53 protein-coding genes and 3 pseudogenes (1 of these 56 only partly in view) are annotated in these 56,259 nt (G+C 66.4%); 31 read left to right on the top strand and 25 right to left on the bottom strand.

Going from position 1 to position 56,259, the window contains the following annotated elements; genetic code table 11:
• Positions 1-165 (bottom strand): annotated as a pseudogene (locus IBL25_RS06555) (transposase); its annotated part reaches 79 nt to the left of the window's first position; the annotation flags it as partial.
• Between the two features lie 320 nt (positions 166-485).
• Between IBL25_RS06555 and IBL25_RS27505 the strand changes: the two are divergent.
• The 7 genes and pseudogenes from IBL25_RS27505 to IBL25_RS06520 all read left to right on the top strand — a co-directional run bounded on the left by IBL25_RS27505 (position 486) and on the right by IBL25_RS06520 (position 2,562).
• A complete protein-coding gene (locus tag IBL25_RS27505) occupies positions 486-752 on the top strand; it encodes a tripartite tricarboxylate transporter substrate-binding protein (protein WP_187777753.1) in 267 nt (88 codons plus the stop codon).
• Positions 722-937 carry a hypothetical protein gene (locus IBL25_RS06545; protein WP_187777752.1) on the top strand — a complete coding sequence of 72 codons (216 nt, stop codon included), beginning with the start codon at positions 722-724 and terminating at the stop codon, positions 935-937. Before IBL25_RS27505 ends, IBL25_RS06545 begins: the two co-directional genes overlap by 31 nt.
• Before the next feature lie 356 nt (positions 938-1,293).
• Positions 1,294-1,587 (top strand): annotated as a pseudogene (locus IBL25_RS27245) (tripartite tricarboxylate transporter permease); the annotation flags it as partial.
• Positions 1,587-1,736, top strand: a complete 150-nt coding sequence (locus tag IBL25_RS27240) for a tripartite tricarboxylate transporter permease (protein WP_187777750.1) — start codon at positions 1,587-1,589, stop codon at positions 1,734-1,736. The pseudogene IBL25_RS27245 and the gene IBL25_RS27240, both read left to right, overlap by 1 nt.
• 70 nt (positions 1,737-1,806) lie before the next feature.
• Positions 1,807-2,025, top strand: coding sequence for a tripartite tricarboxylate transporter permease (locus tag IBL25_RS27500; protein WP_187777749.1), 219 nt, complete (start codon positions 1,807-1,809; stop codon positions 2,023-2,025).
• Between the two features lie 77 nt (positions 2,026-2,102).
• On the top strand, positions 2,103-2,258 hold the full coding sequence (locus IBL25_RS27235) for a tripartite tricarboxylate transporter permease (RefSeq protein WP_187777748.1): 156 nt from the start codon (positions 2,103-2,105) through the stop codon (positions 2,256-2,258).
• Positions 2,212-2,562 carry a hypothetical protein gene (locus IBL25_RS06520; RefSeq protein WP_187777747.1) on the top strand — a complete coding sequence of 117 codons (351 nt, stop codon included), beginning with the start codon at positions 2,212-2,214 and terminating at the stop codon, positions 2,560-2,562. The genes IBL25_RS27235 and IBL25_RS06520 overlap by 47 nt, the downstream gene beginning before the upstream one ends.
• Positions 2,563-2,730: 168 nt before the next feature.
• Here IBL25_RS06520 and IBL25_RS06515 read toward each other — a convergent pair whose 3' ends face one another.
• From IBL25_RS06515 to IBL25_RS06500, 4 genes are all read right to left on the bottom strand, one after another.
• Entirely contained in the window at positions 2,731-2,982 is a 252-nt protein-coding gene (locus tag IBL25_RS06515; protein ID WP_187777746.1) for a hypothetical protein, read from the bottom strand.
• A gap of 849 nt (positions 2,983-3,831) precedes the next feature.
• On the bottom strand, positions 3,832-6,009 hold the full coding sequence (locus tag IBL25_RS06510) for a N,N-dimethylformamidase beta subunit family domain-containing protein (protein WP_194433630.1): 2,178 nt from the start codon (positions 6,007-6,009) through the stop codon (positions 3,832-3,834).
• Positions 6,006-7,598, bottom strand: coding sequence for an ABC transporter substrate-binding protein (locus tag IBL25_RS06505; protein WP_187777745.1), 1,593 nt, complete (start codon positions 7,596-7,598; stop codon positions 6,006-6,008). The genes IBL25_RS06510 and IBL25_RS06505 overlap by 4 nt, the downstream gene beginning before the upstream one ends.
• Positions 7,599-7,616: 18 nt before the next feature.
• The gene (locus IBL25_RS06500; RefSeq protein ID WP_187777744.1) at positions 7,617-9,005 is read right to left on the bottom strand and encodes an aminotransferase family protein; all 1,389 of its coding nucleotides are present in this window, start codon (positions 9,003-9,005) and stop codon (positions 7,617-7,619) included.
• 164 nt (positions 9,006-9,169) lie between these two features.
• Here IBL25_RS06500 and IBL25_RS06495 point away from each other — a divergent pair, with 164 nt between their 5' ends.
• Complete coding sequence (locus IBL25_RS06495; RefSeq protein ID WP_187777743.1) at positions 9,170-9,904, top strand: TetR/AcrR family transcriptional regulator C-terminal domain-containing protein; 735 nt, start codon at positions 9,170-9,172, stop codon at positions 9,902-9,904.
• Positions 9,905-9,988: 84 nt separating this feature from the next.
• Here IBL25_RS06495 and IBL25_RS06490 read toward each other — a convergent pair whose 3' ends face one another.
• Together IBL25_RS06490 and pdxR are read right to left on the bottom strand one after the other, a co-directional pair.
• Positions 9,989-11,029: an amino acid ABC transporter substrate-binding protein gene (locus tag IBL25_RS06490; RefSeq protein WP_187777742.1), complete on the bottom strand. Its 1,041-nt coding sequence runs from the start codon at positions 11,027-11,029 to the stop codon at positions 9,989-9,991.
• Positions 11,030-11,364: 335 nt separating this feature from the next.
• The gene (gene pdxR / locus IBL25_RS06485; protein WP_367615568.1) at positions 11,365-12,822 is read right to left on the bottom strand and encodes a MocR-like pyridoxine biosynthesis transcription factor PdxR; all 1,458 of its coding nucleotides are present in this window, start codon (positions 12,820-12,822) and stop codon (positions 11,365-11,367) included.
• Between the two features lie 109 nt (positions 12,823-12,931).
• On the opposite strand from pdxR, the gene IBL25_RS06480 reads away from it, so the two are divergent.
• Positions 12,932-13,555 (top strand): FMN-binding negative transcriptional regulator, encoded by a 624-nt coding sequence (locus tag IBL25_RS06480; RefSeq protein ID WP_187777740.1) that lies wholly within the window; start codon positions 12,932-12,934, stop codon positions 13,553-13,555.
• A 120-nt stretch (positions 13,556-13,675) separates the two neighbouring features.
• A complete protein-coding gene (locus tag IBL25_RS06475) occupies positions 13,676-14,326 on the top strand; it encodes a LysE family translocator (protein WP_187777739.1) in 651 nt (216 codons plus the stop codon).
• A 100-nt stretch (positions 14,327-14,426) separates the two neighbouring features.
• Here the strand turns inward: IBL25_RS06475 and IBL25_RS27495 are convergent.
• Both IBL25_RS27495 and IBL25_RS26665 read right to left on the bottom strand, forming a co-directional pair.
• A pseudogene (locus IBL25_RS27495) lies at positions 14,427-14,519 on the bottom strand (hypothetical protein); the annotation flags it as partial.
• On the bottom strand, positions 14,516-14,707 hold the full coding sequence (locus IBL25_RS26665; protein ID WP_202986695.1) for a hypothetical protein: 192 nt from the start codon (positions 14,705-14,707) through the stop codon (positions 14,516-14,518). The pseudogene IBL25_RS27495 and the gene IBL25_RS26665, both read right to left, overlap by 4 nt.
• A gap of 1,081 nt (positions 14,708-15,788) precedes the next feature.
• On the opposite strand from IBL25_RS26665, the gene IBL25_RS06465 reads away from it, so the two are divergent.
• Positions 15,789-15,974 carry a hypothetical protein gene (locus tag IBL25_RS06465; RefSeq protein ID WP_187777738.1) on the top strand — a complete coding sequence of 62 codons (186 nt, stop codon included), beginning with the start codon at positions 15,789-15,791 and terminating at the stop codon, positions 15,972-15,974.
• Between the two features lie 479 nt (positions 15,975-16,453).
• On the opposite strand, the gene IBL25_RS06460 is transcribed toward IBL25_RS06465, so the two are convergent.
• Complete coding sequence (locus IBL25_RS06460) at positions 16,454-16,666, bottom strand: DUF1127 domain-containing protein (protein WP_202986694.1); 213 nt, start codon at positions 16,664-16,666, stop codon at positions 16,454-16,456.
• A gap of 78 nt (positions 16,667-16,744) precedes the next feature.
• On the opposite strand from IBL25_RS06460, the gene IBL25_RS06455 reads away from it, so the two are divergent.
• From IBL25_RS06455 to IBL25_RS06440, 4 genes are all read left to right on the top strand, one after another.
• Positions 16,745-16,882 carry a hypothetical protein gene (locus IBL25_RS06455; protein WP_187777737.1) on the top strand — a complete coding sequence of 46 codons (138 nt, stop codon included), beginning with the start codon at positions 16,745-16,747 and terminating at the stop codon, positions 16,880-16,882.
• Between the two features lie 118 nt (positions 16,883-17,000).
• Complete coding sequence (locus tag IBL25_RS06450; protein ID WP_187777736.1) at positions 17,001-18,272, top strand: MFS transporter; 1,272 nt, start codon at positions 17,001-17,003, stop codon at positions 18,270-18,272.
• Positions 18,273-18,657: 385 nt separating this feature from the next.
• Complete coding sequence (locus IBL25_RS06445) at positions 18,658-19,464, top strand: IclR family transcriptional regulator (RefSeq protein ID WP_187777735.1); 807 nt, start codon at positions 18,658-18,660, stop codon at positions 19,462-19,464.
• A gap of 91 nt (positions 19,465-19,555) precedes the next feature.
• The gene (locus IBL25_RS06440) at positions 19,556-20,557 is read left to right on the top strand and encodes a Bug family tripartite tricarboxylate transporter substrate binding protein (RefSeq protein WP_187777734.1); all 1,002 of its coding nucleotides are present in this window, start codon (positions 19,556-19,558) and stop codon (positions 20,555-20,557) included.
• Between the two features lie 43 nt (positions 20,558-20,600).
• On the opposite strand, the gene IBL25_RS06435 is transcribed toward IBL25_RS06440, so the two are convergent.
• From IBL25_RS06435 to IBL25_RS06385, 11 genes are all read right to left on the bottom strand, one after another.
• Complete coding sequence (locus IBL25_RS06435) at positions 20,601-21,818, bottom strand: ABC transporter substrate-binding protein (protein ID WP_187777733.1); 1,218 nt, start codon at positions 21,816-21,818, stop codon at positions 20,601-20,603.
• A 75-nt stretch (positions 21,819-21,893) separates the two neighbouring features.
• Positions 21,894-22,808, bottom strand: coding sequence for an SDR family NAD(P)-dependent oxidoreductase (locus IBL25_RS06430; RefSeq protein WP_187777732.1), 915 nt, complete (start codon positions 22,806-22,808; stop codon positions 21,894-21,896).
• Positions 22,809-22,823: 15 nt separating this feature from the next.
• Positions 22,824-23,219, bottom strand: a complete 396-nt coding sequence (locus tag IBL25_RS06425; RefSeq protein WP_187777731.1) for a Zn-ribbon domain-containing OB-fold protein — start codon at positions 23,217-23,219, stop codon at positions 22,824-22,826.
• 4 nt (positions 23,220-23,223) lie between these two features.
• A complete protein-coding gene (locus IBL25_RS06420) occupies positions 23,224-24,396 on the bottom strand; it encodes a thiolase domain-containing protein (protein WP_187777730.1) in 1,173 nt (390 codons plus the stop codon).
• Between the two features lie 14 nt (positions 24,397-24,410).
• On the bottom strand, positions 24,411-25,406 hold the full coding sequence (locus IBL25_RS06415; protein ID WP_187777729.1) for a Bug family tripartite tricarboxylate transporter substrate binding protein: 996 nt from the start codon (positions 25,404-25,406) through the stop codon (positions 24,411-24,413).
• A 51-nt stretch (positions 25,407-25,457) separates the two neighbouring features.
• A complete protein-coding gene (locus tag IBL25_RS06410) occupies positions 25,458-26,603 on the bottom strand; it encodes an acyl-CoA dehydrogenase family protein (protein ID WP_187777728.1) in 1,146 nt (381 codons plus the stop codon).
• Positions 26,600-27,676 (bottom strand): acyl-CoA dehydrogenase family protein, encoded by a 1,077-nt coding sequence (locus IBL25_RS06405; RefSeq protein ID WP_187777727.1) that lies wholly within the window; start codon positions 27,674-27,676, stop codon positions 26,600-26,602. Before IBL25_RS06405 ends, IBL25_RS06410 begins: the two co-directional genes overlap by 4 nt.
• Entirely contained in the window at positions 27,673-28,518 is an 846-nt protein-coding gene (locus tag IBL25_RS06400; RefSeq protein WP_187777726.1) for a MaoC/PaaZ C-terminal domain-containing protein, read from the bottom strand. The genes IBL25_RS06405 and IBL25_RS06400 overlap by 4 nt, the downstream gene beginning before the upstream one ends.
• Complete coding sequence (locus IBL25_RS06395; protein ID WP_238940252.1) at positions 28,515-30,644, bottom strand: acetate--CoA ligase family protein; 2,130 nt, start codon at positions 30,642-30,644, stop codon at positions 28,515-28,517. Before IBL25_RS06395 ends, IBL25_RS06400 begins: the two co-directional genes overlap by 4 nt.
• Before the next feature lie 497 nt (positions 30,645-31,141).
• The gene (locus IBL25_RS06390; protein ID WP_187777724.1) at positions 31,142-32,269 is read right to left on the bottom strand and encodes a zinc-dependent alcohol dehydrogenase family protein; all 1,128 of its coding nucleotides are present in this window, start codon (positions 32,267-32,269) and stop codon (positions 31,142-31,144) included.
• A gap of 2 nt (positions 32,270-32,271) precedes the next feature.
• The gene (locus tag IBL25_RS06385; protein ID WP_187777723.1) at positions 32,272-33,021 is read right to left on the bottom strand and encodes an SDR family oxidoreductase; all 750 of its coding nucleotides are present in this window, start codon (positions 33,019-33,021) and stop codon (positions 32,272-32,274) included.
• A 361-nt stretch (positions 33,022-33,382) separates the two neighbouring features.
• On the opposite strand from IBL25_RS06385, the gene IBL25_RS06380 reads away from it, so the two are divergent.
• From IBL25_RS06380 to IBL25_RS06365, 4 genes are read left to right on the top strand one after another with little or no spacing between them, the layout of a single operon-like run.
• On the top strand, positions 33,383-34,318 hold the full coding sequence (locus IBL25_RS06380) for a branched-chain amino acid ABC transporter permease (protein WP_187777722.1): 936 nt from the start codon (positions 33,383-33,385) through the stop codon (positions 34,316-34,318).
• On the top strand, positions 34,315-35,253 hold the full coding sequence (locus tag IBL25_RS06375) for a branched-chain amino acid ABC transporter permease (RefSeq protein ID WP_187777721.1): 939 nt from the start codon (positions 34,315-34,317) through the stop codon (positions 35,251-35,253). Before IBL25_RS06380 ends, IBL25_RS06375 begins: the two co-directional genes overlap by 4 nt.
• The gene (locus tag IBL25_RS06370) at positions 35,250-36,020 is read left to right on the top strand and encodes an ABC transporter ATP-binding protein (protein WP_187777720.1); all 771 of its coding nucleotides are present in this window, start codon (positions 35,250-35,252) and stop codon (positions 36,018-36,020) included. The genes IBL25_RS06375 and IBL25_RS06370 overlap by 4 nt, the downstream gene beginning before the upstream one ends.
• On the top strand, positions 36,007-36,669 hold the full coding sequence (locus tag IBL25_RS06365) for an ABC transporter ATP-binding protein (RefSeq protein ID WP_187777719.1): 663 nt from the start codon (positions 36,007-36,009) through the stop codon (positions 36,667-36,669). Before IBL25_RS06370 ends, IBL25_RS06365 begins: the two co-directional genes overlap by 14 nt.
• Before the next feature lie 12 nt (positions 36,670-36,681).
• Here IBL25_RS06365 and IBL25_RS06360 read toward each other — a convergent pair whose 3' ends face one another.
• On the bottom strand, positions 36,682-37,587 hold the full coding sequence (locus tag IBL25_RS06360; RefSeq protein WP_187777718.1) for a LysR family transcriptional regulator: 906 nt from the start codon (positions 37,585-37,587) through the stop codon (positions 36,682-36,684).
• 109 nt (positions 37,588-37,696) lie between these two features.
• Between IBL25_RS06360 and IBL25_RS06355 the strand changes: the two genes are divergently transcribed.
• From IBL25_RS06355 to IBL25_RS06325, 7 genes are all read left to right on the top strand, one after another.
• Positions 37,697-39,031, top strand: a complete 1,335-nt coding sequence (locus IBL25_RS06355; RefSeq protein ID WP_187777717.1) for an ABC transporter substrate-binding protein — start codon at positions 37,697-37,699, stop codon at positions 39,029-39,031.
• Between the two features lie 60 nt (positions 39,032-39,091).
• Positions 39,092-40,261: a CaiB/BaiF CoA transferase family protein gene (locus IBL25_RS06350; protein WP_187777716.1), complete on the top strand. Its 1,170-nt coding sequence runs from the start codon at positions 39,092-39,094 to the stop codon at positions 40,259-40,261.
• 10 nt (positions 40,262-40,271) lie between these two features.
• The gene (locus IBL25_RS06345; RefSeq protein ID WP_187777715.1) at positions 40,272-41,666 is read left to right on the top strand and encodes an MmgE/PrpD family protein; all 1,395 of its coding nucleotides are present in this window, start codon (positions 40,272-40,274) and stop codon (positions 41,664-41,666) included.
• Between the two features lie 16 nt (positions 41,667-41,682).
• Positions 41,683-42,852, top strand: coding sequence for an acyl-CoA dehydrogenase family protein (locus tag IBL25_RS06340; RefSeq protein WP_238940251.1), 1,170 nt, complete (start codon positions 41,683-41,685; stop codon positions 42,850-42,852).
• Between the two features lie 10 nt (positions 42,853-42,862).
• Entirely contained in the window at positions 42,863-43,723 is an 861-nt protein-coding gene (locus IBL25_RS06335) for an FAS1-like dehydratase domain-containing protein (protein WP_187777714.1), read from the top strand.
• A 49-nt stretch (positions 43,724-43,772) separates the two neighbouring features.
• Positions 43,773-44,750, top strand: a complete 978-nt coding sequence (locus tag IBL25_RS06330) for a tripartite tricarboxylate transporter substrate-binding protein (protein ID WP_187777713.1) — start codon at positions 43,773-43,775, stop codon at positions 44,748-44,750.
• Between the two features lie 266 nt (positions 44,751-45,016).
• Positions 45,017-46,015 (top strand): MBL fold metallo-hydrolase, encoded by a 999-nt coding sequence (locus tag IBL25_RS06325; RefSeq protein WP_187777712.1) that lies wholly within the window; start codon positions 45,017-45,019, stop codon positions 46,013-46,015.
• 24 nt (positions 46,016-46,039) lie between these two features.
• On the opposite strand, the gene IBL25_RS06320 is transcribed toward IBL25_RS06325, so the two are convergent.
• Both IBL25_RS06320 and IBL25_RS06315 read right to left on the bottom strand, forming a co-directional pair.
• Positions 46,040-46,273, bottom strand: coding sequence for a response regulator (locus tag IBL25_RS06320; protein WP_275295956.1), 234 nt, complete (start codon positions 46,271-46,273; stop codon positions 46,040-46,042).
• A gap of 433 nt (positions 46,274-46,706) precedes the next feature.
• Entirely contained in the window at positions 46,707-48,317 is a 1,611-nt protein-coding gene (locus IBL25_RS06315) for an ABC transporter substrate-binding protein (protein WP_187777710.1), read from the bottom strand.
• A 528-nt stretch (positions 48,318-48,845) separates the two neighbouring features.
• Here IBL25_RS06315 and ugpB point away from each other — a divergent pair.
• Genes ugpB through ugpC form a run of 4 tightly spaced genes read left to right on the top strand, consistent with a single transcriptional unit; the run spans position 48,846 to position 53,108 of the window.
• Positions 48,846-50,204 carry a sn-glycerol-3-phosphate ABC transporter substrate-binding protein UgpB gene (gene ugpB, locus IBL25_RS06310; protein ID WP_187777709.1) on the top strand — a complete coding sequence of 453 codons (1,359 nt, stop codon included), beginning with the start codon at positions 48,846-48,848 and terminating at the stop codon, positions 50,202-50,204.
• Between the two features lie 45 nt (positions 50,205-50,249).
• A complete protein-coding gene (ugpA, locus tag IBL25_RS06305; RefSeq protein WP_187777708.1) occupies positions 50,250-51,131 on the top strand; it encodes a sn-glycerol-3-phosphate ABC transporter permease UgpA in 882 nt (293 codons plus the stop codon).
• A 43-nt stretch (positions 51,132-51,174) separates the two neighbouring features.
• Entirely contained in the window at positions 51,175-52,056 is an 882-nt protein-coding gene (ugpE, locus tag IBL25_RS06300; RefSeq protein ID WP_456315858.1) for a sn-glycerol-3-phosphate ABC transporter permease UgpE, read from the top strand.
• Positions 52,056-53,108, top strand: a complete 1,053-nt coding sequence (gene ugpC, locus IBL25_RS06295; RefSeq protein ID WP_187777707.1) for a sn-glycerol-3-phosphate ABC transporter ATP-binding protein UgpC — start codon at positions 52,056-52,058, stop codon at positions 53,106-53,108. Before ugpE ends, ugpC begins: the two co-directional genes overlap by 1 nt.
• Positions 53,109-53,216: 108 nt before the next feature.
• Here the strand turns inward: ugpC and ltnD are convergent, their stop codons facing one another.
• Positions 53,217-54,125, bottom strand: coding sequence for an L-threonate dehydrogenase (gene ltnD, locus IBL25_RS06290; RefSeq protein WP_187777706.1), 909 nt, complete (start codon positions 54,123-54,125; stop codon positions 53,217-53,219).
• Positions 54,126-54,418: 293 nt separating this feature from the next.
• Here ltnD and IBL25_RS06285 point away from each other — a divergent pair, with 293 nt between their 5' ends.
• Complete coding sequence (locus tag IBL25_RS06285) at positions 54,419-56,035, top strand: ABC transporter substrate-binding protein (protein WP_187777705.1); 1,617 nt, start codon at positions 54,419-54,421, stop codon at positions 56,033-56,035.
• The last annotated feature ends 224 nt before the right edge of the window (positions 56,036-56,259 follow it).

Genomic DNA, 56,259 nt, shown 5'->3' with positions numbered 1-56,259 from the left:
GCTGGCGTAACGCTAATAGACTTTCATCAAACGGCGGCGTCGCCCGATACAGGCAAAGGAGCGTTCCACAGCCCAGCGCCGCGGCAACAACACGAAGCCGCGCTTGGCCGCTGGCAGCTTGACCACCTCCAGCTCGATGCCATGTGCCTGGGCGGCGTTGGCTGGCAGCCGCAGCACTGATAACCGTTAAGCACTGCTCAGAAGCAACGTAAGCGTCGCTCTTTCATGGAACGGCAGCCGCATCAGTAACCATCGCAAGAATGGGCTAAAATTGTCCGCCTGAACCGCCTGAAAAACCTGACGGGAACGATGAGAAGACGCCAAGCGATCATAGCTGCTGGCGATGCTCTGCTTGCGCCTTCACTGGCCGACGCTGCATGGCCTAGCAGGAGATTACTGTTTTCGTTGCATATGGCGCCGGCAGCTCGATCGACGTCTGCACCTGCGCTGTAGCATCTGAAGCTGAGAAGATCCTCAAGGTATCTGTGCAGATCGTGAACCGCACGGTCGGGCAGGGCACCACAGCGCCCACGCAGACGTCCCAGTCGCGCCATGATGGCTATACAATCTGCAGCGCGGCGATGTCTGGCCTTGCCATTGCGCCGCATCTGTTTGAGGTCAGCTACGATCTCGACAGTTTCTCCAATCTCCCCGGCATCGCACGGTTCCTCTACGGCATCCCTGTGCGAGCAGAGAGCCCCTACGGCAATATTCAGGAGCGGTGCTCATCGCAATCGCCTCCATCGGGGTGATGGCTGTCCCCGGAGAGGGGGCATTCAAGGGCGGCGAGGCGTCGCCTTTGCGCTCGCGCTGCTTCCAGGCTTATGGCGCGGCGATGCTTGGTGTTGCCATCCTGCTGCCCTGTCCGGGCTTCATCATCACCAGCTTCGCCGCGACATTGCTTGTCGCGCGGGTCGGCGAGAACCGCTCCTGGTAGGAAGCATTGACCTAGGCCGCCTTGTTGGTGCTGTCGGTGGTACTGCTCTTTGGCACCTCGCTTAGCATGGCCTTTCCTGACGGGCCGGTGGAGCGTCTTGTCGCTCCTCTTGGCTTGCTGCACCTTGGCTGAGGAGGTTGGTGCATGATTGACGGCCTGCTGCACGGCTTTGCGGTGCTGCTGACCTTCCAGAACCTGAGCTTCTGCCTGCTGGGTGCGGTTCTCGGTACGCTTGTCGGGGTGTTGCTGGGATTGGGTCTGCGACAACCATCGCACTGTTGCTGCCCATCAGCCCGAAACTGGACCCGACAGGGACGAGTATTCTGCTCGCCGGCATCTATTAAGGCGTTGCCTATGGCAGCACGATCACCTCGGTGCTGATGCGGATTCCGGGCGAGGCTTCCTCGCTGGTGACGTGCATCGACGGCTACGCCATGGCCAAGAACGGGCGCGCGGGCGCCGCACTGGGCATCGCGGCCACCGGCAGCTTCATCGCAGGCACCTTCGGCGTGCTGGGTGTGATGCTGCTGTCGCCGCCCCTGGCCGAGATTGTCACCGCCTTCGGTCCTATGGAATACGCGGCGTTGATGTTGGTGGGCCTTTCCCGATCACTTTTTTCGCGGCTTTCAGCATTGCCAAGGCGGCATTGATGGCACTCTTTCTTGCCTCGGTGGGCCTTTCCCCAATTGCCTTGACGCCGCGCTTTACCTTCCGCCTGCCGGCGCTGGTGGATGGCATCAATATCGCACCCCTTGCGCTCGGCCTCTTCGGTTTTCGGAACTGCTTCTCCTTGCCTTGAGCGGTGACAGGAAGCCGGACCTCCTGCGCGCGCCGTCCGGTGTCTGGGGCTTCATGCCGAACCGGCGGGAATGGAAGCGCAGCGCAGTGCCGATCGCACGCGAATGGGTGCTTGGTTCTTTGTGGGCCTTCTGCCTGATGGGGCCGCGGTGCTCGCCTCCTTGTCCTATGCCATCGAGAAGCGGTTGACGAAGCATTCTGACGAGTTTGGCAGGGGTGCGGTCGAGGGCGTGGCCGGGCCGGAAAGCGCTAATAACAGCGGCACCGCAGGCGCCTTATTCCCCTGCTGACTCCGGGGATCCCCTCCAATGCCGTGACGGCTTTGCTGCTGGGCGCGCTGCTGGTGCACGGGGTCTAGCCTGGGCCGATGATCCTGGAGCGGCAGCCGGAGCTTTACTGGGGCGTCATTGCCTCCATGTATTTCGGCAACTTCATTCTGATCATCTTGAACCTGCCTTTTGTCGAGTTCTTCGTACGTGCGCTGGAAGTGCCCCGGCGCTTCATGGCGCGGCAATCTTGTTGATCTGCGTGATCGGCACCTGAGCACCGGCCTCAACCACTTCGATGTTTTGCTGTCGGCTGTCTTCGGAATTGTGGGGTTCCTGCTACGGCGCGCCGGCTTCGATCTGGCCCTAATGCTGGCTTACGTACTGGGGCCGACGCTGGAAGGTTCCCTCCGGCAAGCGCTCCTGATATCGGATGACGACCTGACGGAAGTCGTGCAACAGCCCATCGCGTTGGCCTTCCTGATCATCGCGGCCCTCGTGCTGCTGAGCGGAACGGTGCTGCGCAGACGGCCAGCCGTGGTGCAGGACGGAGGTTCCTAGAACCTCCCCCTGCTGTCGCGACACCGCTGCGGCCCGGGTTGCCGGGCGGGATGGGATGGTCCCCTTCAATGTACTTTCGGGGGAAGGGGGCGGCGCAGAAGCTCATGAGCCGGCCCGCCTGCCACTTCTCCATATTTCAGAAGACGGGTGCCGACTTGCCGGGAAAGATCACGATCTTTCTGCGATAGGCAATGGCGCGAAGAACTGCCCCAGGGGAATGTTCGGGATACGGGGTGGGGCTTCCTTCTGGATGGGCTGGATGATGGCCGCTCGGCGCGTCGGGTCATTCTCCCGAGCCCATTCATCTTTCGGCGCCTCGATCCGCGTGGCATAGGCCCAGCCGGTATAGGAGGTATCGGTGCAATTGGCGTTCAGTGCGTAGCTTGCAACGGGGCCTGTCCGGTCCGAAACTAGGACCACATGGATACAGGTTCCAGCCACCCTGCGGCGCATCATGCAGGCGCAGGAAATGCATCCACTTCATCACGGCCTGGGTTGCGGTGATAGATGACCCGGCCTCGGGGCCGGTAGGCGCCACGGGTAAAGCGGAAGGGGCCGGAGCCGACGATCTCCCGCACCGGCTTCATAGGACCCGTGGCCGCGTCCCGCTCGCGCATGATGAACAGGGTGGAGGCTGTGGGCTTGGCCAGTGCCTAGAGCAACAGCGGTGTATCACCCGAGAGGTTAAGGATGAAGGTGCCGGCATCTAGAAGCTCGGCCGCCAGCCCAAGCCCATTCGGCTTAAGGTTGCCGCTGCCCCGTGCCGCTCAGCGCCGGACAAAGGCAGCGACATCAGCGGAGGCCACCGGGCTGCCGTCATGGAAGGTCAGGCCCTGCGGCAGCGCCATACACCAGCTGGCGCCGTCCGTGCCTTTCTCACTTGCGCGACATCTGCGGCTGTGGCCGCAGTTCCGCATCCAGCGCGAAGAGATTGGTGTGGCCAGATAGCTGTGCTGATGCCTGATGGAGGGCGCATTGACCATTGAGGGCCGTGGTCCGCAACTCGGCGGAGGCTACTTAGCGGGGCACCTCCTCGACCCTGCCGGGTGTTGCTCAGCCCAGGACCAGTCCCAGGGATAACGCGGTCGCGGTGCTTGCCAGGCTCCTGAAGAAGACGCAGCGTCGCCCAAGCTCGCGAAAGGCCACGGCGGCCGATGGTACTGGACTCATCTCTCCCAACTTCCTGATTCTTGGCAGGCCAAGCGCTGGGGAGAGCGCCTGGCCTGCCGAACCTAAAGGGGCCGTGGTCGTGGGTGGCACCGGCTCCGGTCAGGTTCCGGCGAAGCGGCGCACCACATTTTCCAGCATCCGGGAGACGGGGCCGTCGAAGGCAGTTCTGTTCCACAGGCTGCCACAGAATGTGATGGAGCCGACAGCAAAGACTGAACCACCGCCTGGAACGTCGAAGATGATGATCTCCGCGCGCTTCAGCGCTTCCGGGCTTTCCCCCGTCACGGTCGCGATGTGGGAAAGCAATTCCTCGGGCACCGTGACGAAGGAGGCCGGCGGCTGTTCCGAGCGGGCCAGGATCACGGTGCCGGGTGGGGTGCCGAGGCGCGAGTCGGCACGGTCCAGTTCGAACCCCGCCGCGCCGCCGCCGGACAACCCGTAATCGCCTATGACCTCCGGCACGCCTTCGAAGATCCAGGCATAGCGTGGGTCCTGCGACGCTGGCAGGCGGCGGTAGAAGGTGCCTTCGAAGAGGCCTTGCGCGCTGAAGCCGAGGCCGACCAGGGCCTGAGGCGGCCGGCGGTTGCGCCGCCACAATCCGCCCAACGCGCCGTCGAGCTGATGGTAATATTCGCCGGCTTCCGCCGCCCAGGCGCGGATACCACCCTCGGCCCGGCGGATCTCGATCACATGCGGGCGGGCAGGGTCGCGCGCGATCCGCCAGTAGAAGCCATTGCCGCCCAGGTAGCACAACTTGCCGCCGTGGTCGCGATAGGCCGTCAGCGCATCCAGCATCCGCCCGGTGTGGTATTCGGGGTGGGAGCCGGTCAGGACGACGCGATAGGGCGAGAGCAGTGCCTCGCCTTCATCGTCGATGTCCTCGTCAGTGACGATATCGAATGCGATGCCGCGCGCTTCCAGCCAGGCGAGCAGGTGGGAATCGGCGGGGTAATGCCTTAGGCCGGAGCCCTTCGCATCGTTGAAGGTCAGGAAGCCCGGCCGCATCGTCAGGATCGGGCGCAGCCGCGAAGACAGCGAGATGCCGCTGCCGTCGGGATGGCGATTATAGGTCGAGTGGCTGAAAGCCGCGACATCGTCCGGGTTATGGGGGTAGGCGCCCCAGGTGGCGACACGTTCCTTGTATGCGGCATCGGCATTGCCGCGCGCATGGTTGGCATAGGCCTGGTAGGTAAAGGTGGAGGCCAGGAAGGCAACCGGGGCATGCGGTCCCTCCCGGCGGGGCAGGATGTAGAAGGGCAGCCAGTCCTCGCCATCCTCGCAGGTCAGGTGGAAGGCATAGGCGCCGCTTCGCATCTCCTCCGGTACATCGAAGGTGAAGGAGGGTGCCCACCCGCAATCGCTAAGGTCGTCGGCATGGAAATGGATGGCGGCGTATTCAGCGGGGGCATGGCGCCAGCAAGTCTCGTCACCGGTCCAGGCGGCGCTGACCACCCCGCGCGTGGGGAGATTGATCAGGTTGCCGTGCAGCGCGTGGGGGCCGGTGTCGGTAACCTGCTCGGTCGTGATGCCGTCCGAGAAATCCCAGCGCGCGCGCAGGCTTTCCGCTGGGGCGGCAAGGCGGAGTGGGTCGGGCCAGGCTTCAACAAAGGCCGCTGCCACCAGCGGGTCCTCGACCTTGCCGGTGAAATGGTCGCGCGGCGCCGAGGCATTCCGCGCGGCGAAGGTAATGGCGCTGACGGGAGCGGCCTCGCCCACCGCGGCCTGTGCCGTGACAGCCACGGCGCCCGGCGCGCCCAGTGGCGCCTGGCCGAGCACCATCCGCCCCGTGGCCGGGTCATGCGACAGCCAAAGGCGATACCATACCGCCGCCCGCAGCGGCGTTTCCGTCCGCAGACGGATGGTGGTGCCGCCAAAGACCATCTCGGCCTCGGCGCCTTCCGCACCGGCGCGGATCACGACGCTGTCTGGCCCGCCCTCGGCCGCCAGCACCGTGGCGGCTGGAAGTTCCGCCAGCAGTTGCAGCAGCACCGCCCAGCAACGTGCCTGTCCAGCCTCCAGGCGCGGACCGCCCCGCACCAAGCCCCAGGAGCCAAGCTGCACCGGTTGGTGCCGGCCTTCGAAGCGGTGGTCGAAGCCCCTTACCGGCCGCAGGTCCAGCCCCGGCCCGGCCGGGTTGGGATCGGCTGAAACCACCCGCACCAGCCGCGCACGGCAGCGGCCGGGGCGGCGCAGGCTGACATGCGCGGTGATCTGCTCGCCCGGGCGGCGGGAGAGGCGGTCGAGATAGCCTGTGACAGGCGGCAGCATTCCCGTCATGCCCGGCGCAGGTTCCAGGGCACGGGACGGGGGCCTTCCAACATGCCAGTGAGTGACCTGCGATAAGCGGTGCGGATAAAGAACTGCCCTAGCGGCACGGTCGGCACATCGCGGAAGGCAAGAGCCTGCATCTCATCGCCGATCCGCATGCGCTCTTCCTCCGTTTCGGCGGAGAGCCATCGCCCGTTCATGGCTTCCATCTCCTTGCTCTCGTACCAGCCGGTCCAACCGCCGTCGCCTTGGCCGCGGATGAGCGCATTCTGGCTGGGCGTGACGATACCCATGCCGCTCCACCACACGGGGAAGACGCTCCACCCGCCCTCGGAGATTGGCTTGCGCTGGACAATGCGGCCGAGGACGCTGCCCCAATCGGTCGAGACCAGTTCGACATTGAAGCCAATGCGGGCTAGCAGGTCATGCGCGATCAGCCCGAAGGGCGCGATAGAGGCGAAGTCCGATGGGTTGAGAAGGATCACCTTCTCCCCCGCATAGCCGCTTTCCTTCAGCAGGGCGCGGGCGCGTTCCAGATTCCCCTCCGCCATCGGGTCCGGCGAGGAGGCGCGGCCGTAAGGCGTCGTGCAGGGAAAGAAGGAATGGCAGACATTGTAGGCTGTTTCGTCGCTATTCGTCACTGCGCCCATGAAGTCGGGCTGGCTGACGGCGGCGAGCACGGCCTGGCGCGCCTTGGGGTTGTTGAAGGGCGGATGCAGGTGGTTGAAGCGCAGCACGCCCATGTAGCCGGCCGGGTCGCCATTCGCGATGGTGATGTCGCGGTTGCGGCGCAGCAGCGGGATGAGGTCGGCACCCACCTGTTCCCACCAATCCACCTCGCCAGCCTGCAACGCGGCGGCAGCAGTGGCCTGGTCGGGCATCATCACCCACTCGACACGCTCGAAATGCACGACCTTGCCGCCCGAGGTCCATTCCGGCGCTTCCTGCCGGGGCACATAGCGGTCGAACTTCCGGTAGGCGGCACGGCTGCCGGGAACGAATTCATCAGCCGCGAAGCGGTAGGGGCCTGAGCCGATGACCTCGGTGAAGGGTTTGGTCGCCTCCGTATTGCCGATGCGTTCCGGCATGATGAAGGCGGGGCTGGTGCCGGGCTTGGCCAGCGCATCCAGCAGCAGGGGGAAGCGGCGGGAGAGGCGGATAACCAGCGTGCGGTCGTCCGGCGTCTGCCATTCCACGACGGCGCTGCCCAGCGTACGGCCGAAAGTGTCGCGGCTGCACCAGCGGCGTAGGCTGGCGGCGCAGTCGCGCGACCGCACTGCCTCGCCGTCGTGGAAGAACAGCCCTTCGCGCAGCCGGATGGCCCAGGTCAGGCCATCATCGGAGACGCTGTGTCCCTCGGCCATCTGCGGCGTCACACGCATCTTGGCGTCCATGCCATAGAGTGTGTCATAGACATAGTAGCTATGGTTCACCGCGACGCCAGCCAGCGATGCCACCGGGTCGGTGATGGAGAGCGCGGCCTGCGGCACGAAGCGCAGCACGCGCGGGTCGGCGCGCTGGGCGCGCGAGAGGGATGGCGCCGCGAGCGTTGCGCCCGCCAGCAGGAGCGCACTGCGGCGCGTGATCTTCTGACGCATGGCCTTGTTCCCCTGTGGCTAGGACGAGCGGATTACGCCTTCGCTCCGCAGCTCGGATGCATAGTCATCCAGAACGGCGCCGAGCCGATCCGCGAGAATGTCGATTTCTTCCGCCGTGATGGTCAATGGCGGAGAAAGCATCAGCCAGTCGCCATAAGCCCCGCGGGAGGTGCGGCGGCAGTAGAGCGCCAGCCCGCGCCGCAGCGCGAGTTGCTTCACACGCTCCGGCGCCACCTTCTCCAACGGGATCATCTGCTGGGTCTGGCGGTCGGCGACAAGCTCGACGGCCATCAGCAGGCCCTTGCCTCGCACATTGCCGATGATGGGGCTCCGCGTCGCCAGGGCCTCCAGCCGCTGACGCAGCAACTTGCCCATCCGGGCGGCATTGCCAACCAGGTCGGCTTCCTCAATCTCCCGCAGCACGGCCGCGCCGACGGCGCAGCTCATCACATGGGCATTATAGGTAAAGCCGTGCATGAAGCCGCCGGATTCCGCCAGCACCCGCACCATCTCGGCCGAAACAAGCGTGGCGCCGAGCGGCGCGTAGCCGGCGGAAAGGCCCTTGGCTACTACGACGATATCCGGCCGTGCCGCCGGCCAGTGATCGGCGGCCAGAAAGCGGCCGGTGCGTCCGGCGCCGCTCATCACCTCGTCAAAGATCAGCTTCACGCCATGACGCGTGCAGATCTGCCGCACCGCTTCATAATAGGAATCCGGCGCCACCAGCGCACCGGTCGCGAGTCCGCCCACAGGCTCCATGATGAAAGCCAGCACCGTCTCGGGCCCTTCACGCAGGATCGCTTCCTCCAGCGCGGCGGCGCAGGCGCGGGCGTGGCTTTCAACTGTATGATTGGCCGGCAGGCGGTAGCTGAGTGGCGCCGGCACGCGTGGCACGGCGCGCAGCAATGGCCCGAAGACCTCATGCGCATGGTCGTCGCCCGAGACAGCCAGGGCGCCCAGGGTATTGCCATGGTATCCGGGCTGCCGGCCGATCACTTTCCAGCGCGAGGCCTCGCCGGTGGCGACCGCGTATTGCCGCGCGAACTTGATGGCGCTCTCCACGGCCTCCGAGCCGCCGGAGACGATGAAGGCGCGGTCGAGGCCCGGCCCCGCGAGGCGGCCAAGGCGCTCGGCGAATTCCAGATTGGCGGCGCTCTCGAACTGGCTGGGATAAGCAAAGACCGCTTGGCGCGCCTGAGCTTCCATGGCCGCCAGGATGCGGGGATGGCCGTGTCCGAGATTGCTCGCCACCGGGCCGGAGGAGGCGTCGAGATAACGGTTGCCGTCCGTATCGATCAGCCAGATGCCCTCGCCGCGCGCGATGCGGGGGAGGGGAGGCGCACCGGGCGGGCGCGTGAAGGCCTGAAGGCCGAAGCCGATCTCGGGAGAAGTCCGCACACCATCCATGGAGAGCCTCGCCTTCTGGCCTGATGTCTGGTTCCCCGTGGCTGTGGCGCCCCGGGCGCGCCGAGTTGATCGCACTCTTGAGCGCTGCGCAAGAGACTTCCTCGCCCGGGGTGGGCTTGATATGAGCATGAGAAGCAAGGGGAAGTCGGAAGGTCAGGAAAAGCTTGTCACGAAACCCTAAGCCACCCCGCGCCGCGCCTGTTGCGGTAGGGCTCAGCCGCGAGGCGATTGTCGAGGCGGCGCTCGCAGAGATCGACGCCAAGGGCCTGTCAGCCTTCAGCCTCCGCGGCCTGGCGCGAAGTCTCGGCGTCAATGGGAGCGTGATCGTCTGGCATATCGGCAACCGCGATGCAGTCGTGGCGGAGGTGATCCGGCTGGTGCTTCAGGACAGCGTGCCACCTCGCCTGCCGAACCAGGGTTGGCAGGAATGGCTCCGCAGCCTGTTCACCCGCTTTCGCGATGCGGTGCGGCGGCATCCCAATACGGCACCCCTGATCGGGGCCGATACTGTCTCCAACCTCCGGCCGGATTTCGCCCTGGTCGAAGCGGTACTCTCCGTGCTGGTGGAGGCGGGGGTGCCGGAAGAGCGCCTCTGCGAGACGTACAACGCCATTCAGGCCGCGCTCGTGGGCTTTGTGACGCAGGAACTGGCGCGGATGCCGACGGAGGACCTTCCGTCATGGCAATCCAGCATCCAGGCCAACCTGGCTGAGGCTGATGCCGCGCGTTACCCCAATCTGGTGCGGCTTCTTCCCCGCCTCACCAATCGTGCCTTTATCCTGCGGTGGCAGAATGGCGCGGCCGCGCCGATGGACAGCAGCTTCGAGATCTTCGTGAACTGCATCATCGGTGGGCTGGAAGCATCGCTTCCCCGCCCCCGTGGCGCTGGCGCGGGTTGAAGACCCGGCTGCTGAAGCAGGGTGGGCCTCCTTCCGGGCAAGCTGGCGGGAGCGGCGGATGCGGCCGCCCCTGCCGCCATCAATCTAGCGGAAAGGTGGAGACCACATCAGGCCGCCGTCGCGCGCCAGACGGTCCTGCGTCCGCTGCAGGCCCAGTGGACCCAGGTTGCGCTGCCAGATCTCACCGTAGTTGCCGACGGCCTTGATGGCGCCGAGTGCCCAGCCATTCTCCAGCCCCAGGGCCTTGCCGAAATCGCCACTGGTGCCAAGCAGGCGTTGTACCTCGGGGTTCGCATCGTTGCGGCGGCTCTCGGCATTGGCGGCGGTGACGCCCTGTTCCTCCGCCGCCACCAGCGCATTGCCGGTCCAGCGCACGATGTCGAACCAGCGCCAGTCGCCCTTGCGCACCAGCGGCCCCAACGGCTCGGCGCTGATGGTCTCGGGCAGGATGACGTAATCCGCCGCACGGTCGGCCTGAGCGGTGCGGGTGGAGGCGAGGCCGGACCGATCGGTGGTGTAGACATCGCAGCGGCCGGCCAGGAAGGCGCCCACCACCTCCTGGAAGTTCTCGATCACGACCGGGGTGAATTTCAGGTTATTGGCGCGGAACCAGTCGGTCAGGTTCAGCTCCGTTGTGGTGCCGGGCTGCAGACAGACGGTGGCGCCGTCTAGCTCCTTGGCTGAGGAAACGCCAAGGGCCTTCTTGACCATGAAGCCTTGCCCGTCATGCATCAGCACGCCGGTAAAGGAGAGGCCGATGCCAACGTCCCGGCCGAAAGAGAAGGTGGTGTTGCGCGCCAGCAGGTCCACCTCGCCTGACTGCAAGGCAGTGAAGCGGTTCTGCGGCGTGGTGGGAACGAAGCGCACCTTGCCGGCATCGCCCAGCACCGCCGCGGCGACGGCGCGGCAGAAGTCGGTATCGATGCCCCGCCATTCACCCCGGCTATCCGCCTGGGACAGGCCGGCCACGCCGGTGGAGACGCCACAGGCCAGTTGTCCCCGCTGCTTCACCGCCGCCAGGGTGTCGGCGGGGGCGCCGCCCTGGGCCGCCGCTCCGCCCACGGCACCGAACACCCCCAGCGCCAACCCCGCCAGGCGGTGCCAGAACCCCTTTCGTGATAGCATCTTCGCATCTCCGTCCGTGTCCCTGGTGCGGGCACAACGTCCGGCATGGCGGTGGGTAACAGGGAGCGGCGGCATTCTGCCTATGCCGGAAGAGCGGCCGGAAGCCGGCCAAGCTACCTCTGGTAGCGGGCGCCTGCCCAGGCTCTGCCGGAACCCGGCTGCCCTTCATGCGGCCGGCCGGGGCTTGTCCACAGTTTACGGGGACATAGCTGTGGATGACCGGGTGGACAGCTTGTGCGGGGCGGGAGACCGGCAGGCTAGGCCTGACCGTGCGGTGCCGGGTCTTATCAGAATCGTAACAATTGCGGCCTTGGTCTCCGGCATGGCGGTCAGCATCATCCACCGGCCTTACCGCCCTGGGCCGTGAAGGCTTCAAGGACCTGCCGCAGCATCCGAACTCCACGGCTGATGGCCCGTTCATCAAGGCTGGCATAGCCCATGACCAACCCGGCGGCCTGAGGCCGCCCGGTCGCCGGAGCGGAAGCATAGAGGGGGCTGACAGGATAAAGGCCGAGGCCCGCCGCGCGGGCATGGGCAACAAACTCCTCCTCCTGCGCCCCTGGCACCTGCTGCAGCCAGACGACGATATGCAGGCCGGCGTCGGCGCCGGATACCGCTACCGCCTCTCCCAGATCGGTGGAGAGGGCCGCCAGCAGGGCTGCACGACGCTCGCCATTGCGGCGGCGGACGCGGCGGACATGCCGTTCATAGGCGCCGCTGCCGATCAACTCGGCCAGGGCCTCCTGCTCCAGGCCGGGAGCGTGCCTGTCAGCAAGCCGCTTCGCCTTGGCGAAGGCCGCCGACAAGACCAATGGAACAACGAGATAGCCGAGGCGCAGCGTCGGCGAGAGTGTCTTCGAAACGGTTCCGAGGTAGATGACCCGCCCCACGCCATCCATGGCCTGGAGGGGAGGGACGGGAGCGATGTCGAAACGGTACTCGCTGTCGTAATCATCCTCTATGACATAGGCGCCGGCGTGCTGTGCCCAGGCCAGGAGTTCCTGCCGCCGGCCAGCCGGCATCACCCCGCCCAAGGGAAATTGGTGGGACGGCGTGACATAGGCCAGGCGTGCCAGCGGGAGGCCCGCCGTTCGCATGCCCTCATGATCGACGGCCGCGGGTACCAGTTCCGCCCCCGCCGCCAGGAAGACCTGACGCGCGAGATTGTAGCCGGGATCTTCCATCACGGCGCGGTCTCCAGGGTCGAGCAGCAGCCGCGCGCAGAGATCGAGCCCCTGTTGCGAGCCATTGACCACGATGATCTGCTCCGGCTCGCAGCGCAGGCCACGGGCCCGCCACAGGTAGCCTTGCAATGCCAGCCGGAGTTCGGATGCTCCACAAGGGTCATCATAGCGGAGGCGCGGCTTTCGGCGCAGCAGAGCGCCCGTGATGGCCTTTCTCCAGGCAGGGAGCGGGAAGTCGGCGGCCGAGAGGTCTCCATAGCGGAAATCCGTCACCAGGCCTTCCGCACTGGCGAGGGAGGGGAGCGGGAAAGCCTCCAGCCGCTGCCCGAAAGTCGACAGGCGATGAGGGCTGGGCGGGGAGGCGGGCTGCCCGGGCTGGGCGGAGGAACAGCCAAGGCCCTCCGCCACCCTCGCCCGGGCGCCCTGGCGGGTTTGCAGGTATCCCTCCGCGATCAACTGGTCATAGGCGGCTGTGACCGTTGTCCGTGAGACACCCCATTCCGCGGCCAGGGACCGGGTTGAGGGCAGGCTGGCGCCGGGGGCAAGCAGCCCGGAGGCTATTTGCGTCTTGATCGCCTCGCAGATTCTCCGGGTGATCCGTTCCGGCACGTCATCCATCATGGCGCCTGGAACTGGCCCACCCATTTTCTGAAGAACTGGATATTTCTTGTGGGCCAATCCAAGAGCATGGTCCAGCCTGTTTCTGGAGCCGCCGTCGATGTATGTCCCGCCCGCCTTTCGTGAGGACGACCTTGCTGCCCTGCATGGGACGATGCAGGAGGTGCGCCTGGCGAACCTCGTCACCGCCACGGCCGAGGGCCTGATCGCCACGCCTCTGCCGCTCTTCCTGGCGGCGGACGAAGGCCCCTACGGGACGCTCTATGGTCACCTGGCACGGGGTAACCCGCAGTGGAAACTGCCACCGGCGGGCGAGGCCATGGCGCTGTTCATGGGGCCGGATGCCTATGTCAGTCCCTCCTGGTATTCTTCCAAGAAGGAGCACCACAAGGTGGTGCCGACCTGGAACTACATCGCCGTCCATGCCTATGGCGCGGCTGAGTTCTTTGAGGATGCCGACCGCCTGCTGGAGGTCGTCACGCGGCTGACGAACCGGCATGAGCAGGCCCGCGCCGAGCCCTGGGCCGTGACCGATGCGCCGGAGGCCTTCATTCGCGCTCAGCTCAAGGGCATCGTCGGCCTGCGGCTGCCGATCGCGCGCCTGGAGGGCAAGCGGAAGATGAGCCAGAACCGCAGCCTTGAGGATCGGGTGGGGGTCGCGGCCGCACTGGCGGCAAGCGAGCAGGCTTCCGACCGCACCGTGGCGGCATTGATCCCGGTCTGACGCCGAATGGAGATGGCGTGCCGGCATGATACCCGGCAGGCGCGGCTTCCCAGATGAATGCAGCTCCGCGCCCGCTCGTGCCCGCTACGCCAAACCCCGATCCCGAGGGAGTCCTTCAATATGCCAGATCCCGGCCAACTGGCCTTGTACTTCCTTGCCGCCCTGGCGCTCGCCATCACGCCAGGCCCCGGCATCTTTTATGTTGCCGCACGTTCCCTCGCGGGCGGCCGGGCAGAGGGCGTGGCCTCCAGCTTCGGCACCGGGTTGGGGGGCATGGTCCATGTCCTTGCCGGCAGCCTGGGCGTTTCCGCCCTTGTACTCGCGAGTGCGGAGCTCTTCACCGCCTTGAAGCTGATTGGAGCCGCTTACCTGGTCTGGGTCGGCTTTCGCACCTTCCAGTCCGCCCGCCGGGACGCCTCCGCGGCCCTGGATGGTGGGGACGTGGCGTCGCCTGTCGGCCCCCCGCGAGCCTTCCGCGAAGGCATATTGGTCGAGGCGCTAAACCCGAAGACGGCGGCCTTCTTCCTGGCCTTCATTCCGCAGTTCGTGAACCCGGATCAGGGCCATGTGGCACTGCAGTTCGTGTGGCTGGGCTTCATCTCGGTCACGCTCAATACCCTTGTGGATATCGCGGTTGCTGTCGCGGCGGGTAGCATCCGGAATGGTGCGGCAGCACACCCCAGTTTGATCCGGCGCCTGCGGGAAGCGTCAGGAGGCGCGATGATCGCACTTGGCATTGGCCTGTCCTTGGCGAAACGGCCAACCGCCTGATCCGGCTGCCTTCACGCTCCGCTCCCTCGTGGCACCTTAAAGGTCGAAGTTTGTGGGCAGCAAGGGAGCTGGTGACGATGGTATCGCCAGATCTCCGCTCGATCAGATGCGGCGCGTCCCGCGCATTCTTCATGACGACGTTCACGTTCAGATTCATCATCCGGTCGATTGCCGCCGGATCTGTCTCAGTCAGGTCACCGCCCGGGTAGCTTCCTGCATTCGCGTGCAGGGTATCGAGCTTTCCTGTGGATCGAGGAGATCCAGTGCCAGAGGGATGACCGCATCGCCATGCCTGTGGTGAAGCGCCATCAGGCCGTTCTTGTCACGGTCCACCGTCACCACGCGTGAACCTGCCGCCACTATCGCCTCGGTGCTGGCCAAGCCAATACCCAACGTATCCCTTGTCACGATTGCAACTTTGGCACCAGATCTCCCTCCGGCGTGCCTACCATCTCATCATGCTTGTTGTTGCAGCCAAGCATATCGAGGCGATAGGCTGATTCTCTATCAGCTTCCGCTTGGGCACATGTTCAAGCGCGGCAGCCTTCATTGGCCTGTCATGCTTCAAGCCACCAGCCAGGGCGGCTTCTTCTGAAGGTGCTCTGATGCGGAGTGGAGCGAAAGCCTGTCACGGCCGGGGGTGCCCAGATGAGTCGGGCCCCAGCACGATGCCGGCACCATTGCTCGCGGCTAGGCATCTTAGCCATGACCGTAATGCCGCTAACCCTTCTGCAGCTTTCTTGCATTCGCCCTGACGCGGCGGCGCGCTGGTGCCATGGCGGCCTTCGCGACGGCATCAGGCTTGGCACCACGCATGGCTGCCAGACCGGCCTTCGTGGCCCCCACGGCGAAGGCCTGCTGCTTCTCGGACCAAAGGACGGCCAGGCGTGCACTGGCCTGGGCGGGGTTGGCCCAGAGCTGGGCGCTGTGCATTGCGCAGACCCAACTGGCTTCAGCCAACCAGATGTAAGCGGCAAAGGGGTTGGCAGTGCTTTTGCGGGACATGTTCGGGAGATAGGCACGCGGGCGTCACGAAACCAGGGCGTCATCGGCTGCGGGCAGCGGCATCGAGGAAAGCCCCCCTGTTCGCACTGTCCCTGCGTGACGCATCCCCCGCTCCGTGCGGCAGCCATTGACGGAATGAGGGCGGATGGCCCCCGTATACCGCCCAGCTATTAAGGCCTCCAAGAATCGTTAGCGTGAATTCATTGCGTAATCAAAACATCATGACGTCCCGCAGCCGAATCAGTCCGCATGCTCAGCGCCGTGTCCTGTGTCGTGCTTAGTATGGCTGTTTTCTCAGGCCCTGCGCATGCACAGGCCGGTAGAGGATGCCCGCACGGCTCTGGAGCCTGGTGGCGCGGCCGCCCTTGCCCTTCAGTCCAGGCCTTCATCAGATGAGGATGAGCGGCGGAATTGTTATGCCGTATCGGCCGCGCTGGGTGTGCCTATTGCACGTGCGATGGGCATCTTTGTCGGGTATTCGCGGGAACAGGATTCCGAACGCAGGCGTGCGGATCAGTTCATCGAACTCGGGACGCGGCAGATCCTGCCGGCCGGGCTCATTCTCGCTGCCGGGGTGGGTATTGGGGTAGGGGGCAGCGAGACCGATTTCCGGGTTCTGGTTGAATTGCAGAAGAACTTCTGACCAGCCTCGTTGAAAGGCAGCCGGGGAAGGCGAGGCATCTGTTCAGTGCTGCCTCGCGAAGGAAGGTGCTCACGGCCATGACCACGGGGCTGGCGGGATCTGCGGGTTGGTCCCGTCAACTCCTGGCGGAACCTCCGAGTGAGGAGATGGTTAGGCCATCATATCACGCAGGGGAGCTGAGCATGACGATCAGCAAAGCTTTGGCTGGGCTGGGTTGGGGCCTGCTCATTGCCCTGACCTTTGGCATCGCGACAGGGAGCTTCTGAACGGCCCAACATGCCTTTTGCTGGCCTTGTCGGGTCCGTCGATCACTGGAGCTTTCGGCAGGATGGAGAAGCATCTCGGCCGAGAGATGGTCGACGACAACATATTAGCCTCTGCAAGCGCCTGAACCCCCTTGGCGCACCGTTATTCTGCCTTGCACGACGAAGCTGGTTGTTTGTGCCTGCTGATCTTACGGCCCGCAGAATTCGCCCTGTTCAGCGGATGTCCCAGAACGAACGGTTGGCTTCCATAGCCGCATCGGCGCGGCTGGCACCGATATCGGCAAGGAGGCGGCTGTCCATCTTAGCGAGCAACCGGCGGGTCTGCCGCGCCTGAAGCATGGCGCTGGCTGCCATCCAGGCCCGTCGCAGGTTGAGGGTAGCGTGGCCGGGTGCGAAGCCTGAGGCAAAGATGCTCTGCGTTGCCATGGTGATCTCCTGTGCCCGAAGCCTTGGGATGACTGGAAGATAGGGCTGCAGGCCCCATCAAGGAAACGAATTGATTTGATGTTTGGCATCATCAATTTTGATGGCCGTCCGGAAGCCCTGGCCGTGACCGGCATCTGGGAAGGCAGCAGATCTTCCAGCCTGCCCGCTTCATCGAAGGCCGGAGCTGGGCTTGGTCCTGAAGTCCTTTCGGACTAACAGCCGGTAGCCATGGGACGATGCCACCTAGGCGGAGTGCACCGCTCGCGGCACAGTCCTGGGCGGACCTGGCGCATGCAAGACCAGGTGAGCAGAAGAGTGGAAGCGGACATTGAGATTGCCTTTATGGGTCAGCGCGCTGGTCGCGACCTTGATTGTCCAGACCGTCAGTTCCTTCGCCTCCCTCGCCGTTCCATTGCTGGGCCCGCCGCTGATGGCGCGTGCGGGCTTGCCGCCGGAGAGCATCGGGCTGGTTTCCGCCCTGACATCGGCCGGCATCTGCTGGTGCCTGGCTTGCGGCGGGCTAATGCTCGGCCATCACGGGCCGGTACGCACGCTGCAGATCGGCCTGGCTTGCATGGCGCTTGGGCTGCTTGCGCTGTCGCAGCCGCTGGGCCTGCTCGGGCTGCTGGGCGCGCTGGCGGTCGGCTTCGGTACCGGCCACAACACACCAGCGGGTAGCCAGATCCTGATCCGCGCGGCGCCTCCCCGGCACCGTACGCTGATCTTCTCGATCAAGCAGGCCGGCGTTCCCCTGGGCGGCGCCCTGGCAGGCTTGGTGCTGGCGCCGCTGGTCCTGGCACAGGGCCTGACGGTCACACTGGGTGTCGTGATCGGCATCGTGTTGGCGACGATCCTCCTGGTGCAGCCCTTCCGGCAGCGGCTTGATGCCGAAAGAGGCGAGGGGCAACCGGGCTGGGCACGCGCATTGCTCTCACCGAGAGCGCTGGGGCGCTCCGTCGGAACCCTTCGCGCACATTCCTCGTTGCCGCTGCTGACGGCTCTTGGCGCCTCCTTCTCCATGGTACAGGCGTGCCTGATGGCTTTCACCGCCACCTATGCCATGACCCGACACGATGCTTCCCTGACCGAGGCGGGGCTGATCGTCACGGCGATGCAGCTTGCCAGCATGATCGGACGTGTCGTCCTGGGTTGGCTGGCCGACCGCATGGGGCAGGCCTTGCGGCACCTCGCCATGCAGGCAGTAGCCTCGGCTCTGGCTGTTGTGCTGCTGGTGACGATTGGTGGGGAAAACGCCTGGGCCCTTTACGGCTGTGCGGCACTGGTGGGCTTCACCGCCATCGGCTGGAACGGTGTGCATATGGCGGAACTCGCACGTGTCGCGCCGCTCTCCCTGGTCAGTGATGTGACTTCCGCCGCCAGCCTCTTCGGCTTCGTCGGATCAATCTGCGGGCCGCTGATCTTCACGCTGCTCGTGTCCTGGAGCGGCAGCTATGGCCTCGCCTTCTGCCTGATGGCGGCTCAGCTGGCTGGCTTCGGCCTGGTCAGCGTGGCGGTTCTTGGCCGTCGAACCAAGCCTGAGGCGAGAGACTCCTCCGCTTCGCTCGCCAGCACGGACTGTGGCGAAGGCAGTACGCTCAACGGCTGAAACTTCACTCCGCCATACGAGCCGCCATCTTGACCTCTTCAGACCAGAAGCGCGGCTTTGAAGAATTTCAGAGTATGTTCTGAGGAGCCTCAGTGGCGTGCGAAAGATGGACCTGACGTTCCGCGGAAGTCAGCGCATGATGGCGGCACAGCCTGCGCTCCTGGAGATGCTGGCCACCATCAAAAAGGCCAGGCCAGGGCAAGGTGGTTCGAGCCTCGAGGCAGAGCCTCGTTGATAATGGTCTGACCCTGCGGTAGCTACCCGGCCCATGCAAACACGGCGGCTCGTGCCGCCTCGACGTCCCAGCCGGCGGAGAGAGGGCGGCCACGTTTGCGAAGCCCTTCCGCCGCCGTAGAGTGGTTCCAGTGTCAGAGTAGGCTGTCGAATGGGCGAGCGTTCTCCTCCTCCACCCCAGAAAGTGACGGGCCAGCGTGATGTGGGCGCCGTGGTCCATGCCATCGGCATCCTGCGCTATCTCTCCACTGCCACCGTGCCCCTGGGCGTGGCAGCCATTGCGCGCGGCACGGGGATCAGCGTCAGCACCTGCTTCAACATCCTGCGGACCCTGACCCGGGCGCGCTACGTCTCCTTCCACGAGAAGGACAAGACCTATGCGCTGGGTCTCGCGGTGGCCGAGCTGGCTGCGGGCCTGCTGGGAATGAGCCATGCCGAACTCATCCGGCCCGAGTTGCAGCAGCTTGCCCTGAAGTACGAGATGATCATCGTGCTCTGGCGTGTGACGGAGGACGGGCACATCGTCTTGATCGACCGCGCCTATAGTCCGGCAGCCGTGCGGGTCGAGATGGCCGTCGGCATCCGGCTGCCCATGCTGGTCGGCGCTGTTGGGCGCTGCGTGGCGGCGGCACTGGCATTGGAGAAAGAGGAACTTCGCCGGCGCTTCTCTGCTCTCCGCTGGCAGTCTCCACCGAGTTTCGAGGACTATTGGGCGGATGTGCAACAGGCCCAGGAGAGTGGATGGAGCATCGATTCCGGTCATCTCTACCTTGGGCTGACCACGATTGCGGCGCTGGTGAAGGACCAGGAGAGCAGGCCCCGCTTCGGCATCAGCGGCATCACCATCACGGCGCAATACGATCCGGCGCTGTCATCCCAGCTCGGGGCGGAGCTACGGGAACTGGCGGAGCTGACAGGTAAGGCGCTTTTTCCGCGTCCTTTGCTGAATGCTGAATAGCATTCCTGATTTGGAATGACTCCAGGAGGATTTTGCCGCTAAATCTCCGAAGCGGATCGCCGGAACAGGCCGACCGCGAAGGAGGACGACCATGACCCGATTTGACCGTCGTGTCCTGTTATGGCGCGGCGCCTTGCTGATGGGCGGGTTGGCGGCCCCCCGCCTCTCCCGCAGCCAGGGCCTATGGCGGCCTAGCCAGCCCATCCGCATCGTCGTGCCCGCCGCTGCCGGCGGTACCACCGACATCATGGGCCGGATACTGGCACCCTTTCTGCAGGAACGCTGGGGCCAGCCCGTGGTAGTGGACAACCGCTCCGGTGCCGGCGGAACCCTGGGCGCGGCGGAGGTGGTCCGCGCCAAGCCAGATGGCCATACCATCCTGATCGGGAATATAGGCCCGCAGGCCATCGCCTATTCCCTGTTCCGTGGCCTGTCCTACAAGCCGGAGCAACTCATCCCGGTCTCCAACATGATCCGGGGCCCGAATGCCCTGATGCTGCATCCCTCGCTGCCGGTCCGCACGGTTCCCGAATTCGTGCGCTACCTGAAGGAAAATCCTGGAAAGCTGAACTACAGCACGTCCGGCCCAGGGCAGTCGCCGCACCTCTCGGGCGTATGGTTCCACCAGCTGACCGGCACGCAAGCCACCGCAGTGCATTATCGCGGCGCCGGGCCGGCCATGGTGGGAATGGTCGCGGGCGACGTGCATTTCGGCTTCGACAACCTGACCAGTTCCGTCGAGCAGATTCGGGCAGGGCAGGTGCGGGGGCTGGGCGTCACCAGCGCCGACCGCAATCCACAGATGCCAGAGCTCCCCGCGCTACGGGAGACCATGCCGGAACTGGCAGAGTACGATGTCAGCACCTGGTTCGGCGCCTTCCTGCCTGCCGGCACGCCAGAACCGGTGGTCGACGCCTTGAACGCCGAGATCAAGGCCTTGCTGTCACTGCCGGTGACTCAGCGGCGTTTCGCCGAGATGGGCGGCGTGCCCACTTACGGTACGCCCGCCGAATACAGCGCCTTCGTGCGGGCCGAAATCGAGAAATGGGGCGGCGTGGTGCGGAAGGAGGGGCTGCGGATGGATATCGGCTGACGAGAGGCCGGGCGGCGCGACTGGCGCCGCCCGATGAGCCGCTTCAAGCCAGGGAACAGCCGCCTTCCGAGAGGGGGCGGAAGGCCTCGGCTGCCGGCGTAGTCCGTACGAGCTTCAGCAGGTCCCAGGGATGGGTGGATTCCGCGGGTGCCTTGGCCTCGAAGAGATGCACGTCATGCAGATGCCGTCCATCCACACGGATGCTGCCGGCACCAAAGGCATCGTCATCCGTGGGCATGCGGCGCATCACCTCGATCACCTCGCGCCCGGACGCCTTAGCCCGCGCCGCGCCCACTTCCGACACGGCCTTGAGGTAGTGGATGACAGCCGAATAATTTCCGGCATGGGTCTGGTTGGGATAATTGTCCGGCGTCTTCGGCAGCACGCGCTTGGTGAAGGCACGGGTGCGGTCATTGAGGTCCCAGTAGAAGCTCTCGGTCAGCAACAGGCCCTTGGTCGTTTCCAGCCCCAGCGACTTAACATCGTTGACGAAGGCAATGGTGCCCAGCAGCTTCTGCCCCCGTGCCACCAAGCCAAATTCGTGAGCCTGCTTCACACAGTTGATGAAATCCGTTCCTGCATTGGCAAAGGCGACAACCTTGGCCCGGCTGCGCTGCGCCTGGACCAGCATGGAGGAGAAGTCCGTCGTGCCTGGGAAGGGGTGGCGCAGGGAGCCGACCACCTTGCCGCCCCCGGCTTCCACGAACCTCGTGACGTCGCGCTCCATCTGGTGGCCGAAAGCCATGTCGGCGGCAATGATGAAGAAAGTGCCGGCCCCTGCCTGCACCGTGGCCACTCCGGAGGAGCGGGCGAGCATATAGGTGTCGTAGGTCCACTGGATGGTGTTGGGACTACAGGCCTTGGCTGTCAATTCCGAGGTGGCCGCGCCGGTATTGAGATGGATCTTGTCCTTCTCCCGCACCAATGCGTTCAAGGCGAGCGCGATGGAGGAGTTATTGACCTCCAGCACCACATCGACGCCGCCGCGGTCGAACCATTCGCGCGCCGTGGCCAGCCCCGCATCCGCCTTCTGCTGATGGTCGGCCTGAATGACCTCGACCGCGATGCCCTTCTGGAGAATGCCTGAATCCTCCACCGCCTGCTTCACGCAGGCGACGGCGGTGGGGCCGGACAGATGCCGGTAGGGCCCGGAAAAATCGCCGAGCACGCCCAGGCGGATAGGCCGGACCTGGGCCCGTGCCCGGCGGAGGCCGAATGGCGCGACAGCCGCACCGGCCAGAAGCACTCTGCGTCCGAACATTCCTGTTTGTTCCCCGTATTGTTGTTGTTCTGGGCCCGAAGCTCCCCCGCCATGCATCCCCGCCTCAGGAATGAACTAGACCGGGTCCCAGGAGAACACGTCCGGGCTGCGATCCAGCGGCAGGAACTGCGCGCGCAGGGCTGGCATAGCCTGCTCCCCAATCAGCTCCGGTGTCCAGCCTTCACCGCGATGAGTGCTGCGGAGCGGGCGCGGCTGGCTGAAGACAAATATCTCGTTGTTGCGTGCAGCGAAGATCTGGCCGTTTACGTCCTTCGCGGCGTCACTGGCCAGAAAGACGGCCAGCGGCGCGTTCTTCTCGGGTGTCATCTGCTTCAGCTTCTCCACCCGTGCCTTCTGCTCCGGCGTTTCCGCCGGAATGGAGCTGGTCATGCGGCTCCAGGCGAAAGGCGCGATGCAGTTGGACCGCACGCCGAAGCGGTGCATGTCCAGCGCGATGGATTTGGACAGCGCCGCAACTCCCAGCTTGGCGGCGGAGTAGTTAGCTTGCCCGGTATTGCCGATCAGGCCAGAAGTGGAGGTCATATGCACATAGGCGCCCGAGCCCTGTGCGCGGAAATGGCCTGCCGCCGCGCGAGACATATAGAAGCTGCCGTTCAGGTGCACGTCGATAACGGCACGCCATTCCTCCGGCGTCATCTTGTGAAAGATCTGGTCACGCAGGATACCCGCGTTGTTGACCACGATATCCACCCGCCCGAAGGCCTCGATGGCGCTGGCAACGATGCGTTGGGCACTCTCCCATTCGGCCACGCTATCGGTATTCGTGATGGCCTGGCCGCCGCGCTGCTCAATGATCGCCTTGGTTTGCTCCCCCGGCGTGGCGGAAGTTTCCCCGATACCGGTGAGGGAGGCGCCGATATCGTTGACCACCACTTTCGCGCCTGCCAGCGCCATGGCCAATGCGATCTCCCGACCGATGCCGCCGCCGGCGCCGGTGACGATCGCGACCTTTCCTTCCAACATGGACATGGTGTGGAACAATCCTCAGGCAGGGGTGAACATCGGGATGGGTTGTCCGCCTTCGCTGTCCACGAAGGTCAGGCGCACGGGTTGGCCGACCTGCAGCGCCGCCATGTCGCAACGGACGATATTGGTCATGATGCGTGGTCCCTCAGCCAATTCCACGTAGGCGATCACATAGGGCGTCTTGGCCCGCATGATGCTGAAGCTGTAGATCGTGCCCTTGCCGCTGGCTGGGACGTATTCCACCTCACCCTCATCATCGAAGGGGCAGACAGGACGGGGCGGGTAATGCACGCGCCCTGTGCGGCTGTTGCGGCCGATCAGCAGCTTTCCCTCCCGTGCTGCATCCCAAAAGGCGCGGGTCGAGGGGTCCGGCACGGGGGAGGGCGGCACGCGCTGCGCAGCTTGTTGGCTCATGGCTTCAACCCCTCTCCAGGACCAGCGTGGCGCTGCCATGGCGGGTGCCGAGCGAGCCGCCCGTACCATGTGCCAGCGCCAGGTCGCAGTTCTTCACCTGCACCGCCGGATGCGCCTCACCCCGCAATTGCCGCACCGCCTCGATCACCTTGGTGATGCCGCCACGATTGGCCGGATGATTGTTGCAGAGCCCGCCGCCATCGGTATTGAAGGGCAGCCGGCCCACGCCGCTGATCAGGTTGCCATCCGCCACAAAGGCGCCGCCCTTGCCCTTTTCGCAGAAGCCGAGGTCTTCCAACTGCAGCAGCACGGTGATGGTGAAGCTGTCATAGATGCTGGCGTACTTGATATCCGCCGGCGTCACGCCTGCTTCCTCGAAGGCACGGGCGCCGGAAAAGCGGGCGCCGGTATAAGTCAGGTCCAGTTCGCCGCCCATCTGGTGCTTCACGGCCTCGCCCGCGCCACGCACCGTCACCACCGGCCGCTTCAGGCTGCGCGCGATCTCCGGCCGGGTCACCACCAGCGCGCCGCCGCCATCGCTGATGACGCAGCAGTCCAGCCGGTGCAGCGGGTCGGCCACCAACGGTGAGTTCACCACCTCCTCCACCGTCACCACCTTGCGCAGCATTGCATGTTCGTTGTGCTGCGCGTGGTGACTGGCCGCCACCTTGATCCAGGCCAGCTGCTCGCTGGTGGTGCCGAACTCGTGCATGTGGCGCTTGGCACACATGGCATACATGTTCGCAATTGCGGCGCCGTAGGGATACTCGAACTGCACATCCGGCTGCGCAGGGTTGCCGGCGCGAGGCGCCGTGCCGGTGGCCACGCCTTCGGCGCGCGGGCGCCCTGCGAGGGTGATCAGCGCGACATTGCAGCGGCCCAGCGCGATTGCCTGCGCCGCGTGGCTGACATGCAGCAGATAGGAACTGCCGCCAACATCCGTGGCATCGACATGCCGCAGCCCGTTGAGCCCGATGTAATCCGCCATGCTGAGCGGCCCCATGCCCGGGGCATCGCCAGCACAGAAATAGCCGTCTACATCGGCGCGCGTCAGCCCGGCATCGCGTAGCGCGCCCAGCGCCACCTCGGCATGCAACTGGGCTGTGCTCTTGTCCTCGGCCTTGCGCGCCGGATGCTCGTAGGCCCCGACGATGCAGGCCTTGCCTCGGATACTCAATGCTTCACTCCCTGTCACTCCACGGTCATATGGCTGGTCTGCGCCACCTCGGCCCAACGGGCGATCTCCGCCGCGATGAAAGCGGCGAAGGCGGTCGGCGTGGTGCCGCCCTCGGCGGTCAGGCGTGGCGGATCGGCGGCGAAATCCCGCATCCGTGCGTTCCAATCCGGCTCCTGAACAATGGCGTCGATGGCCTCACCCGTCCGGGCAATCACTGCCTCCGGCGTTCGCGCGGGCGCCTGCACGCCGAACCAGGAGGTGGCGTCGAAGCCAGACACGCCAGCCTCGCGCAGGGTAGGCACGTCCGGCAATACTGAGGAGCGGCTGGCGCTTGTCACCGCCAGCGCGCGCATCTGCCCGTCACGGATGAAGTTGAGCGCGGTGGGGATGTTGTCGCACCCAAGTTGAACGCGCCCGGCCACCACCTCCGTCAGCATGGGGCCGGAGCCACGATAAGGCACGTGCTGCAACTGCGTCCCGGTCAGCGCCTGGAAAAGTTCCATACAGGCATGCGTGCTGCTGCCGATGCCGGCCGTGCCGTAGTTGAGGTTGCCCGGCGCCGCCTTCGCGCGGGCGAGCAATGCGGCAACATCCTTGATGCCGCTGTTGTTCGCTGCCAGCACGACATTGGCCACCCTTGTCACCAGGCCAACCGGCGCCAAGTCCTGAGGCTTGTAAGGCATCCGTGCGCCATAGACGCCGTAGTTGATGGCCGCCGTACCAACGGAGGCCATGAGAAAGCTGTAGCCATCCGGTTCCGCTTTCGCGACGACCTCGGCGCCGATATTGCCGCCGGCGCCGGACCGGTTCTCCACAACCACGGTTTGCCCGAGCCTGGCGGAGAGCCTCTCAGCCAGCAGGCGCCCGATCAAGTCCGTGGTGCCGCCGGGTGGAAAGGGGATGACCAGCTTGATGCTGCGTCTTGGCCAAGCCGGTCCCTGTGCCAGTGCCGGTAGTGAGACTCCCATGGTGGCGCCAAGCAGCAGGCGGCGCGTCATTGTCACTTTCATTCCGAGACCTCCTGACGGCGCGGCCTTGATCAGGCTGCTTCCGTGTTGTTCTCAGCCGGGCAGTTCCAGCACGTTCTTGGCCAGGATGCCGCGTTGGATCTCCGAGCTGCCGCCATAGATCGTGGTCGGGCGTGCCTCGATGAACTGCCCGGCCGGATGCAGGTCCCCGTTGCCTCCCATGGGTTCCAGCAGCCCGGCATTCTCGCCGGCGATGTCGAGCATCAGGTCCGTGGTGCGCTGGAACAACTCGGCCTGGTGCAGCTTCAGCATGGAAACGTCGGGCCCCAGCGTTTCACCCCGCCGCAGCATGGCGACGAAGGTCTCGTACAGGGCCTTGTGATCTTCCAGGTCCAGGCGCAGCCGGGTGTAGCGGTCCCGGAAGTCGGCATCCTCGAAGACGCCCATCCGCTCCGCCAGCAGCTTCAGCCGCGCCAGGGCATAGCCGGACTGCCGGGGCGAGCCGAGGAAGATACGTTCGAAGCCCAGAAGGGCCTTCGCCATGCTCCAGCCCTTGTTGGGCTCGCCGACCAGGTTCTCACGGGGCACGCGGACATTGTCGAAGAAGACCTCGCAGAATTCGTCATGCAGGGCGAGGTTGATGATCGGCCTCACCGTCACGCCGGGGCTCTTCATATCGATCAGCAGAAAGCTGATGCCCTCCTGCTTCTTCGCAGTCTTGTCGGTGCGGACGAGGCAGAAGATCCAGTTTGCGTCGGTCGCGAGGGTGGTCCAGATCTTCTGTCCGTTGACGAGGTAATGGTCGCCCTCGAGCACCGCCTCCGTGCGGAGGGAGGCAAGGTCGGAGCCCGCGTTGGGCTCGGAATAGCCCTGGCACCAGATATCCTGGCCGGCCAGGATCCTGGGCAGGAAACGTTGCCGCTGCGCCTCGGTGCCGAAGCGGATCAGCAGCGGCCCCAGCATGATGACGCCGTGGTCCGGCAGGCGCGCCACGCCGTGACGCTCATATTCCTCGATCAGGATGATCTGCTTGGAAGCGTCGAGCCCCATGCCGCCATACTCACGCGGCCATCCTGGCGCCACCCAGCCCTTGGCGCGAAGTGCCTCGAACCAGGCGCGGCCCTGGTCCCAGTGAAGCCGATGGCGCGGATGACGCAGCGCGGGTGGATATTCCTGCTGCACGAAGCGGCGTACCTCGGCGCGGAAATCCTCGTCGCTCAGGGCGTTCAGGTCGATCATGCCTCGTCCTCCCGGGCCTCGGCGGCAAAGCGGCGGCGGTGGAAGGCGGCGGAGCCGAAGGCGCTGGCCAGCACCATGGCCTTGCGCAGGTGAAGGCCGATATCCGCCTCGTCCGTGTAGCCAATGCCGCCATGGAACTGGATGGCCTGCCGCGTCACCAGCAGGGAAGCCTCGGCGGCGCGGGCCTTGGCACGCGAGACTGCGGCGCGGCGTGCGGCGGGCGGTGCATCGCCCCTGTCCAGCAATGCCGCCGCGGCTTCGATGCTGGCACGTGTCAGCGCCACCTGGATCTTCAGGTCCGCCGCCCGATGTTGCAGGGCCTGGAAGCCGCCAATCGGCCGGCCGAACTGCTGGCGCGTACGGAGGTAATCCAGGGTCAGGGCGAAGGCCTGGTCCATGACACCGAGCAGATAGGCAGCGGTGGCCAGGGCAGCCTCATCCAATGCATCCTGCAGGGCCGAACCGATATCGGCGGCGATCAATTGCCCATCACCAGGTTGCAGCGTGCCAAGGAAGCCGCCGTCCTGGCTTCCATCCAGCGCCAAGGCGGCCTTGCCCTGCTGCACACGCAGCGCCATCCGGCCATTCTGCGCCACCGGCACCAGGAAGGCAGCCGCCCCGCTGGCGGCGGGAATGAACAGGCGCGGCGCCGTGGCACTCCCCGGCGCCTCCAGCCTCGCGGGCGCTTCCTGCCAGGCGGTGAGCAGCAGCTCCTCGCCGGAGAGCAGCCGCTGCAGCGGCTCTTGCGCGCCCGCGGCTGCCAGGAGCGCCGCGGAGAGCGCGGCGGGGATCAGCGGTTCCGGCGCCAGGGCTGCGCCCAGTTCCTCGGCCAGGGCGCAGAATTCCCGCAGTCCAAGGCCCGCGCCGCCCAGGGCCTCCGGCACCCGCAGGCCGATCCAGCCCTGCTCACCCATCTGCCGCAGCACGGCGGGGTCGTAGCCCGGCTTCCGAAAGCGCAGGTCGCGCACCCGGCGACGGTCGCCGCCGCGCGATGCGATGCCTGCGGCGCTGTCACGGATCATGCGGATGGATTCCGCCCGATCCTCCAGATCCTGCTGCATGTCGGCGCTCATGCGAAGACCGCCGCGCCGTTGTTCACCACCACCACGTCGCGTTCCACCACGCGAGCACGGAAGGCGCCGTTGCGCCAGATCTCGGTGCGGATGGTCTCGCCTGGGTAGACCGGTGCGGAGAAGCGCAGGGAGAGGTTCTTCATCGAAAGTGCCTCGTAACGTCCCAGAACCCGCAGCAGGGCATGCGCCACCACGCCGAGCGTGCAGAGCCCGTGCAGGATGGGGCGCGGGAAGCCTGCCTTCGCCGCCACGGCGGGGTCGGCATGCAGCGGATTGTCATCGCCGTTCAGGCGGTAATAAAGCGCCTGTTCCGGCCGCGTGGGCAGGTCCACGACGGTGTCCGGCGGTGTCTCCGGCATAGGATTGGGGGGCTTCACCGGGCCGGACGGGCCGCCGAAGCCGCCATCCCCGCGCAGGAAGGTGGTGCTGCCGGTCACCGCCAGCAGCGTGCCATTCGCATCCCGCAGTTCTTTCTCGGAATAAAGCAGCGCCCCCTTGCCGTCGCCTTTGTCCACCAGCCCGGTGACGCGGGTCCGGGCGATGATCTCGCCCTGGACCGGCAAAGGATGATGCAACGTCAATGACTGTTCCCCATGCACGATCCGCACGGCATCGACCCCCGTGGCCGGATTGCCCAGCCAGAAGCCCGGGTACCCCAGCACGAGGGCCATGGAGGGCAGCGCGCGCAGCGGGCGGCGGGGATCAACGAAGTCGAGTTGCCGCTCGTCCAGCGGGTCCTGGCCCAGCCCAACTGAAAGGGCATAGAAGACGGCGTCGCGGGGCGTTACGCGTTGCCGGACCTCCGGGATGGGAAAATGGCGGAGGGTCTCGTAATCGATCACGCCGGTTCCTCCGCGATGTCGATCACGGCATCCGCCGCGAAGGCGCCCTGGCCTTCCGGCATCGCGAAAACGGGGTTGAGGTCGATGCCCGCCAAACGCGGCCCGGCCTGCGCGGCGAAGACTGAAAGCCGCGACAGCATGCGGGCGAGGGCGGGGATATCCGCCGCTGGCCGGCCCCTTGCGCCCAGCAGGACAGGCGCGCCGCGGATGGAGCGGATCATGGCCTCCGCCGCATCCTCCCCGAAGGGGCAACGGCGGAAGGCAACGTCCTTCAGCACCTCGACGAAGATCCCGCCCAGCCCGAACATGGCGACGGGGCCGAAGACAGGGTCGCGGTGCACGCCGAGGATGCATTCCACGCCGCCCGAGAGCTGCCTGGCGACCAGCACACCCTCGATGCGCGCATGGGGCGCCGCCGAGGCCGCGCGCCCCCGCAGCAGCGCAAATCCATCGCGCACCGCCGCCGCATCCGTCAGGTTCAGCAGCACGCCGCCGATCTCGGATTTGTGCAGGATATCAGGTGAGAGAATCTTCAGGACCACCGGGTAGCCAAGCGCCTCGGCGGCGGCCACGGCTTCCTCGGCGCTCGTGCAGGTGCGTTCCGGCGCGGCCTCAATGCCAGCCGCGGCCAGGAGGCGCTTGGCCTCTGCCTCGCTCGGTGTCTGCTGGGGCAGTGCCACGGGCGGCAGGGCAGGTGGCGCCGCCTGGGGCGCGGCCGCAAAGGCATCGCCAAACCGTCCCATGGCCTGGATGGCCACTACCGCGCGCGAAGGGTCGGGGAAGACGGCGAAGCCATCCGCCTCGAAGTCGCGCACGATAGGCGGGTCGGCCAGGACGGAGAGCACGAAGAGCCGATCGGGGAAGGCGGCGCGCATGGCGCGCAGTTCCTGCCTCAGGCGCGGCACGATGGAGGGCGCGCCACCCGCATGGGTGAAGAAGCAGAGGATGGAACCATAGCCACCATCCCGCACCAGTGCATCGGCGAAGCGCCCGACCAGGGAAACGTCGTTCAGAACCTGCGCGGTGCAATCGACCGGATTCTGCGGTGCGCAGAAAGGCAGGGCCTCGCGCAGTGCCTGCTGTGCCGGTTCAGGCATGGGAGGCATGGGGAGGCCTGCGGCCTGGGCGGCGTCCGAGATCAGCACGCCGGCGCCGCCGCTGACCGTCAGCACGCCCAGCGTATTGCCGGCGGGATAGATCCGCTTCGTGGCAAGCCGCGCGATGTCGAGCAGTTCCTCCGTGGTGCGGGCGCGCACAACGCCGAACTCGGCCAGAACGGCATCCGTCACGGCATCGTCGCCGGCGATGGAGGCGGTATGGGACCGCGCGGCGGCACTGCCGATCTCGCTGCGGCCCACCTTCATCATCACGACCGGCTTGCGGTTCCGCCGCGCCAGTTCCAACGCCGCCAGGAAGCTGGGAGCGTCGCGGATTCCTTCCGAATAGGCGGCGATGACTTCGGTGCTGGGGTCCTGCGCCATCCAGCCGATCAGGTCGCCGACATTGACATCCGCCTCGTTGCCGGTGGTGACGCAGCAGGAAAGCCCCATGCCTTCTTCACGCGCCATGCTGAAGAGGTGCATCCCATAGGCACCGGACTGGCTCGCGATGCCGATCGGGCCCGCCACCGGGTAGCCGCGTTCCAGCGAGGTACTGAAGGTGCCGTAGAAGCCTTGTGCCGTGTTGAACAGGCCGAGGCTGTTCGGCCCCAGCAGGCGCATGCCATGCCGCCGTGCCGTCGCCAGCAGCCGGGCCTGCGCGGTGGCCCCGGCCTCCCCGGTCTCCGCGAAGCCCGCGCTGAAGACGATGGCGGCCCGGGTGCCGCGCTCAGCAAGAGCCGCGACGGCCGCCTCTGCCGCTTCGGCAGGCACGGCGATGATGGCGGCATCCGGCACGCTGGGCAGAGCAGCGATGGAAGGGTAGGCGGCCAGTCCCTGAACGGTTTCCCGGTTGGGATTCACCGGCAGGATGGTGCCGGCATAGCCGCGTTCCAACATGGCAGCGATAGGCCGCCCGCCAATCCGCGTCGCATCTGCCGAGGCGCCGATGACGGCGACCGAACGGGGCGCGAAAAGCGCCGAAAGCGCGTCCATGGGGTTGGGTGGCGCGGCTGCGGCCTGAGGCAATGCGTCCATTCCTGTCCTGGGACGGTCGCGCGCCGCGGGGCCCGCAATCCGTCCTCCTCCCTTGGTTATGGCCTTTGCGGCTTGTGGAAAGGCTAGTCGGCCTTCGAGGTCCTTTCAACAATGGAAATGCTATTCCATATACAAAAATACTTGGGTACGCTTTGCCGGGGCTGAGCAGCCTCGAGAGCCCGGAACTGTCGCGACAATGCTGCACAGAACGCGCCGGAGTTTCCGCAGCGAATCTTCCGGCAGGCGCGCGTTGCTCGGCATGCCTGAGCGGCGCTGCCGGTAATGGGAGGGAAACAGTGCATGCAACTCCAGGCCCTGTTCTCATCACAGAGGCTGGATCGTATCGGATGACCTGAGGAGAGGCGGCGGTCCGGCCCAGCGGCAAGATCCTGCCTACGGAGGAACGACCGTGCCGGATAGTTCTTCCTGCGGAACTTGATGTTCCGCAGGAGACAGATGTCTGGTTGCTGAGATCCTGCAGGGAATTTTCAGGACATCACCACCACATGGCGCACGACTTCGCCCTGATCCAGGCGATCGAAGGCGGCATTGATCTCATCCAGAGGGCCAGTCGAGGACAGCAGCCTGTCAACCGGAAGCTTGCCGCTGCGGAACAGGGAGACATAGCGCGGAATGTCGAGTGACGGTACGCAACTGCCCATGTAGCTGCCGCGGATGACGCGCTCCTCGGCCACCAGCGGCACCGGGGGAACACGGAAAGTGCTCTTGGGATTGGGCAGCCCCGCCGTGGCCGTGGTGCCGCCACGCCTTGCCAGGCGGAAGGCCAGCTCAAAGGCAGCCGGAACACCTGCCATTTCGATCGCATGATCGACGCCGCCCCGTGTCAGCTCCCGCACCGCTTCCTGGATGCCTGGATCGTTAGCCAGGAAAGCGTGCGTGGCGCCGAGGTCGCGCGCGATCCTCAGCTTCTCGGCTGAAAGATCGATGGCGATGATAAGGCCAGCCCCCGCAGCGACCGCCCCCAGCACCGCCGAGAGGCCGACGCCGCCAAGGCCGATCACCGCCACGCTCTGCCCCGGCCTGACGGCGCAGGTGTTCAGCACCGTCCCCACGCCGGTCATCACCGCGCAGCCAAACAGCGCCGCGTGCACCAAGGGAACTTCCGGGTCGATCTTCACGATCGAGCGACGGTGAATCACCGAATATTCCGAGAAGGCGGATACGCCGCTGTGATGGTTGATCTCCACGCCATCACAGACAATGCGGCGCCTGCCAGAAAGCAGGGTACCGGCGCCATTGGCCGCATGTCCTGGCTCGCAGAGCGAGGCCCGTCCCTCAGAGCAGGAAGGGCAATGGCCACAAACCGGCAGGAAGGACATCACGACATGGTCACCCTCGGCGAGGTCGGTCACTGCCGAGCCGGCCTGCACCACCACGCCGGAAGCTTCATGTCCCAGGGCAACAGGTAAAGGGCGGGGGCGGTCGCCGTTGATGCCGGACAGATCGGAATGGCAGACGCCGGCGGCGGCAATCTTCACTAGGACCTCCTCTGGTCCCGGCGGCCGCAGCTCCACCTCCTCGATGCTCAGCGGGCGGCTTTCCGCATAGGGGCGCGGCAGGCCCGCCCGGCGCAGGATGGCGGCGCGTGTCTTCATGGTCAGATCGTCCTGCCGCCATCGACCTCAAGAACCACGCCGGTGATGAAATTGGCCTCGTCCGAGGCCAGGTAGAGGCAGGCTCCCGCGATATCCTCTGGCGTGGAGAGGCGGCCGAGCGGAATGGTCGCCAGGAACTTCGCGCGATTCTCGGGCGTGTCGGGCAGACCCATGAAGGCTTCCAGCATGCCCGTCGCGCCCATGACCGGTGCCACGCAGTTGACGCGGATCTTGTCCGGCGCAAGCTCCACGGCCATGGAGCGGGAGAGCAGGTTCACCGCGCCCTTCGTGCCGTTGTACCAGGTGAGGCCCGGCCGGGGGCGGATGCCGGCGGTGGAGCCGATATTGATCATGACACCGCCACCCTGCCGCCGCATATGCGGCACCACCGCCTGGGTCATGTGGAACAGCGACTTCACATTGATGGCGTAGACGCGGTCGAACTCGTCTTCCGTGACCTCCAGCAGCGGCTTGTTGCGGTGCGTCCAGCCGGCGTTGTTGACGACGATGTCCAGCTTGCCGCCATGCGCGGTGGCCTTGGCCACGGCAGCCTCGGTATCGGCCTGAGATGTGACATCGCCCTGGATGGCGGCGGCGCCGGACCCGATGGACTTCGCCACCTCCTCCGCGCCCGCACCGTTCAGGTCCATGATGGTGACCTTGGCGCCTTCAGCGGCAAAGAGTCGGGCAATGCCCGTGCCGAATCCGGAAGCGCCGCCGGTGACGAGCGCGGATTTGCCTGCAAGGCGCATGCTGTGTCCTCCATTTATGATTGACTAGCCTGGACGTGAGCGGCTTCGCCGCCTCATGGAATGATGGCCGCCGCCGCTGCTGATGCCTAGAGATCTTAAGCAGGCCGCGGCAGCGTTCCAGATCTGACTACCAGGAGATTCGCCGATCACCTCATGAGTTGACGGCGCCATACCCGCGTGGAAGAGTGCCAGCAAAACGATGGAAGTGTCAGAGGGAGATGACATGCGATCCGAGGTTCTCCGGATTCCGCTGGTGGCACCTGACCTTTCTCCACGCCATGCCACGTGGTCATGGTGCTGCTCCCGCGGCAGGTAGCGTGGCCGCCGTACCAGCCCCTCTGGCTTGCAGGAGTACCGCACGATGATGGCGTGGCTCTCTGATAACGGCTTGCTGCTCGGCCTGGCTGTCCTGGACGGCCTTGCTTCTGCCGCCTCCATCTTCATGGTCGCCGTTGGATTGAACCTTGTCTTCGGGGTTCTGCGCGTCCTGAACGTGGCCCATGGAAGCCTATACGCGATCGGCGCCTATAGCGCGGCGTCCCTGACGCTGTTCCTATCCGCGCGTGGGCTTCCGGCCTGGCTTTGCTACCCGGCGCTGGTGATCGCCGCGGCATTGGTCGGCGCCATTCTGGGGCCGGTGATCGAGCGGGTGTTGCTGAAGCGGGTCGAGCGGCAGGAGCCTGTCCTGCAATTGCTGGTGACCTTTGCCCTGTTCATGATTCTGGAAGATGTGCAGAAGCTGATCTGGGGCGTGCAGCCGGTTTCCAATGAGATGCCGATGCGCCTGCTGGGCACGGTGGATGTGCCTTTCGGGGCCGATGTCATCCCCTATACGGCCTATCAGCTTTACGTGCTGCCAGGTGTCGCGCTGCTGACCCTGGTCGGGCTGGCCTGGTTCATGCGGCGCACCCTGGCGGGCCGTGTGATCGTGGCCGTGACCACGGACCGGGAAGCGGCTACGTCCCAGGGCATCGATGCCGCGAAGGTCACCATGCTGACCTTCACCTTCGGCGCCGCCCTCGCGGCACTGGGCGGTGCGCTGGCCTCGCCCATGACCTCCATGGTGCCGGGCGTCGGGGCCTCCACCATCGTGCTCTCCTTCGCCGTTGTGGCAACGGCCGGCCTGGGACAGATCGAAGGCGCGGCCATCGCCGCCGTGATGATCGGCCTCGGCCGCTCCATCGCCGTCTATCTGGAGCCGGAGCTGGAGGTGGTGATCCCCTATCTCATCATGGTGCTGGTGCTGCTGGTGCGGCCGCAGGGCCTCTTCGGCGTGACGGAGACACGGCGCATATGACAGGCCGCCTGGAGATCCTCGCCGCCATCCTGGGTGCGGCCTTGCTGGTGCTGCTGGCCTGGGCCGCGCCCTGGCTGCGCTTCGTGCTGACCATCGCCCTGGCCAAGGGCATCACGGTGCTGGGCATCCTGCTGTTGCTGCGCGCCGGACAGGTCAGCTTCGGCCATGCCATGTATGTCGCCATCGCCGCCTATTCGGTGGCCTTCGTGGCACCGCAGATGCGGGAGGCGCTGCTGCTGCTGCCCATGGCGGCGCTGATCTCAGCGGCGGCCGGGCTGGTCATCGGCCTTTTCGTGATGCGCTACCGCGAGATCTTCTTCGGCATGCTGAACCTCGCGCTCAGCATGGTCTTCTATTCGCTGCTGGAGAAGCTTTACACCATCACGCATGGCACGGACGGCATCCGCCTGCCGATGCCGACCTTCCTGGGCATGGAACTCACCGGCGCCTCCTATGACTGGGCGGTCTTCACGCTGGCGCTGCTGCTGGCGGTGGCCTTTGCCATCTTTATCCGCATCTATCTGGCGGCCCCGCTGGGACAAGCCCTGGCCGGCGTGAAGACGCGGGAGGCACGGCTGGAGTTCATGGGCGTGCCGGCCCGCTACGTGCTGCTTTCCGCCTATGTGCTCTCGGCCCTGATGGCGGGTTGCGGCGGCAGCCTGATCGCGCTGACCAGCCGCCATGTCACGCCGGCCCTAGCCTATTGGACGGCGTCGGGCGAGTTGGTCTTCATCGCCATCCTCGGCGGCGCGGGCAGCGTGCTGGGGGCCTTCCTGGGCGCCGTGGTCTATGAGCTGACGCGGGTCTATGCCGCCGCCAACCTGGCCGATGCCTGGCAGCTGATCCTGGGGGCGGTGCTGCTGCTGGTCATCCTCTTCGCGCCCGGTGGGCTGGTCGGCATGGTCCAGGGCCTGCGCCGGAGGAAAGCGGCATGAGCGTCCTCCTCTCCGCGCAGGATCTGCGGCTGGCTTTCGGCGGCGTGAAGGCCGCCGATGGCATCAACCTGGATGTGCTGGAGCGCGAGTTCCTGGCCATCATCGGCCCCAATGGCGCCGGCAAGACCACCTTCATCAACATGAGCACGGGCTATCTGCGCCCCCAGGGCGGCTCCATCACCTTTCGCGGCCGGCAGGTGCTGGGCATGAAGCCGCGCGACATCGTCCGCATGGGCATCGCGCGCTCCTTCCAGCTACCGCAGCTCTTCACCGAGCATACGGTGCTGGAGAACGCGGCCCTGGCCGTGGCAGCGAGGGACGGGGTCTTTTCCGTCTTCCGCCCGCTGCTGCGTCCCGCCTTCCGGGAGGAGGCGGAGGATCTCCTCGACCGCTTCGGCCTCATGCCTGCCGCGCACCGGCGGGCCGACGCCCTGAACGAAGGTACGCGCAAGCTGGCCGATATCGCCATGGCCGTGGCCATGCGGCCGCAACTGCTGCTGATGGACGAGCCAACCAGTGGCGTCGCCGCCGCCGACAAGATGGCGGTGGTGGAAACCCTGGCGCGAGTCCTGCGGGAGGCCGGGGTCACCGCCGTCTTCGTCGAGCATGACATGGATGTCGTTGGCCGCATCGCCGACCGCGTGGCGGTCTGGGGGCAGGGCAGGATCGCGGCCCTGGGGCCACCGGAGCAGATCCTGTCGGACCCTGTGGTCCAGCGCGAGGTCATCGGCATCCGCCCCGGCGAGGCACCCCATGCTGCGGCTTGAGCAGGTTTCCGTCGACATCGCCGGGGCACCGGTGCTGCGTGGGGTGGACCTGGCGGTGCCGGCCGGCGGGCGCGTGGCCTTGATCGGCCGGAACGGCGCCGGCAAGACCACCACGCTGCGCACCCTGATGGGGCTGCTGCCGGTACGTGGTGGCCATATCACCATCGACGGCAAGGCCTGCACAGGGGCGCCAGCGCATCAGCGCGCCTCGCTCGGCATCGGCTATGCACCGGAGGAGCGCCGCCTTTTCGGCAGCTTCACCGTGCTAGAGAACCTGCGCCTGCCCGCCGAGGTGCTGAAGCTGTCCGCCCATGAGCTCAACCAGCGGCTGGAGATGGTCTTCGGCCTGCTGCCGGAGCTGCGCGACTTCGCCCCGCGCAAGGCCGCCGGCCTTTCCGGCGGCCAGGGCAAGATGGTGGCGCTGGGGCGTGCCCTGATGGTGGGCACCCGCGCCGTGCTGCTGGACGAGCCTTTCCAAGGCCTCGCCCCCGCCCTGGCGCTCCGCTATGCCGAGGCCCTGGGGCGCCTTCGTACCGCCCTGCCGGATGTCGCCATCCTGATCACCGAAAGCAGCCCGGCCCTGCTGCAATCCTTGGTGGACCAGACCTTTGTCATTGAGCGGGGCGAGATCCAGGCCGAAGGGGGCTGAGCCTCGGCAGGGTCAGGCGGAAAGGCCCGTCCGCCTGGCGCGTTCCAGCACCAGCCGGGTGAAGGCGCCGGTCACTTCCTGCGCGGCCTCCGTCTGGTGGACCAGGCTCAGGTCGGCGCGGGGCGCGGGGCCGCGCAAGGGGCGGTAAGTGACGCCCTCCGCTAGCAGCTGCCCCATGGAGGCCGGCACGAGCGAAACACCGATGCCGCTGGCGATGAGGGTGACGGTGGTCGCCATCTGCGGCGCCTCCTGTGCCACGCGCGGGCTGAAGCCGGCGGCCTCGCAGGCGCCGACAATGGCATCATAAAGGGCCCGCCCGTTGCGGCGGGGATAAAGAATAAAGGACTCCCCCTTCAGCGCCGTCAGGGGAATGCTGCGCCGCCCGGCCAGCGGATGGCCCGCCGGCAGCGCCACCAGCATTTCCTCCCGCAGCAGCAGGCGGCAGGGGAGATGGCCTGTCTCGCCCGGCACGGGGCGGATAAAGGCGACGTCGAGCCGGTGCGCCTGGAAACCTTCCAGCAACTGGGCCGTCGTGGCTTCCATCAGCTCCACCCGCACATCGGGATAGGCTTGCCGGTAGTCGCGGATGCTGGCGGTCACGAAGGGGTTGAAGGAGGCGGAAGGCGTGAAGCCCACCCGCAGCAGGCCCAGCTCTCCCCAGGCGGCGCGGCGCGCGTTCAGCAGCGCCTGCTCGCTGCGGGCCAGGATGTCCTTCGCATCCCGCAGCATCCGTTGCCCGGCCGCCGTGAGCGCGACACCACGTGGTAGGCGGTCGAACAACGGGGCGCCGACCTCCCGCTCCAATTGTTGGATCTGCTGGCTGAGCGGCGGCTGGCCCAGGCCCAGGCGGCTGGCCGCACGCGTGAAGCTCAGTTCCTCGGCAACGGCGATGAAGTAGCGGAGGTGGCGCAGATCCATATCTCAAACCCGAGGGGTCGCAACGGTTCCATATATTGGACCGATGGGATAATCGGTGCCAGTCTTCACGCAGAGCCGCTCAAGCGGCCGCCGTCCTGGAGGACCTTCCATGAAGAACGTCAATTCGCCTGTCTCCCGTCGAAGGCTGCTGCAGACTGGGTTGGGTGCCGGTAGCCTGCTGCTGGCGGGACGTCCTGCCCATGTGCAGGCGCAGGCCCAGAAGCCAGCCGAGATCAAGGTGGGCATCGCCACCTTTCTTTCCGGCCCGTCCAGCGTCTTTGGCGTGCCAGGACGCCAGGCCGCCGAACTGCTCTTCGATGAGTTGAACGCCGCCGGTGGCATTGGCGGCGTGAAGGCAAGGCCGATCTTCGTCGATGAAGGCCCCGGCGTGGACCACTTTGTCGGTGAGTTCCGACGCCTCGTGCAGAGCGAGAACGTCAACATCATCTTCTCTGCCATCTCCTCGGCCGATTGCCTGGCCTGCGCGCCCCTGGCCGATGAGTTGAAGCGCCCGACGCTGCTTTGGGACTGCGGCACCCAGCGCATCTTCGAGGATGGTAAATACGATTACGCCTATCGCACCGGCGCCAATGCGACGCCCGAGGTGCTGTCGGCGCTGCTCTACCTGCTGAAGACCAAGCCGGAATTCCGCAGTGTGGCCGTGGTGAATCAGGATTATGCCTGGGGCCGCGACTCCTGGGATATCTTCCGCACCGGGTTGCAGACGCTGAAGCCCGGCGTGCGTGTCGCCGCCGAATTGTTTCCCCGCTTCGGCGCCACGGATTTCTCCAGCGAGATCACGCGGCTCCTGGCGCTGCGGCCGGATGTGATCTTCTCCACCTCCTGGGGCGGCGATCTCGATACCTTTATCCGCCAGTCGGCGGACCGGAAGCTCTTCGACCGCAGCACCTTCGTGCTGCCATTGGCGGAATCCTCGCTGGAGCGCGTGGGCAAGGCGCTGCCGGCCGGGCATATCATCGGCGCGCGCGGCGACCACTGGTTCCTGCACCCTTCTCCGGCCAATCCGGAACTGCTGAAAAACTTCACCGAGAATTACCGCAAGCGCTTCAACAACTACCCCATCTATTCCTGCCACCACATGGCGCAGGCAGTCTTCGCCATGAAGGCGGGCTATGAGAAGGCCATGGCCGCCAAGGGCGGGCAATGGCCGACAGATGCCGAGCTTGCCGCCGCCTTCCGGGGGCTGACCTTCCCGTCGCTGACCTCCTCCATCACCATCCGCCCCGACGGGCAGGGGCTGGAAGACCAGTTGATCGGCACCACCGTGCAGACCGACCGCTACCCCTTCCCGGTGATGACCGACATGGTGGTCTTCCCGGCCGCATCGGTCACCACCCCGGTGGGCCAGAAGAGCCTCGACTGGCTCAAGACCTTGAAGCCCGACATGCTGGACAAGATGCCCCAGCCCGTCGCCTTTCGTTGAACAGCGCGGGGGCGGGCACAACCCCGCCCCGGTCGCATCACTGGCTAGGATACGCCCACGATGACCGGACAGATCAAGAAGCAGACCCCGGACACTCGCAAGCCGCTGGAGGGCCTGCTGGTGGTGGCCCTGGAACAGGCGGTGGCCGCGCCCTATTGCAGCAGCCGCCTCGCCGATGCCGGTGCCCGCGTCATCAAGATCGAGCGTCCGGAAGGCGATTTCGCGCGCGGCTACGATGCCGCCGTGCATGGGCTGTCCAGCTATTTTGTCTGGCTCAATCGTGGCAAGCAGAGTCTTGTCGCCGATATCAAGAGTCCGGAAGACGCCGCGCTGTTGCATCGGATTCTGGAGAAGGCGGATGTCTTCATCCAGAACCTCGCCCCCGGTGCCGCCGCGCGGGCCGGGCTGGGGTCGGATGAGCTGCGGCGGCGCTACCCCCGCCTCATCACCGTCGATGTCACGGGCTATGGCAGCGGCCATGCCTATGCCGGCATGAAGGCTTATGACCTGCTGGTGCAGGCCGAGAGCGGCCTGGCGGCCATCACCGGCCACCCGGCTGGCCCTGGGCGCGTCGGCGTCTCCGTCTGCGATATCGCCTGCGGCATGTCCGCCTATGCGGCGGTGCTGGAGGCGCTGATCGGCCGTTCCATCACCGGCCAGGGCCGCAAGGTGGAAGTCAGCCTCTTCGACGGCATGGCCGATTGGATGAACGTGCCGCTGCTGTATTTCGAGGGCACGGGCAAGGCGCCGCAGCGCGTCGGCCTCGCACACCCTTCCATCTGCCCCTACGGCGCCTTTCAGACATCGGACCAGGCGCTGGTGCTCTTCTCCATCCAGAACGAGCGCGAATGGACGAAGTTCTGCGCTGGCGTGCTGGAGCAACCCGACCTGCCAAAGCAGCCGGGCTTCGAGAGCAACAACGCACGCGTTGCCAACCGCGCGGCTGTGGATTCGCGTATCGCCGAGGTCTTCGCTGCCCTGACGCGGGAAGAGGTCGCGGCGCGCCTGGATGCGGCCGGCACCGCTTATGGCTTCGTCAACGAGGTGGCCGATCTGGTGCGGCACCCGGCGCTGCGGCGGGTGGATGTCGCCACGCCCGGCGGCCTGGCCTCCATCGTCGCCCCGCCCGCCATCCATGACGGTGCCGTGCCCGCGCTGGGCCCGGTGCCCGGCATCGGCGAGCATGATGCGCTGATCCGTGCCGAATTCGCCGTGCCGCAGCCGGCCTGAGGGACACCCCATGACCATTACCAAAGAGCTTTCCGCCTTTGTCGCCGGCCTGCGTGCCGAGGCGCTGCCGCCTGAGGTCGCCGCGCGCGCGCGGCTGCTGGTGCTGGACCTGATCGGCAATGCCATCCGCGCGCGGCGGGATGCTGAGAGCACGCCAGCCCTGCTGGCGGCTGTGCGGGCTCTGGGGCTGGCGCAGGGTGAGGCCCGTGTCTTCGGCGACGACGCCGGCTATTCGCCCGCCGGCGCCGCGCTGGTGAATGCCACGCTCGGCCATTCGCTGGATTTCGATGACACCCATGCCGAGGCGGTGCTGCACCCCGGTGCCCCGGTGATCCCCGCCGCGCTGGCGGCCGCGGAAATGGCCGGGGCCTCGGGGGCCGAAGCCCTGGCGGGCATCATCGCCGGCTATGAGGTGGCGCTGCGCCTGGCACTGGCCCTGCCGGCGGGCGCGCATTACGACCGCGGCTTCCATCCCTCCGCCACCTGCGGCGCTTTCGGCGCGGCCGCGGCGGCGGGACGGGTCTTCGGGCTGGATGCGGCGGGCATCGCCTCCGCGCTTGGCATCGCCCTCAGCCAGAGCGCCGGCAGCCTGCAATTCCTGGCCAATGGCGCCTGGACCAAACGCTTCCAGGTCGGCTGGGCCGGCATGGCCGGGCTCACCGCCGCCACGCTGGCGCGAGAGGGCTTCAAGGGTGCCTCGGATGCCATCGAAGGCAAGCACGGCTTCCTCAATGCCTATGCCCCCGCGCCGAGGCCGGAGCGCGTGCTGCAGGATCTCGGCCAGTTCTACGAATTGATGGCAACCGGCGTGAAGCCCTATCCCTCCTGCCGCTGGGGCCATGCCGGTATCGACGCCGCCCTGGCGCTGCGGGCCGAGCTGGACCTGAAGCCGGAGGAGATCGAGGGCGCGACGCTCGGCATCTCCCGTGCCGCCCTGCTGCTGGTGGGCGAGCCGGCGGAGCGGAAGGCGGACCCGCAGAATGTGGTGGACGGGCAGTTCAGCGGCCCCTTCGTCGTGGCCAGCGCCCTGGCCACGGGCAGGATGGACTGGGACAGCTACAAGCTGCTGCACGATCCTGTCATCCGTGCCCTGCTTCCACGCGTCACCTGCTCCCATGACGACGACATCGAGGCGGAATTCCCGGCCAATATGTCCGGCAAGCTGACCCTGCGGGCACGCGGAGAGACCTTCATCCGCAAGGTCGTGGTGCCGAAGGGCGAGCCCTCCAACTTCCCGACGGATGCCGAGCTGCGCGCCAAGTTCGCCGGCTTGGCCGATGCTGTGCTGGGCGCCGGCCCCGCCGCCGCGCTGGCGGAGGAGGTGCTGCGGCTGGACCAGTTGAACGAGGCGGCCTCGTTGCTTCGCCATGCCGCCCCGAAGACCGGCGCCCGCGCCGCTGCCTGAACAGGAACTGAGCTTGATGGACCAGATGAGCACCGAGACCGACCTGCATGCCGATCTGCGCGCCGAGGTGGCGAAGCTTTGCTCCCGCTTTCCCGGCGAGTACTGGCGCAAGCTGGATGAGGTGCGCGGCTATCCCACCGAATTCGTCCAGGCGCTGACGGAGGCCGGATATCTCGGCGCCCTGATCCCAGAGGAATATGGTGGCGCCGGGCTCGGCCTTTCCGCCGCCGCCGCCATCCTGGAGGAGGTGCAGCGCCAGGGCTGCAACGGCGCCGCCTGCCATGCCCAGATGTATATCATGGGCACCATCCTTAGGCATGGCAGCACCGCGCAGAAGCAGGAATACCTGCCGAGGATCGCCAGCGGTGAGTTGCGCCTGCAGGCTTTCGGCGTGACGGAGCCGACCAGCGGCACCGACACCACCGCGCTGCGCACCTTCGCGCGGCGGGAAGGCGACAAGTACATCGTCAACGGCCAGAAGATCTGGACCAGCCGGGCCGAGCATTCCGACCTGATGCTGCTGCTGGCCCGCACCACGCCGCGTGAGCAGGTGGCGAAGAAAACCGAGGGCCTCTCCACCTTTATCGTGGATATGCGGACGGTGCTCGGCAAGGGCCTGAGCATCCGCCCCATCCGCACCATGATGAACCACAATTCCTGCGAGGTCTTCTTCGACAACATGGAGGTGCCCGCGGAGAACCTCGTGGGCGAGGAAGGCAAGGGCTTCCGCTACGTCCTGGACGGCATGAATGCCGAGCGGCTGCTGATCGCCAGCGAGTGTATCGGCGATGCCAAGTGGTTCATCGAGAAGGCGGTGAGCTACGCGAAGGAGCGGGTGCTCTTCGGCCGCCCCATCGGGCAGAACCAGGGCGTGCAATTCCCTATCGCCCGCGCCTATGCCCAGATGCGCGCGGCCGAGGCGATCGTGCAGAAGGGGCTGGAGAAGTTCGAGCGCGGCGAGAGGCCGGGCGAGGAAGCCAATATGGGCAAGATGCTGGCGGCGGAAGCCAGTTGGGCGGCCGGCGAGGCCTGCGTGCAGACCCATGGCGGCTTCGGTTTCGCGGAAGAATACGACGTGGAGCGGAAGTTCCGCGAAACGCGCCTGTATCAGGTCGCGCCGATCAGCACCAACCTGATCCTGTCCTATCTCGGCGAGCATGTCCTTGGCATGCCGCGTTCCTATTGAGGGCGGCGGCATGAGCCAGGATAGCCTGACCGACTACAGCGCCTGGATCGGCCGGCAGGAAGAGCAGCGGGACGTGGTCGCCGCCGGCCCACTGGACCGCCTCTCCGCCACGCTGGATCGCGACGACCCCGCGGCGCAGCCAGGCGATGCCGCGCCGCCGCTGTCGCACTGGATCATGTTCCTGCCAGGAGCACGGCATTCGTCGCTGGGCATCGACGGGCATCCCACGCGCGGCGGCTTCCTGCCGCCGGTGCACCACCTGCCACGCCGCATGTGGGCCGGCGGGCGGCTGGTCTTCCACGCACCGCTGCGCGTCGGCATGGCGGTGACGCGCAGGTCTACCATCGCAAATGTCTCCAGCCGCCTGGGCGCCTCGGGCGAGCTGGTCTTTGTGACGGTGCGGCATGAGGTCCGCGAGGCGGGGCAGGAGGCCGTGCTGCTGACCGAGGAGCATGACATCGTCTACCGCTCCGCCACTGGGGCGGCGGTGAAGGCGGCGCCCGAGGCGCCGCCGCCCGGCGTCTGGCAGCGCAGCCTGGTGCCGGATGCGGTGATGCTCTTCCGCTATTCGGCGCTGACCTTCAACGGCCACCGCATCCACTACGACCGCGACTATGTGACGCGGGAGGAAGGCTATCCCGGCCTGATCGTGCACGGCCCGCTGATCGCGACCCTGTTGCTGGACCTGCTGCGCCGGCAGATGCCGGAGGCGAGGGTCACGCAGTTCTCCTTCAGGGCCATGTCGCCGCTCTTCGACGGCGCGCCGGTGACGCTGAGCGGAAATCCTCCGGATGAGGAAGGACGCATCGCGCTTTGGGCAACCAACCCCGCAGGTGGGCTAGCCATGCGGGCGGAGGCACGGGTCGGCTGAACCTCCGCCTGCGGCTTCATCCTGCCAAGAAGATTTCAGGAGGAAATGGATGATTCAACGCAGAAGCATTCTGGCCACGGCAGCGGCTCTGGCGGCTCCGGCGGTAGCGCGCGCCGAGGGAAAATTCCCGAGCCGCCCGGTCACGATGCAGGTGCCTTTCGCTGCCGGCGGGCCGACCGACGTGATGGCACGGATCCTGGCGCAGGAACTGTCGGCGGTGCTGGGGCAGCCGGTGCCGGTGGAGAATATCGGCGGCGCGGGTGGCATTCTCGGCACACAGCGCACCGCCCGCGCCGCGCCGGATGGCTATACCATCGGCCTCGGCCATATGGGCACCCATGCGGCCAATCCTTCCTTCTACAAGCAGCTGCCTTATGACCCGGTGGAAAGCTTCACGTCGCTCGGGCTTTTCGCCATCAACCCCATGGTCCTGGCGATCTGGCCAGGGATGGGGAAGAGCCTCGCCGAGTTGCGTGACTGGATCGGCCGTAACGAGGGCAAGCTCACCCTGGCGACGGCGGGCACCGGCTCGGTTTCCTATCTCGGCGCGCTGCTTTTCGACCGCGCCATGAATGCAAAGGCGACCCTCGTTCCCTATCGCGGGGCGGGCCCTGCCTTGCAGGACACCATGAACGGTGTGACGCAGGCCATCGTGGATCAGGCAGTCACGGTGATTCCTCAGGCAAAAGGAGGCAGCTTGCGCGCCCTCATGGTCACTGTCGGCGAGAGGTTGCCGCAGTTGCCGGATGTGCCGACTTCGGTGGAGGCTGGTCTGCCGAGCTTCGACATCGCCGTATGGAATGCCGCCTTCGTTCCGCGCGGCACGCCGGAGCCGATCGCGCGGACTTTGACGGAGGCGATCAACACGGTGCTTGAGAATGCCACGGTGAAATCCCGCTTCGGCGACATGGCCATCCAGATCCCGCCTCCGGAGCAGCGCGGCCCCGAGCCGCTGCGCGCGCTGATGGCACGAGAGATCCCGCGCTGGAAGCAGTTGACGCGCGAAGCCGGAGTGACGCCGGAGTAACCCGGAGTCCGCCTGCTGTCGCAGGGAAAGCCGCTTGTGCCGCCTCTTTCCTTGCGGGAACCAGATCACGGGATGTTGGGGCGCCGCCACTGTGGCGCATCGCGACCGAACTGGATGCGAAGCACAGGCTTCAGTAGCATCAGCTTCGCGGGCCAGACACATGGTTCCAGCTGCTTCGGCGCCGGCATCCGTGTCGGTGCCCGGCATCCAGGCGATGATCTGCGCGGAGCCGGGCGCAGTAGAAACAACTGGGAGGAAGAACAAAGATGACGATCCAACGACGCGTCTTGCTTCGGGCTGGCGCCGGCTTGTTGACGGGGGCCGCGCTCTTGCAGCACGGCCTGCATTCCGCGCGTGCGGCAGCCCCGTTTCGGAACGATCTGCCGCCGGCATGGTACCGCTTCCGCCTCGGCGAATACGAGGCCACGGTCGTCTCCGATGGCCGTCTGCCGCTCGGCAAGCCGGAGCCCGCCTTCCCGGCATCGCCGCCGAACGAGATCGTGTCGTTGCTGCAAAACAATTTCCTGCCGCCGGATGCCGCGACGCTGGAGCAGAACGCGCTGATCCTGAACACCGGGAAACAGCTCATCCTGTTCGATACCGGCATGGGCGACAGCATGGGCGACGACAGCAAGATGTTCGGCCCGACCACGGGGCGCCTGCTGGCCAATATGCGGGCCTCCGGCATTGAGCCGGAGCAGATCGATCTCGTGATCCTCAGCCATGCCCATAGCGATCACTGCTGGGCGCTGGTCAATGCCGAAGGCAAGCGCAACTTCCCCAATGCGCAGGTGGCCGTCAGCGAGGCGGACCTTCGCTACTGGACCGACGACGGCAACAAGCGTGGTCCTGCCTTCATGACGACCTTTATCGATGGTGCGAAGAAGAACCTTTCCGCCTATCGCGACCGCATGATGATGGTGCGGGATGGAGCCGAGGTGGTGCCGGGCATCACCGCCCTCTCGACGCCCGGACATACGGTGGGGCACCACTGCTACGCCATCACCTCCGCCGGCCAGACCATGGTCTATACCGGCGACCTGGCGCATCACCACATCCTGCTGCTGCAACGGCCACTGTGGGAATTCTCCTTTGACACAGACCCGAAGCAGTCGGCTCAGACGCGGAGCCGCATGCTGGACCGCCTGGCGACGGACAAGCACCTGGTGCTCTCCTACCACTTTCCGTGGCCGGGGCTGGGGCATGTGGTGAGGGACGGCAATGCCTATGAATGGGCCGCCGAGCCGATGAACCTGACCGGTTGAAGCCTAGCCCTGCGCGGCGCCGGGCTACGCAGGCCCGGCGCCTGCCGCGGCAGGGCTGTAGGGGCCGCGCACCGCCTCGGCCACCTGCCGGCCGTTCATGCCGCCCGGTAGGCCCACATGGGTAACCAGCAGGTCAGGGCGGACCTCATCCAGAGGCCTCATTGCGGCCCGCCCTTTTCGTGCCTCCACGACCCTGTAGCCGTGTGCCCGGATGCGCGTGGCCGTGGTGTGGTGCACCAGATTCTTGTCATCGACCAGGAGTACGGTCCGCTGCCGCCTGATGAAGGGGAGGGCGGCGATCGCGTTCAGCTTCTTTCTGCCGCAGCCGTTCCTCGACCTCCGCGCGCTCGCGCGCCTCCTTGCGCGGCGTGGCGGCTGCCCGTTCCGACGCGCGGCGAATCGTGTGTCAAGCGCCTCCTGGGGGACAGTGCCGAGTGGGCGGCTATCTGCGCGTCAATATCGGTCGAGGTGCCAAGGCAGTCAGCGACGCCGCCGCGCCAGTGCGGAACCGGGGCGCCACGGTTCTGGAGCCAGCCGCAATGGCCGGTTTGGTAAAGAGGCGCTGCATTCACGCCATGGTGAGCAGACGCTGCTGGCGCTGCCCAGGCCTGAGCCCTTCGGATGCCATGGCGGCATGGTGCTGACAGAGAGGTGGAGAAGGCGCGGCAGCGTCCCCTCCACCGCCCATCGATTACTTCTTTTCTACGCCCCAGAAGACCGGAACGGTGGTGGGCCGTAGCCCTTCCACGTTGCTGCGATAGGCAGCCAGGGTGCGGAACTGCGCGGCCGGGATATAGGGCAGCACCTGGAAGGCGCGGGCCTGGACCTGGCCCAGGATGGCATCCCGCTTCGCCGGGTCGCTTTCCTCCCACCAGGCGCGGCGCAGGGCCTCCAGTTCCTCGTCCTTCGGCCAGCCGGCCGGGGCGGCATCGCCCGTGCTGGCGAGGTACTGGTTGGTCAGCGGGTTCTGCCCGTCCAGCACATTCGCCACGGTGACGAACAGGTTCCAGCCACCGGCCTCCGGCGCCTCACGCCGGTTGCGGCGCTGCGTCAGCGTGCCCCAGTCCATGGAGGGCACATCCATGTTCAGGCCGGCCTGCTGCATGGCATCGGCGATCACGAGGGTCGATGCATTGTTCAGGGGGCTGTCCGTGGCATTCAGGAAAACCACTTTCTGGCCGTTATAGCCCGCCTCCTTCAGCAGGGCGCGTGCGCGGTCCAGGTCTGGCTTGCCGAGGCCGATGGCGCCCGAGCGGCTTTCCAGCGGCGTGCCGCAGAAGAAGAAGGCCGGGCAGTTGGGGATCTGCTCGGAGGGGCGAACGCCCATGGCATCCAGCACATCCTGCTGGTTGATGACATGGAGCAGCGCCTGCCGGGCACGAGGGTCGTTGAAAGGCGGCTGGGTGTGGTTGAGGCGCAGCCAGACCTGGAAGCCCACCGGGTTGTAGGCCATGGTCCGCACCTGGCGGTTCCGCTCCAGCGTCGGCACCACATCGGGGCTCGGCTGCTCGATGAAGTCGATCTCGCCGTTCTGCATGGCGGCGGCGGCGGTGGCGGGGTCCGGCATGGCCAGCCATTCCACCGTCTCCAGCTTCACCACCTTGCCGCCGGCCAGACCATCCGCGGCCTCGGCCCGGGGGCGATAGGTGGGGTTGCGGCGGTAGATGGCGCGGTCACCCGCGCGCCAGTCGCTGGTGCTGAAGGTGAAGGGGCCCGAGCCGGTCGGGTCGGTGATGGCCACGTTCGCCGGCGTCTTGGCGATGCGCTCGGGCATCACGAAGAGCGCGCTGCCGGTGGGGCGGGCCAGCGCCTCGACCACTAGGGCGAAGGGGCGGGAGAGGGTGATGGTGAAGGTCTTGTCGTCCACCACGTCCATCGAGGCCGTGGCGGCGGTGAGCGCCCGGCCCACGATGTCCCGCTGCCCCCAGCGCCTGATAGAGGCCACCGCATCCGCCGCGCGCACCGGCTGCCCATCGTGGAAGACCAGCCCCTCGCGCAGGGTGAAGCTGTAGCGCATGCCGTCGGGCGAGGCGGTATAGCTATCCACCATCTGCGGCTTCGCCTTCCCCTCACTGTCGAAGGCAAAGAGCTGGTCGTAAACAAAGAAGCCGTGGTTCCGCACGAAGGCGGCCTGTGACAGGACTGGGTCGATGGCCGTCAGGTCGTTGATCAGCACCACTCGCAGGGTCTGATTGGAAGCCTGCCCCTGGGCGGACGCCGTGGCGGCCGGCAGCGTCGCGCCAAGGGCGGCGGCCACGGCCAGCCGTGCAAGGCCGCGCCGGCCGGGGAAGGGAATACGCATGATGACAGCCTCTAATGAAGTCCGCGTCATATCCTGTCACAAGCGCCGAGGCACGCAAGCAACATGCCAGACCTCGCAGGCCGGGGGCGAAGGCGGCTGCCAGCTGAGATGACCTCGCGACGACCCCGTGCCGCGGGACTGATGCCGTGTTCCGGCATCGCGCGGGCCGCTCGGCCGCTAGCCACAACTGCTCTCAAAGGAGGCCCCTTCAGCCACGATGATCCGGGCCAGAGGACCGCAGTCGGCCACCAGACTCGATGAAGGGTTGCGGGCAGTCAGGTCGCCATCAGGCTGCCGGTGCATGACGGCCCTCGAGCCCCGCCGCCGGGGCAGTGAACGTATAGGAGGGCCGTTGTGCCAACCCATCGGCGCCAATGTCGCGAAAGCTGGCAAAAGCTCCTCCCATGCCGGCCGAGGCGAATTTTTCGACGGCCCCTTTGAAGCGCGGGTGCTGACCCGGTAGGGTGTGCGCAACGGCGGCCGCCACGAAACAGTGAGCATCGCCACATCCAAGGAAGGAGCACCGCCATGTTGCGACGCACACTGGCCAAGGGCGCGGTCGCGCTCACCACTGCAGGCATTGTAGGCGCCGGGCAGGCAGTGGCCCAGCAGGCGCCGGTCGAGATCCAGTTCTGGCACGGCCTCACGCAGCCGCTGGGCGGCATGTTGGAACAGGTTGCCGCCGACTTCAACGCCAGCCAACAGCGCTACCGCATCAACGCCACCTATCGCGGCGGCTATGGCGAGACGATGGTCGCGGCCATCGCCGCCTTCCGGGCCAATAACGCACCGCATATCGTGCAGATGTTCGAGGTCGGCACCGCCACCATGATGGCGGCGACCCGCGCCACCAAGCCCGTGTGGGAGTTGCTGCAGCAGGCCGGCGTCAAGATCGACTTCGACGATGTCCTGGCTGGCGTGCGCGGCTACTACAGCCTGCCGGATGGCCGCATGGCCTCGATGCCCTTCAACAGCTCGACCTCCGTCGCCTTCTACAACAAGGACATGTTCCGCAAGGCGGGGCTCGATCCGGAGCAGTTCCCGAAGACCTGGCCGGCCGTGGCCGAAGCCGCCCGCAAGCTGAAGGCTGCCGGCATCGCCAACCCGATGACCACCTCCTGGCCCACCTGGCTGATGGTGGAGCAGTTTAGCGCCATCCATGACATCCCGCTGGCCACCAAGGGCAATGGCTTCGGCGGGCTGGACACCGAACTGGCCATCAACAACCCGCTGATGGTCCGGCACATGCAGAACCTGATCGACTGGCACAAGGAAGGCATCTTCCGCTACGGCGGGCGCGACAGCGCGGCCGACGGCATGCTGCCGGCCGGGGAATGCGCCATGACCTTCGCCTCCTCCGGCACGCGCGCGCGCATCAAGAAGGAGGCGCGCTTCGAATGGGGCACCGCCATGCTGCCCTATTATGATGACGTGCCGAAGGCGCCGCTCAATTCCATCATCGGCGGTGCCTCGCTCTGGGCGATGAACAAGGGCGCCTCCACGGGCCGCAGCAATGCGGAATGGAAGGGCATCGCCGAATTCTTCGCCTGGCTGGCCAAGCCCGACGTGGCGGCTAAGTGGCATACCGACACCGGCTACCTGCCGCTGACCCGCTCGGGCTACGAGCGCGTCAAGGCCAGCGGCTTCTACAAGGAGAATGTCGGCGCCGATATTCCGATCGAGCAGATGCTGCGCGGCGGCGGCACGCTGACGGAGAATTCGCGCGGTATCCGCCTGGGCGGCTTCGCCGAGATCCGGAACATCATCCAGGAGGAAATGGAGAAGGCTTTCCAGGGCCAGCAGGACGCGAAGACACTGCTCGAGAATGCCACGCGCCGCGGCAATGTCGTGCTGCGCAACTTCGAGCGCGCCAACCGCAATGGCTGACCCGGCCGTGCGGATCGGACAGGCGCGAATGGACTAGGCGAGGGTATGCGCAAGAACGTTATCTTCCGGGGCAAGCTGCTGCCGCTGCTGCTTTTGCTGCCGCAGCTTGTCATCACCGGCCTATTTTTCTTCTGGCCGGCGGGGCAGGCGATCTGGTCCTCGCTGCTGCGCGAGGACGCCTTCGGCCTCAGCCGCGATTTCGTGGGGCTGGAGAACTTCGCCGATGTCATCGCGGACCCGGCATGGCGGGCGGCGGCGGGTACCACCGCCGTCTTCGCCTTCTCCGTCGCGATCCTGGCCCTCTCCGTCGCCCTGCTGCTGGCGGTGCAGGCGGATAAGGCCATCCGGGGCAGCGGCCTCTACAAGACGCTGCTGATCTGGCCCTATGCGGTGGCTCCGGCGGTCGCGGCGGTGCTGTGGCTGTTCCTCTTCCACCCGCAGATCGGGCTGATCGGGCGTGCCCTGAACGCCGCGCAGATCGCCTGGGACTACCGGCTCAACGGCGGGCAGGCGATGCTGCTGGTCATCATCGCCAGCGCCTGGAAGCAGGTGTCCTACAACTTCATCTTCTTCCTGGCCGGGCTGCAGTCCATTCCGAAGTCGGTGCTGGAGGCAGCGGCCATCGATGGGGCGCGGCCGATGCGCCGCTTCTGGACGGTGATCTTCCCCCTGCTGTCGCCCACCAGCTTCTTCCTGCTGACGGTGAACCTGGTCTACGCCTTCTTCGACACCTTCGGCGTGATCCATGCCCTGACCCAGGGCGGTCCGGCCAAGGCGACGGAGACGCTCATCTACAAGGTCTATATTGACGGTGTCGAAAACCTCAATCTCGGCGCCTCGGCGGCGCAGAGCGTCATCCTGATGCTGATCGTGATCGCCATGACCGCCGTGCAGTTCCGCTTCATCGAGCGCAAGGTGCATTACTGATGGCGCGGATGCATTCGCGGCATGGGCAGGGGAGGGTGGCTCCATGATGGACCCCGCCCTGCGGGCCAGCCGCGCCCGGCAGCGGCGCGGCCGCTGGTTCGCCCATGGTATCCTGCTGCTCGGCGTCCTGGTCTTCGCCCTGCCGATCTGGATCACGCTGGTTGGCTCGACGCATGACGTCAGCACCATCGGCCGTGGCGAGGTGCCGCTCTGGTTCGGCAGCCACGGCATCGACAACTACCTGGCTGCCTGGTCCCGTGGCGGCGAGGGTATCCGTAATACCCGCGCGGTGCCGGCCGGCACCATGCTCTGGAACTCCCTGCTGATGGCGACGCTCATTGCCGTCGGCAAGATCGCCATCTCCATCATCTCCGCTTATGCGGTGGTGTTCTTCGCCTTCCCCGGGCGCATGCTGTTCTTCTGGATGATCTTCATCACCTTGATGCTGCCCATCGAGGTGCGGATCATTCCGACCTTCCAGGTCATGGTGGACCTGCATCTGACCGACAGCATGGCAGGGCTCGTGATCCCCGTGATCGCCAGCGCCACGGCCACCCTGCTGTTCCGGCAGTTCTTCCTGACCATCCCCGACGAATATGTCGAAGCAGCGAAAATAGACGGCGCCGGGCCGCTGCGCTTCTTCCGCGACGTGGTCCTGCCGCTGTCGCGCACGAATATCGCGGCCCTCTTCGTCATCCTGTTCATCTATGGCTGGAACCAGTACCTCTGGCCATTGCTGATCATCACCGACACCTCGCTTGAGACGATCGTTGTCGGCCTGTCCAAGATGATCGGCCGCGGCGACGCGCAGAACGAATGGAATGCCATCATGGCCACGGCCATCCTGGCGATGCTGCCCCCTGTTGTTGTTGTCGTCCTGATGCAGCGCTGGTTCGTCAAGGGCCTGACCGAGACGGAGAAATAATGGCCACCCTCACGCTCAATGATATCCGCAAGTCCTTCGGCAGCACGACCGTGCTGCACGGCATCGATCTCGATATTGCCGAAGGCGAGATGGTGGTCATTGTCGGTGCCTCTGGTTGCGGTAAGTCCACCCTCCTGCGGATCTCGGCAGGACTGGAGACACCCACCAGCGGCACCGTCCATATCGGCGACCGGGACGTGACGCAGCTGGAGCCGGCGGACCGGGACATCGCCATGGTGTTCCAGAACTACGCGCTCTATCCGCACATGACGGTCTTCGACAACATGGCCTATGGCCTGAAGATCCGGCGCATGCCGCGTGAGGCCATCCGGCAGCGCGTGGAGGAATCGGCGGGGCTGCTAGGCATCACCCCGCTGCTGAGCCGCCGCCCGCGGGAGCTTTCCGGCGGCCAGCGGCAGCGCGTGGCCATGGGGCGCGCCATCGTGCGGGAGCCCAAGCTCTTCCTCTTCGATGAGCCGCTGTCGAATCTCGATGCCAAGCTGCGCGTGCAGATGCGGGCCGAGATTCGCCGCCTGCAGCGCCGCCTCGGCGTGACCTCGCTCTTCGTCACGCATGACCAGGTGGAGGCCATGACGCTGGGTGACCGGCTGGTGGTGATGAACCAGGGCCGTGCCGCGCAGATCGCCACACCTATGGAGATCTTCGCCAAGCCCGCCGATACCTATGTCGCGGCCTTCATCGGCAGCCCTTCGATGAACCTCCTGCGGGCGACGCTGAACGAGGGTGGCCACGGCGCGACCCTTGAGGCCGGCGGCAGCGTCAGCTTCGATGAACCCCGGCCTGGCCCTGCCGGGCGGGCGCTGATCATCGGCATCCGGCCGGAGCATGTCACGCTGGGCGGCGAACTTCCCGTGGCCATCGAGCTGGTGGAGCCACTGGGTTCGGAGACCGTCCTGCATGGTACCCTGCCGAGCGGCGAAGTCATGGCGGTGCGCGTTCAGGGCGCCGCGCCGGTGAGTGGGGGGACCATGCCGGTCTCGCTCCTGCAGCCGATCCATGTCTTCGATGCGGAGAGCGGCAAGCGGATCTGAGGGCACCGTCGGGCGCGACGGTAAAGCCCGGAGGCCGAAGCGGGCCAGCAGCCCCCGCGCGTGGCGCGGGGGGCGGCTGGCCCGCTTTGATTCAGCCGTGGTGCTGGGCTAGCTGCCTTTCTTCTCCGGCAGGGTGATGCCCGCGAAGGTCTTGATCACCGCCGCGTCGTCCTCCCGCCCAAAGCCCGCATTGCTGGCATTGGCGAACATCGTATAGGCGGTGCTGGCAAGAGGCAGCGGGAAGTTCAGGGAGAGCGCCGTCTCCGTGACCAGCCTCAGGTCCTTGACGAAGATATCCACAGCGGAATGCGGCGTGTAGTCGCCATCGACCACATGCCGCATGCGGTTCTCGAACATCCAGCTATTGCCGGCGGCGTGGGTCACGACATCATACATGGTGTCCAGCGGAATGCCGGCGCGGGCGGCCAGGGCCATGGCTTCGGCTCCGGCGGCGATATGCACGCCGGCCAGGAGCTGGTGGATGATCTTGACCGTGGCACCCAGCCCAATCTCCTCCCCGATCTCGTAGACCTTGCCAGCCACCGCATCCAGGACGGGCCGCAGCTTATCGAAGGCGGCGCGTGGGCCAGCGGCCATGACGGTGATCTGCCCTTCGGCGGCCTTGGCCGCACCGCCTGAGACCGGGGCATCCAGCATCAGCAGGCCATGCTCCGCCAGGCCGGCGGCAATGGCGCGCGAGTCGGCGGCGGAAATGGTGGCGGAGACCATGACACCCGTGCCGGGGCGGAGCCTGGCGGCCAGCCCGCCCTCGCCGAAGAGCACCGACTGGCATTGCGCCGCATTCACCACCAGCAACAGCACGGCATCCAGCCTGTCGGCGAATTCCGCCGCGCTGCCCGCCACGGCTTCCGCACCCGCCGCCTTCAGCGCGTCGCGGGCAGCGGGGTTGAGGTCGGCGCCATAGGTCTTGAGACCGGCGGCGAGGCAGGAACGGGCCGCCCCCATGCCCATGGACCCCAGGCCGACCACGCAGACATGGAAGCTGTTGTCACTCATCAAATGGTTCTCCCGGGACGCTGGACTGGTCTTGGCAGCGAGCTGCGAGCGCCAGGATGTGATGATCCGTCCCTGAAGGGAATGGCGGGAAGGCGAGGCGCACCTCCTTTCATGCACGCTGGATGCCCGCCGGAGCGACGGCCGCGACAGAGGCATGGCCGGGCCGTAACCTCGACAGGGAGGCAGCTATGCAGGGAGATGCCTTGCTCCGCCAGCGTTGCATGGCAAATTGTTCTTCAGGGCGCCGTTCAACGTAATCTTTTGCCCCTCGGATACGGGAGAACATTCTAATCATGTCCATGCGGCAGATGGGCCAAGCAGCCCGCCATGGCCTGCGGTCCAAGCTCGCGGCCGCCTTGCTGGCGCTCCCGGTCCTGGCTGCCACGGCACCCGCCCAGGCGGAAACCACGCTGCGGATGGTGCTGCGGAACGATCTGGCGACGATCGACCCGGTTGCTTCGACAGCCACCTTCGCCCGTAACCATGGCTTCCTGGTCTATGACCAGCTCTATGCCCTTGACTCCAAGGGCAAGCCGCGCCGGCAGATGATCGGCAGCGAGGAAGTCTCGGGTGATGGGCGGCAGTGGCGCTTCACGCTGCGGCCCGGCTTGCGCTTCCATGACGGCGCTCCGGTTCGCGCCGCCGATGCCGTCGCTTCCATCCGCCGCTGGGCGCAGCGCGACGTGGTGGGCCGTGCCCTGGCTGCCGCGACCGCGAAGATGGAAGTGGTGGATGACCAGACCTTCATCATCGAGTTGTCGCGCCCCTTCGCGCTGGTGAAGCAGGCCTTGGCCCGCCCGACGGCGAGCGCCCTGTTCGTGATGCCCGAAGCCGTCGCCCAGACCCCGGCGACCGAGCAGATCACCAGCGCCGTCGGCTCCGGCCCCTTTATCTTCCGGCGGGACCAGTGGCGGGTGGGCGACCGCGCCATCTACCTGCGCAACCCCGACTACAAGCCGCGCGAGGAGGCCGCGGATGGCCTAGCCGGCGCCAAGGTGGCGGGCGTGGACCGGATCGAGTGGATCTCCATCCCGGACCCTGCGACCGCCATGGGCGCCCTTTCCTCCGGTGAGATCGACTACTGGGAGCTGCCGCCGTCCGACCTTGTGCCCGTGCTGGAGACCATGCCGAATGTCCAGCTGGAGGCGATCGATCCGGTCGGATCGCAGGTCTGGCTGCGGATGAACCACCAGCAGCCTCCCTTCAATGATGCCCGAGCCCGCCAGGCGCTGCTGCGCGCCATCAGCCAGACGGATGTGCTGGATGCCGCCGGCATCCCGCCGGAAGACCGGGTGGAGCGGTGTGGCGCCTTCTTCTATTGCGGCACGCCGCTGGAAAGCCAGGCTGGTACGGAAGGGCTGGAGCGCCCCAACCCCGATGCCGCCCGGGCCCTGCTGAAGGAGGCCGGTTATGACGGCCGGCGTGTGGTCTTCCTGGACGCGGCCGACCTCTATACCAATCATGCGGCGACGTTGGTGATGGCGGAAGCCTTCCGCAAGATCGGCATCAATGTGGATGTGGTGACGACCGACTTCGCCACTCTGACAGCCCGCCGCAACAAGCGGGAGCCGGTGGAGCAGGGCGGGTGGAACCTCTTCGTGACGGTTGGCAATGTGCTGGATGGCGGCGACCCGCTCTCCAGCCTTTACCTGGCCTCGCCCTGCCAGGGCGGCTTGGCTGGCTGGCCCTGTGACGAGAAGCTGGAGGAGCTGCGCCGCGCTTGGTACCAGGAGCAGGACCCTGCGCAGCGCCGCAGGCTGGTCGATGACATTCAGCGGCAGGCCTACCAGGGCGTGCCCTACGCGCCAGCCGGCCAGTTCCGCACCCGCGCGGCCTTCCGCTCCAACCTGCGTGGCATTCGGCCCACCACCGTTCCTGTCTTCTGGGGTATCAGCAAGGCAGCCCGGTAAGGTATCGCTGGCGCTGCGAGGCGGGGGGCGGAGCCTCCCGCCCAGCCTGCGGCCAGACGGGCGCTGGCACTGCTAAAGGAAGCGCGAGCTCAACAAGAACGGCAGGACCCTCAGCGGCGCCAGAAGGTAGGAGCATGGGCAGGCGATGCCGCTCCGAAAAATCTTTCGCTTTCCCTGTTGACCCTGGTGCTTGGGATGGATATTTACCGCCTCCCGCTGCTGAG

It is taken from the genome of Pseudoroseomonas ludipueritiae, from assembly GCF_014490445.1.
GTDB classification, from domain to species: Bacteria; Pseudomonadota; Alphaproteobacteria; order Acetobacterales; family Acetobacteraceae; genus Pseudoroseomonas; species Pseudoroseomonas ludipueritiae.
The sequence above is the reverse complement of the archived record's forward strand: the minus strand, read 5'-3'. Positions and strand labels throughout refer to the sequence as shown.

Coding starts and splice junctions, on each gene's coding strand:
- IBL25_RS06370 (WP_187777720.1), top strand. CDS start 35,250: ATGAGCGTCCTCCTCTCCGCGCAGGATCTGCGGCTGGCTTTCGGCGGC.
- ugpE (WP_456315858.1), top strand. CDS start 51,175: ATGATGGACCCCGCCCTGCGGGCCAGCCGCGCCCGGCAGCGGCGCGGC.
- IBL25_RS06335 (WP_187777714.1), top strand. CDS start 42,863: ATGAGCCAGGATAGCCTGACCGACTACAGCGCCTGGATCGGCCGGCAG.
- IBL25_RS06455 (WP_187777737.1), top strand. CDS start 16,745: ATGTTTGGCATCATCAATTTTGATGGCCGTCCGGAAGCCCTGGCCGTG.
- ltnD (WP_187777706.1), bottom strand. CDS start 54,125: ATGAGTGACAACAGCTTCCATGTCTGCGTGGTCGGCCTGGGGTCCATG.
- IBL25_RS06475 (WP_187777739.1), top strand. CDS start 13,676: ATGCCAGATCCCGGCCAACTGGCCTTGTACTTCCTTGCCGCCCTGGCG.
- IBL25_RS06505 (WP_187777745.1), bottom strand. CDS start 7,598: ATGCGTCAGAAGATCACGCGCCGCAGTGCGCTCCTGCTGGCGGGCGCA.
- IBL25_RS06490 (WP_187777742.1), bottom strand. CDS start 11,029: ATGCTATCACGAAAGGGGTTCTGGCACCGCCTGGCGGGGTTGGCGCTG.
- IBL25_RS06425 (WP_187777731.1), bottom strand. CDS start 23,219: ATGAGCCAACAAGCTGCGCAGCGCGTGCCGCCCTCCCCCGTGCCGGAC.
- ugpA (WP_187777708.1), top strand. CDS start 50,250: ATGCGCAAGAACGTTATCTTCCGGGGCAAGCTGCTGCCGCTGCTGCTT.
- IBL25_RS06435 (WP_187777733.1), bottom strand. CDS start 21,818: ATGTTCGGACGCAGAGTGCTTCTGGCCGGTGCGGCTGTCGCGCCATTC.
- IBL25_RS06510 (WP_194433630.1), bottom strand. CDS start 6,009: ATGACGGGAATGCTGCCGCCTGTCACAGGCTATCTCGACCGCCTCTCC.
- IBL25_RS06355 (WP_187777717.1), top strand. CDS start 37,697: ATGAAGAACGTCAATTCGCCTGTCTCCCGTCGAAGGCTGCTGCAGACT.
- IBL25_RS06340 (WP_238940251.1), top strand. CDS start 41,683: ATGGACCAGATGAGCACCGAGACCGACCTGCATGCCGATCTGCGCGCC.
- IBL25_RS27235 (WP_187777748.1), top strand. CDS start 2,103: ATGATCCTGGAGCGGCAGCCGGAGCTTTACTGGGGCGTCATTGCCTCC.
- IBL25_RS06480 (WP_187777740.1), top strand. CDS start 12,932: ATGTATGTCCCGCCCGCCTTTCGTGAGGACGACCTTGCTGCCCTGCAT.
- IBL25_RS06360 (WP_187777718.1), bottom strand. CDS start 37,587: ATGGATCTGCGCCACCTCCGCTACTTCATCGCCGTTGCCGAGGAACTG.
- IBL25_RS06365 (WP_187777719.1), top strand. CDS start 36,007: ATGCTGCGGCTTGAGCAGGTTTCCGTCGACATCGCCGGGGCACCGGTG.
- IBL25_RS06500 (WP_187777744.1), bottom strand. CDS start 9,005: ATGGATGGTGTGCGGACTTCTCCCGAGATCGGCTTCGGCCTTCAGGCC.
- IBL25_RS06405 (WP_187777727.1), bottom strand. CDS start 27,676: ATGAGCGCCGACATGCAGCAGGATCTGGAGGATCGGGCGGAATCCATC.
- IBL25_RS06350 (WP_187777716.1), top strand. CDS start 39,092: ATGACCGGACAGATCAAGAAGCAGACCCCGGACACTCGCAAGCCGCTG.
- ugpB (WP_187777709.1), top strand. CDS start 48,846: ATGTTGCGACGCACACTGGCCAAGGGCGCGGTCGCGCTCACCACTGCA.
- IBL25_RS06460 (WP_202986694.1), bottom strand. CDS start 16,666: ATGGCAACGCAGAGCATCTTTGCCTCAGGCTTCGCACCCGGCCACGCT.
- IBL25_RS06465 (WP_187777738.1), top strand. CDS start 15,789: ATGGGCATCTTTGTCGGGTATTCGCGGGAACAGGATTCCGAACGCAGG.
- IBL25_RS06285 (WP_187777705.1), top strand. CDS start 54,419: ATGTCCATGCGGCAGATGGGCCAAGCAGCCCGCCATGGCCTGCGGTCC.
- IBL25_RS27240 (WP_187777750.1), top strand. CDS start 1,587: ATGGCACTCTTTCTTGCCTCGGTGGGCCTTTCCCCAATTGCCTTGACG.
- IBL25_RS06330 (WP_187777713.1), top strand. CDS start 43,773: ATGATTCAACGCAGAAGCATTCTGGCCACGGCAGCGGCTCTGGCGGCT.
- IBL25_RS06415 (WP_187777729.1), bottom strand. CDS start 25,406: ATGAAAGTGACAATGACGCGCCGCCTGCTGCTTGGCGCCACCATGGGA.
- IBL25_RS06390 (WP_187777724.1), bottom strand. CDS start 32,269: ATGAAGACACGCGCCGCCATCCTGCGCCGGGCGGGCCTGCCGCGCCCC.
- IBL25_RS06430 (WP_187777732.1), bottom strand. CDS start 22,808: ATGTCCATGTTGGAAGGAAAGGTCGCGATCGTCACCGGCGCCGGCGGC.
- IBL25_RS06440 (WP_187777734.1), top strand. CDS start 19,556: ATGACCCGATTTGACCGTCGTGTCCTGTTATGGCGCGGCGCCTTGCTG.
- IBL25_RS06385 (WP_187777723.1), bottom strand. CDS start 33,021: ATGCGCCTTGCAGGCAAATCCGCGCTCGTCACCGGCGGCGCTTCCGGA.
- IBL25_RS06315 (WP_187777710.1), bottom strand. CDS start 48,317: ATGCGTATTCCCTTCCCCGGCCGGCGCGGCCTTGCACGGCTGGCCGTG.
- IBL25_RS06410 (WP_187777728.1), bottom strand. CDS start 26,603: ATGATCGACCTGAACGCCCTGAGCGACGAGGATTTCCGCGCCGAGGTA.
- IBL25_RS06445 (WP_187777735.1), top strand. CDS start 18,658: ATGGGCGAGCGTTCTCCTCCTCCACCCCAGAAAGTGACGGGCCAGCGT.
- IBL25_RS06345 (WP_187777715.1), top strand. CDS start 40,272: ATGACCATTACCAAAGAGCTTTCCGCCTTTGTCGCCGGCCTGCGTGCC.
- IBL25_RS06375 (WP_187777721.1), top strand. CDS start 34,315: ATGACAGGCCGCCTGGAGATCCTCGCCGCCATCCTGGGTGCGGCCTTG.
- IBL25_RS06380 (WP_187777722.1), top strand. CDS start 33,383: ATGATGGCGTGGCTCTCTGATAACGGCTTGCTGCTCGGCCTGGCTGTC.
- ugpC (WP_187777707.1), top strand. CDS start 52,056: ATGGCCACCCTCACGCTCAATGATATCCGCAAGTCCTTCGGCAGCACG.
- IBL25_RS06325 (WP_187777712.1), top strand. CDS start 45,017: ATGACGATCCAACGACGCGTCTTGCTTCGGGCTGGCGCCGGCTTGTTG.
- IBL25_RS27500 (WP_187777749.1), top strand. CDS start 1,807: ATGGAAGCGCAGCGCAGTGCCGATCGCACGCGAATGGGTGCTTGGTTC.